Consider the following 54,633-nt stretch of genomic DNA (forward strand, 5'->3'; position numbering starts at 1 on the left):
TGAATTAAATCGAAATTGCTCTAGTCAATCAGGCTGAGACCTTTGCAAAACCCCCATCTGCGGCGCATTTCTGCGTTTGGCGTTTATGCCCTATGGGTACTGCTCGCTTGCTTGCCTATCTATCTGATATGTCTGTCCCACGGGGATTCCTGGCGTTCACGCTCGCTGTGCTGCTACGCCTTGAACTGCATCCACATCTGGGGGTTTTGCAAAGGTCTCAGGCTACCTGAAAAGCGGATTGGGTCAGCGGATATCGGGTAAGTAGTCGCCATAGCCCTGTTGCCGCATGTGTGCCTCGGGAATGAAGCGCAGGCTGGCGCCGTTGATGCAGTAGCGCAGGCCGCCGCGGTCTTTGGGACCGTCGTCGAAGACGTGGCCGAGGTGGGAATCGGCTGCACTGCTGCGTACTTCGATGCGGTGCATGTGGTAGCTGAAGTCGTCGCGGCGGGTTACGGCATCGGGGCGGATGGGACGGGTGAAGCTGGGCCAACCGCATTGGGAATCGTATTTGTCGCGGCTGCTGAACAGGGGCTGGCCGCTGACGATGTCAACGTAGATGCCGGGGTCGAACAGGTGGTCGTACTCGTGGCTGAAGGCGTATTCGGTGCCGGCTTCTTGGGTAACGTGGTATTGCTCGGGCGTGAGGATGCGGCGCAGGGTGGCGTCGTCGGGTTTGCGGTAGGTGGCGGGGTTAAAGCCTTGGCCGCTTGGGGCGGACGTGCCGCCCGCTTTTTCCAAAGGCACATCAGCCAGTTTGATGTCGATGTGGCAGTAGCCGTTGGGGTTTTTCACCAGGTAGTCTTGGTGGTAATCCTCTGCGGGGTAGAAGTGGCGCAGTTTTTCGGCTTCCACAGCCAAGGGGCGGCCGTATTTCTGCTGTTCGGCGGCCAAGGCGGCGCGGATCACGGGCACGTCGGCTTCGTCGGTGTGGTAGATGCCGGTGCGATATTGGATGCCGACGTCGTTGCCTTGCTTGTTGTGCGAGAGCGGGTCGATCACGCGGAAGTAGTAGCGCAGCAGGTCGTTGAGGCTGAGGCGGGCGGGGTCGTAATCGACGCGCACGGTTTCGGCGTGGCCGCTGCCGCGGATCACTTCTTCATAGCTGGGTTGTTCGGTTTGGCCGTTGGCATAGCCGGATACGGCGTCCACCACGCCGGGAATGCGTTGCAGATAGGCTTCGAGGCCCCAGAAGCAGCCGCCGGCCAGATAAACGGTTTTGACGTTTGCCGGCCGGCTTTGGCCTTGGGCATCGGGAAAATAGGGCTTGCCGACGGTGGCGAGGTCGATATCGGGTTGGGTGAGCAGGGCTTGCGCTTGGGTTTGGTTGAGGCTGCCTTTGTGCACGCGCAGGATGTCGCCTTGGGGCGAGAGCAACACCCAGCTGGGGTACACGCCGATGCCGGCCTGTTTGGCCAGGGTGCCGTCGTCTAAGGCTACCTGAAGGCCGGGGTAATCGAGTTTGCCGAACCATTGGCCGAAGTCGGGCTGGGGTTTTTCACCGAGAAAGCCGGGGGAGGCGACGGTGATCAGGTTGGCTTGGGCGAATTCGGGCGACTGCTGCCAGCGGGCGGTGTGTTCCAGCTCGGCCAGGCACAAGGGGCACCAGCTGGCCCAAAATTTTACCAGGGTGGGTTTGTCTGCCTGGAGCAGTGCGGAAACGGGTTTGCCTTTGGCGGTTTGCAGGGTGTGCAGGCGGTTGGCAAAGCCGGCTTCGGGCGCGGGGGCGGGGCGGCCGCCGGTGCCGGAGCAGGCGGAAAGTATGCCGCACAGCAACAGGGCAGACAGGCTGCGGATGGTTTTGTTCAACATGGTCAACCTCGCATGGGAAGAAATGGATGTGCCTGAATAGACGGACGGCGGGCGGTTTTCTGACAGAGCCAGGTAAAATCAGGCTGAGACCTTTGCAAAACCCCCATCTGCGGCGCATTTTTGCGTTGTGCGCTGCTCGCTCACTTGCCTATCTAGATGATATGTCTGTCCCACGGGGATTCCTGGCGTTCACGTTCGCTGCGCTGCTACGCCTTGAACTGCTCGACATCTGGGGGTTTTGCAAAGGTCTCAGGCTACCTGAAACGCTTTCCGAAGGGTGGAAGTGTTTCAGGTAGCCTGTTGGCGGAGATGGATTGGGGCGCGGGGCCGGTTAATCCAAATGGATTTCCAAGTTGTCGATCAGGCGGGTATGCCCCAGGCGGGCGGCGGCCAGCGCCACCAGGGCTTTGTCGCCGACATGGGCTACCTGAAGGGTGTCGGCGTGGCGTATTTCCACATAATCCACCTGCCAGCCTTGCTGCTGCAGGCGCTGTATAGCCTGTTGTTCCAACGCGGCGTAATCGCGTTCGCCGGCGGCCACGGCGGCGGCAACGGCCTGCAGCTCACGGTAGAGCTGGGGGGCGGTTTGCCGCTCTTCGGCGCTGAGGTATTGGTTGCGGCTGGAGAGGGCGAGGCCGTCTTCGGCGCGGCCGGTGTCCACCGGCACGATTTCCACCGGCATATTGAGGTCGGCGGCCATGCCGCGAATGATGGCCAGCTGTTGGTAGTCTTTTTTGCCGAAGCAGGCCACATCGGGCTGGACGATGTTGAAGAGTTTGGTCACCACGGTGGCCACGCCGCGGAAGTGGCCGGGGCGGAAGGCGCCGCACAGCTCGTTTTGCAGATGGGGCGGCTCCACATTGTATTGTTGGCTGACGTTGGGATACAGTTCCGCTTCGTCGGGCGCGAACACCACCGCCACGCCGGCGCCGGCCAGCTTTTCCGCGTCCTGCGCCAGGGTGCGCGGATAGCGGTCGAAATCTTCGCCTTGGCCGAATTGCAGGCGGTTGACGAAAATGCTCACCACCACATGGTCGGCACGGCGGGCGGCTTCGCGCACCAGGGCCAGATGGCCTTCGTGCAGATTGCCCATGGTGGGCACAAAGGCTACGTTGGAAACCTGTTTGCGCCATTCGCGCAGCTCGTTAATGGTATGCAGGATGCGCATGGTAAAAATTCCCGGAAACTGATGTTGCAGCGCAGTATATCGGCGCAAGGCAGGGCAGACAAGGGCGGGCGGCGGCCTTGCATCTTGCCGGGCAATCGGCCACAATGGCCCAATTCTGATGACCTTCCGAACAAGGAGCGTGTTATGCCTGCTTTACTGCCGCATCCCGATGCCGACGGCCTGCTTGAATATTCCGTGGTTTATACCGACCGTGCGGTAAACCATATGTCGCAACAGTTTCAAACCGCCTTGCGCGAGCTGGCGGCCGGCTTGAAAGAAGTGTATGCCGCCCAAGCCGCCGTGGTGGTGCCCGGCAGCGGCACGGCGGGCATGGAGGCGGTGGCGCGTCAATTGGCGCGCGGCAAACGCTGCCTGATTGTGCGCAACGGCTTTTTCAGTTTCCGTTGGACCCAGATTTTGGAAAAAGGCGCGCTGGCGGCAGAATCCCGCGTGTTGGCGGCCCGTCCTACTGCCGCAGGAAAAGCCCAGCCTTTTGCGCCGGCGCCGATTGAAGAGGTGGAAGCGGCGATTGCTGAGTTCCGCCCCGAGATTGTGTTTGCCCCGCATGTGGAAACTGCATCCGGCATGATGCTGCCCGACGATTACCTGCGCCGCCTCAGCCGCGCCGCGCATGAAGTGGGCGCATTGTTGGTGGTGGACTGCATCGCTTCGGGCTGTATGTGGCTGGACATGCGCGATTTGGGCATCGACGTGCTGTTAAGCGCGCCACAGAAAGGCTGGAGCAGCCCGCCGTGTGCCGGTTTGGTGATGTTGAGCGCCGAAGGCGTGGCGGCGGTGGAAAACAGCGAATCCGACAGCTTCGATTTGGATTTGAAAAAATGGCTGAACATCATGCAGGCGTTTGAGAACGGCGGCCATGCTTATCACGCCACCATGCCCACCGACGGCTTGATCCGCCTGCGCGACACTTTGCAAGAAGCGCGTGGCGTCGGTTTTGCCGAATTAAAAGCGGCGCAGGCCGAATTGGGTCGCCAAGTGCGCGCCATGTTGGCGGAAAAAGGTTTTGCCAGCGTGGCGGCGCCGGGGTTTGAAGCGCCGGGCGTGGTGGTGTGCTATACCGACCGCGCCGATATTCAGAGCGGCAAAGCGTTTGTGGAGCAGGGGGTGCAGATTGCCGCCGGCGTGCCGCTGCAATGCGGCGAAAGCGATTTCCAAACCTTCCGCATCGGCCTGTTCGGTTTGGACAAATTGCAAAACATTCCGCGCACGGTTGCCTTGTTGGCCGAGGCGGTGGATAAAGTGCAGCAGGGCGCGGCGTAAGCGCCTGCCGCTGCGGCACCGGTTCAGGCTACCTGAAAGCGTTTCAGGTAGCCTGAATGCTTGTTGGCGCCCGTCGAAAGCGCGTGGCGGGATTTGCTTTTTTCCGCTACAATGCGCGGCTATTTTCGTTCCCGTTTTCCGATGGCGGCGCACGGTTTTGCCGGGCGGCGCGCATCAGCGTACTGTTTGAATATTGCATGAAAAATATCCGTAACTTCTCCATCATCGCCCACATCGACCACGGCAAATCCACCTTGGCCGACCGCTTTATCCAATATTGCGGCGGCTTGGAAATGCGCGAAATGAGCACCCAGGTGCTCGATTCGATGGACATCGAAAAAGAGCGCGGCATCACCATCAAAGCGCAAACCGCCGCCTTGAACTATACCGCGCGCAACGGCGAAACCTATCGGCTCAACCTCATCGACACCCCCGGACACGTGGACTTTTCCTACGAAGTGTCGCGCTCGCTGTCGGCCTGCGAGGGTGCGCTGCTGGTGGTGGACGCTTCGCAAGGGGTGGAGGCGCAAACCGTGGCCAACTGCTATACCGCCATCGATTTGGGCGTGGAAGTGGTGCCGGTGTTGAACAAAATCGACCTGCCCGCGGCCGATCCCGACCGCGTGGCGCAGGAAATCGAAGACATCATCGGCATCGATGCCGTGGGCGCGGTTACCTGCTCGGCCAAAAGCGGCTTGGGCGTGGAAGACGTGCTGGAAGAAATCGTCAACAAAGTGCCGCCGCCCGAGGGAGACCCCGAAGCGCCGCTGCAGGCGATGATCATCGATTCGTGGTTCGACAATTATGTGGGCGTGGTGATGCTGATCCGCGTCAAAAACGGCACGCTGAAGCTGAAAGACAAAGTGCGTTTTATGTCCACCAAGGCCGAAACGCAGGTGGAGCAGCTGGGTGTGTTCACGCCCAAGTCGGTGGCCAAACCGCAGCTGAGCGCCGGCGAGGTGGGCTTTCTGATTACCGGCGTCAAAGAATTGGGGCAGGCCAAAGTGGGCGACACCGTGACCTTGGTGCAAAACCCGGCTGCCGAGCCGCTGCCCGGCTTTAAAGAAGTACAGAGCCAGGTGTTTGCCGGCCTGTATCCGGTGGAAAGCCACGATTACGAAGCGCTGCGCGAAGCATTGGAAAAACTGCAGCTGAACGACGCTTCGCTGAAATTCGAGCCGGAAGTGTCGCAGGCTTTGGGCTTCGGCTTCCGCTGCGGCTTTTTGGGTTTGTTGCACTTGGAAATCGTGCAGGAGCGGCTGGAGCGCGAATTCGATATGGATTTGATCACCACCGCGCCGACGGTGGTGTATGAGGTGATTCTCAAAAACGGCGACAAAATCGAGGTGGAGAATCCCTCCAAGCTGCCCGACATCGGCACGATTGAAACCATTTTGGAGCCCATCATCACCGCCACCATTCTGGTGCCGCAGGAGTATGTGGGCAATGTGATGACGCTGTGCAACCAGAAGCGCGGCATCCAGAAAAACATGCAGTATCTCGGCCGCCAGGTGATGCTCACTTATGATCTGCCGATGAACGAAGTGGTGATGGATTTCTTCGACAAACTCAAATCCACCTCGCGCGGTTACGCTTCTTTGGATTACGAATTTAAAGAATTCCAGCCCTCCGATTTGATCAAGCTCGACATCATGGTCAACGGCGAAAAAGTGGACGCTTTGAGCCTGATTGTGCACCGCCAAAACTCGGTGCACCGCGGTCGCGAACTGGCGGCCAAAATGCGCGAGCTGATTCCGCGCCAGATGTTCGACATTGCGGTGCAGGCATCCATCGGCAGCCAAATCATCGCCCGCGAAAACGTGAAGGCGCTGCGCAAAAACGTGCTGGCCAAATGTTACGGCGGCGACATCACGCGCAAGAAAAAACTGTTGGAGAAGCAGAAAGCCGGCAAACGCCGCATGAAGCAGGTGGGCAATGTGGAGATTCCGCAATCGGCCTTCTTGGCGATTTTGCAGGTGGGAGACAAATAAATGGGACAAAACATGATTATCGCCGCCGCCGGTGCGCTGATGGTGGGGTTGGTGCTGTTTTTCAGCAGCAACAAACAGCGGAAGGACGACGGCGAGTGGAGCAGCGGCCTGCAATGGGGCTATCTGCTGATGATGGTGGGCGCTTTCGGCTTATTGGCTACTGTGATGAGTCTGACGGCGGTTTTGCTGTTGTTTGTGGCGGCTACCGGCTTGGTATGGGGCTGGCAGAAACTGAGCGCCAAACGGGCGCGCCCGCAAAGCGAAGAGCAGGCAAAAGCAGCCGACAACAACCATTTCCGCGATTATATCGGCGGTTTTTTTCCGCTGATTCTGGTGGTGTTCGTGCTGCGTACCTTTGTGGCCGAGCCGTTTCAGATTCCGTCCAGCTCCATGCGTCCGGGCTTGGTGGCCGGCGATTTTATTTTGGTGAATAAATTTGCTTACGGCATCCGTACGCCGGTGCTCAACAATGTGCTGATTCCGGTAGGGCAGATCGAGCGCGGCGATGTGGTGGTGTTCAATTATCCGCCCGAGCCGAGCATGAACTACGTCAAGCGCATTGTCGGCCTGCCGGGTGATGAAGTGGTGTACCGCGACAAAGTGTTAACCGTCAACGGCAAAACCGAGCAAGATACGCCACAGGGTTTGCACGGCTATCCCGACGACCTCACGCCGGGTGCATTGCGCGAAGCGGAGCGCTTCCAAGCCGATTTGGACGGCAGGCGTTTTGAAGTATTGAAAGACGAAGGGGTACCGGCGGTACACATGCCGACTTTGGCGCGTTTCCGCCAAGAAATGGCGGCCAAAGGTTTCGACAGCGGTCTGGGCGACCATTGCCGCTATGAAGCCGACGGCAGCGGTTTTGCCTGCACGGTGCCGCCCGGCAAATACTTTGCTTTGGGCGACAACCGCGACAACAGCGCCGACTCCCGCTATTGGGGCTTTGTGGACGACAAGCTGGTGGTGGGCAAAGCTTTTTTTGTGTGGATGAATATCAGCGAAATGTCGCGCATCGGCAGCGGCATTCGTTAACCCAACAGTGGACGTCGGGGTTTCAGGTAGCCCTTGATGAGGCTACCTGAAACCCTGATGTTTGTTTGTCCTCCCGATCCCGGCCTGCTGCCGTGTTTGGCGGGCCGGCCATACTTTTTAAGAAACGGTGTCCGATATGTATCGATTGATTGCCGATGCCTGGGGGCTGATGCGGCTGAATTTCAAACCGGCGACCGAGTATGCTTATCCGCTGCCCGTGATTGTGGGCGCGTTGTTGGTGATTGGCGCGGTGAATGCGGCCGGCGTGGCGCCTTGGTTTCAGCAGGAGTACGGCATTGCCGCCCTGATGTTTGCGGTGCATGTGTTGAAATGGCCGGTGTTCAGCTGGGCGGCGAATGTGGTGCTCGGTTATTACGGCAAGCAGAAGCACAATTTTGCCGGCTATATTCTGGCTTCCGAAATGCTGGTGGTGCCCGGCCTGCTGCTGCTGTATCTGCCCGAGTTGGGCTGGTTGGTGATGCTGTGGCAAATGTGGGCGTTTGCGGTGACCGTTTTGGGCTTGGTGAAGCTTAGCGAAACCAGTGTCTGGAAAGTGTTGCTGGCGCATGTGGCCGGTTTTGTACTGATGCTGCCGGTGCTCTTGGTGGTGCTTTTGTTGTTCGCCCAAGCCGGCTGGTTGGATTTGGAGCGTTTCAACAGCATTGTGCTGGAGATGATGCAGCAGCCGAAACCTTAAATGCTTGCGTCACCACCGGAGACCTTTGCAAACCCCTCATCTGCGGCGTATTTCTGCGTTGTGCGTTTATGCCCTATGGGTACTGCTCCCTCACTTGCCTATCTATGTGATATGTCTGTCCCACGGGGATTCCTGGCGTTCACGTTCGCTGCGCTGCTACGCCTTGAACTGCATCCACATCTAAGGGTTTTGCAAAGGTCATCACCAGCCAAATAAATAAGAAGCAGGCTACCTGAAACCGGCTACGCAGAAAGTTGCGTAGCCGGTTTCAGGTAGCCTGTTGCGCTGTTAGCGGTTTGAATGGCGCCATGCACGCCATGCGGTGTGCATGGGCAAACCCTTATCAGCCGTGCAGGGCGCGTTTGTCGGCGGCCAAGGCGGCTTCGTGCAGCACTTCCGACAGGGTCGGGTGGGCGTGGACGATGCGGGCGATGTCTTCGCTGCTGGCTTTGAATTCCATGCCCATCACGCCTTCGGCCACTAGCTCGCTCACCATCGGGCCGATCATGTGCACGCCCAAAATGCGGTCGGTTTCGGCATCGGCCAACACTTTCACCGTGCCTTTGGCTTTGCCCAGGCCCAGTGCGCGGCCGTTGGCGGCGAAGCCGGAAGTGCCTTTTTTATAGGCCACGCCTTCGGCTTTCAGCTGTTCTTCGGTTTTGCCCACCCAGGCAATTTCGGGGTCGGTGTAGATTACCCACGGGATGGTGTTGAAATCCAAGTGCGGCTGTTGGCCGGCAATGCGTTCGGCCACGGCCACGCCCTCGTCGCTGGCTTTGTGGGCCAGCATCGGGCCGCGCACCACGTCGCCGATGGCCCAAACATTGGGCAGATTGGTTTGGCACACCTCGTTCACTTGAATAAAGCCGCGCTCGTCTTTGGCCAGGCCGACGGCTTCGGCGTTCAGGCCTTCGGTGTTGGGCACGCGGCCGATGGCCACGATCAGTTTGTCGAAGGTTTCGGTTTTGACTTCGCCGCCCAGCTCGTATTTCACCGTTACGCCGTCGGCGTTGTTGTTGATTTCGTTGATTTTCACGCCCAATTCAATGTTCAGGCCCTGTTCTTTGGTGAAAATCTTAAACGCTTCTTTGGCGATTTGCTGGTCGGCCGCACCCATGAAGACCGGAGCGGCTTCCAGAATGGTGACTTCGGCGCCCACGCGCTTCCACACCGAACCCATTTCCAGGCCGATGACGCCGGAGCCGATGACGCCGAGTTTTTTCGGCACTTCGGTGAGGTTGAGTGCGCCTTCGTTGTCCAATACGTTCACATTGTCCACTTCAACCAGCGGCAGCGGACGGGGCACGGAACCGGTGGCCACGATCACGTGCTTGGCTTCCACCATGCTTCTTTCGCCGCGGTTGTCCACTTCGATCTGCCACAAATCGCCGTTTTTGCCTTTGAACGAACCTTTGCCGTGCAGGCTTTCCACTTTGTTTTTCTTAAACAGGAAGGCGATGCCGCCGGTCAGCTTGCTGACGATGCCGTCTTTGCGCTCGATCATTTTGGCCGCATCAAAAGACACGCCGGCTACCTGAACGCCGTGCTCGGCAAAATCGTGTTGGGCGGCATGGAAATGCTCGGAAGACTGCAACAGGGCTTTGGAGGGAATGCAGCCGACATTCAGGCAGGTGCCGCCCAAAGCCGGGGCGTCGCCCGCTTTGTTGACGCCCGCGTCGATACAGGCGGTTTTGAAACCCAGCTGGGCGGCGCGGATGGCGGCGATATAACCGCCGGGGCCGGCGCCGATGACAACAACGTCGAATTGGGACATGATGTTTCCTTTATATAACGGACTGAAATAACAGATTTAACGGGCCGATGAGGCGGCTTCGGGTTCGCCCATCACAAAGTTGACGGTATGGGCGAAGTTGGTTTGCAGTTCCTCCACCCGATCCAGCAGCGGCGTGCCCTCCATACGGGTGGCTTCCATGGGCGCGGCTTGGCCGGCGGCATCCCACGCTTCGGTGGCAACGGTTGCACTGCCGCGGGTGACGGCGCGCAGGATGGCGCTGCCGTCGGTGCGGAACAGGGTGAGGGTTTGCTCCATGTCTGCCGACTCGGGGTTTTGCACCCGCAACTCGGCCATCAGCTTGCCGTCGTTGTAGAAAAACAGGCTGCGCAAGCCCATGTCGTGGGTTTGCATCAGCGGAAGGCCGTCTTCGTAATAGGTGGCGGGGCCGGTTTCTTGGCCGTTGCGGTAGTCCTGCAGATAAAACAGCGAGCCGTCGGGGCGGTACCACACGCCTTTGCTGTCCATGACATCGGTAGAGAAGTCTTTCAGCTCGGCACCGGCGGTCAAAACAAAGGGGGCGGTTTGCCGTTTGGCAATGTCTTGGTAAAAGTCTTGCACCACCAAGCGGCCGTCGGCGGTTTGGCCGAGGATTTCACGGTAGAAGCCGCCGGCTGAAGCCTGTTCGGCGGGCTGGCCGCCGGCGGTGAAATACAGGGCTGGTTTGGCGGATGCGGGGGTGTATTCGAAGGCGGCTTGCTCTGCTTCGGCGGCCGAGGGGGCGGAGAACTCGGGCAGGCTCGGCGCAGCTTGGCCCGAGCGGGCCGTTTGGGCGGCCGAATCCGGCTTGCTGACCTCTGGCGAGCAGGCACCGAGCAAGGCGGCGGCCAGCAGCAGGGGTATCCAAGATTTCATGATTGTCTCCGCATCATAAAAAGCCGCAGTTTGCGGCGGCGTTATTCTAAAGCCTTAGCGGGGAAAAAGCTACCGCCCGCTGTGCGGAAACGGCCCAGCGAAACAGGCTACCTGAAAGCGTTCAGGTAGCCTGTCGGGCAGGAGGATGCGGGGTCAGCTTTGATGCAGGCGGGTGAGGTAATCCACTTCTTCGCGGCTGCCCAAGACCACGGCCACGCGCTGGTGCAGGCTGTCGGGCTGGATGTCGAGCATGGGCTGGCGGGCATCGGTGGCGGCGCCGCCGGCCTGCTCGATGATCAGGCTCAAGGGGTTGGCTTCGTACATCAGGCGCAGTTTGCCCGGTTTGGCCGGATCGCGGGCGTCTTGCGGGTAGGTGAACAGGCCGCCGCGCATCAGGATGCGGTGCACTTCGGCCACCATGCTGGCCACCCAGCGCATATTGTAGTTTTTGCCGCGCACGCCGGTATCGCCGGCCAAAAGTTCGGCGATGTATTGCTGCACCGGCGGCTGCCAATGGCGCTGATTCGACATATTGATGGCGAATTCTTTGGTTTGCGCGGGCACTTGGGGCAGGGATTGGGTGGCGATGAACTCGCCTTCGGCATTCAGGGTGAACACAAACACGCCGTGTTTCAGACACAGCACCAGCAGCGTTTGCGGGCCGTACAGCGCATAGCCGCTGGCTACCTGAAAGCGGCCGCTTTGCAGGAAGGATTGCGCGCTCAGCGCACCGGCCGGTTTTTCTAATACGGAGAAAATGGTGCCGACCGAAATATTGACATCAATATTGGAGGAGCCGTCTAGCGGGTCGAACAGCACCAGATAGCGGCCGTTTTCATCAGCCGGCACGAAATCGTCTTCTTCTTCGCTGGCGAGGCCGGCCACGGCGGGGTTGGCGCGCAGGGCCTGAATCAGCATATCGTTGGCGATGACGTCCAGTTTTTTCTGTGCTTCGCCTTGGATGTTGCCGCTGCCGGCTTCGCCCAACACGCCGGCCAGCGCGCCGAGCCTTACTTGGCCGCTGATGCTGCGGCAGGCTTCGGCGAGGGTGGCGACCACGCTGCCCAGGCTTTCAGGTAGCCTGTGTTCGACCAAGTGTTGTTGGAGGAAAGAGGAAAGGTTGGACATGACGGGGCTCCGTATCAGAAGGGGAAAACGGGCGTGATTCTACTCAAAAAGGCGTTTTGCCGCCACGCAAAAAGCCCCGCCGTGGCGGGCGGGGCGGGAAGGCGGGCATGGGGTTTTGGTCAGACCACGCCTTGTTCCAACATGGCTTCGGCCACTTTTTTGAAGCCGGCGATGTTGGCGCCGTTGACATAGTTGATGAAGCCGTCGGCTTGGCCGTTGGCCACGCAGTTTTCATGGATGTTGGCCATGATGTCGAACAGGCGGCGGTCCACTTTTTCGCGATCCCAAGACAGGCGTAGGGCGTTTTGGCTCATTTCCAGGCCGGAAGTGGCCACGCCGCCGGCATTGCTGGCTTTGCCCGGCGCATACAGAATCTTGGCTTGGATAAAGGCTTCCACCGCGCCCAAGGTGGAAGGCATGTTCGCGCCTTCGGCTACGCAGAAGCAGCCGTTGCCGAGCAGGGCTTTGGCGTCGTTTTCGTCCAATTCGTTTTGGGTGGCGCAGGGCAGGGCGATGTCGCAGGGTACTTGCCAGGGTTTTTGGTTGGCAAAGTATTCCAGGCCTTGTTCTTGAGCATAAACCGACAAACGTTCGCGGCGGCGTTCTTTCAGCTCGATCAAGGCGGCCAGTTGGGCTTCGCTCATGCCGCTGTCGGCAAATTTCACGAAGCCGTTGGAATCGGAAACGGTCAGTACTTTGGCGCCGAGTTGGATGGCTTTTTCGGCGGCGTATTGGGCCACGTTGCCGGAGCCGGAAATCACCACTTTTTTGCCGCCGAAGCTTTGGCCGCGGGTTTTCAGCATGCTGTCGGCAAAATAGACGGTGCCGTAGCCGGTGGCCTCGGGGCGGATCAGGCTGCCGCCGTAAGTAAGGCCTTTGCCGGTGAGCACGGAGGCGAATTCGTTGCGGATGCGTTTGTATTGGCCGTACAGGTAGCCGATTTCGCGGCCGCCCACGCCGATGTCGCCTGCCGGTACGTCCAAATCGGCGCCGATGTGGCGGGAAAGTTCGGTCATGAAGGCTTGACAGAAGCGCATCACTTCGCCGTCGCTTTTGCCTTTGGGGTCGAAGTCGGAGCCGCCTTTGCCGCCGCCCATGGGCAGGGTGGTGAGGGCGTTTTTAAAGACTTGTTCGAAAGCGAGGAATTTCAATACGCCCAAGTCCACGGTGGGGTGGAAGCGCAGGCCGCCTTTATAGGGGCCGATGGCGGAGTTCATCTGTACGCGGTAGCCGCGGTTGACTTGAACTTGGCCTTGATCGTTTACCCAAGACACGCGGAACATGATGACGCGCTCGGGCTCAACAATGCGCTCCAGCAGATTGTGTTGGGTGTAACGCGGGTTCTTGGCCAGAAAGGGCGCCAGGCTGGAAAACACTTCTTCCACGGCTTGGTGGAAGGGCGCCTGGTTGGGGTCGCGTTGTTTGATTTTTTGGAACAGGGCGTCTAAGTCGCTCATGGTTGGACTCCTCAATGGATCGGCGGTGGGTCTGTGTCCGCTGCGGTGCAGCAATCGGAGCCAAGTCTAACAAGGCTTGCTTTTGTTTGGCTAGTGTTTGGATAAAATTAAAAGTTGTCAAAACCGCATTTTTTCATTTTTTAATTGCTCATTTTTGAAAAATTTTAAATTTAAGTTCTACTATTAATGTTTAATTGAAATATAATTTCATCGTATGGCTGATTTTTACTCATATCTGCTTAAATTCTGCTGTTTTGTTTCGGTGTGCGAAACATTGGCGGCGGATTTGCGCAGTGCAGCAGAAAGGGATACAGTGGCGGCCTAGCTTTGTCGCCTTCGCCGTCTGCCGCGCTAAGGGCTTAAACAGGCTACCTGAAAAGCTTGCGGTTACGGTAGGATAAGGTGTTGAAAACAGAACAGTGAATGAAAGCAAAGGAAGTGTATGCAGACGTGGCAGCAAGCCATCGGTGCAGAAAAGCAGGCGCCGTATTTCCAGCAGATTCTGGATACCGTACGCCGCGAACGTGAGCAAGGCATGACGGTGTATCCGCCGGCGGCCGAGGTGTTCAATGCTTTCCGCGCCACCGAATTTGCCGGCGTGAAAGTGGTGATTTTGGGTCAAGACCCGTATCACGGCGCCGGGCAGGCGCACGGTTTGGCGTTTTCCGTGCGTCCGGGCGTGGCGGTGCCGCCTTCCTTGCTCAATATTTATAAAGAGTTGGCACAGGATATCGCAGGCTTTCGCATACCCCGGCACGGCTGCCTGCAGTCGTGGGCCGATCAGGGCGTCTTGCTGCTGAATACGGTGCTGACCGTGCGGGCCGGGCAGGCTCACTCGCATGCGCCATTGGGTTGGGAACGGTTTACCGACCGGGTGGTGGCGGTGTTGAATGAGGCGCGCGAACACTTGGTGTTCATGCTGTGGGGCAGCCATGCGCAGAAAAAAGGCGCCATCATCGACCGCAGCCGGCATTTGGTGCTCACCGCGCCGCATCCTTCGCCTTTGTCGGCCCACCGCGGTTTTTTCGGCTGCCGCCATTTTTCCCAAGCCAACGGCTACCTGAAACAGCATGGTTTGGGCGAAATCGATTGGCAGGTGTGAATGAAGTGTGAACAAGCGCTGAACGGGGCAGGGTAAGATGAATTTTCCTGCTGTTTGGTTCGCGCCGTCCGCGCAGTGGGCGGCGGCTTTTGTTTGGCTGGCAATGCTGGGCATGGTTGCGCCGAGGGCTTGGCCGGCTTTGAAACGGCACAGCCGCTTGGCCGGCATCGCGATGCTGGCACTGGCTTTGTGCTGGAGCCTGCGCGCCGCTCCTTTGGCGGGCCAGATGGGCGGCTTGGTGTACCACCTGCTCGGCGTTTCTTTGCTGACGCTGATGTTGGGCGGTTCGGCGGCTTTGTGGCTGGCTTCCTTAGTGATGTTGCTGTATACCCTGATATGGCAAGGTTGGTCGGGGCTGCCGGCCGCAGGCATTGCCGCCTTGAGCACGCTGGTGCCGCCGGTGCTGGTGACCACGGCGGCCCGTTCGTTCAGCCGACGGCTGCCGCGTAATGTGTTTGTCTATATTTTCATCAACGGCTTTTTGGCCGCCGCGGCAGGCATTTTTCTGTCGGCTGTTGCCGTCGGCACGCTTTTGTATGCCGCAGGCGTGTTTGATGCGGACACCCTGCTTGAATCCGTGCTGCCGGTGTTTTTCTTTATTGCCTGGGGTGAGGCGTTTCTCACCGGCTTGCTGAGTGCGATTTTTATTGCGCTGGCACCGCAGCTGCTGACGACGTTTGCCGATCGGGAATATTTACAGCATTCGCCGCCCGAAATTTGGAAGCAATAAGGCTTTGACCGTGTGCTGGTAACCGCCTGCTTAGGTTTTCGGGCACAATACGGCCTGTTCTGGAAGACGTGTTTTCAGGTAGCCCTCGAAATAAACACGTCGGGGTCTCGCATATGCCTGATGATGCCGGCCGTATTGGACCACATGCACTGAGAATAAATAATGAATTCTTGATTCAGGTAGCCCGTGACGGCCCGGCCTGATTGCGTTTTGATTTAAGACACCTGCGGCCATAGGCAGCGGGTGCGAGGAGTATTGAAGTGAATCCTTTTGCCAGTTTGGGTTTGTCCCCAGAAATTACCGAAGCCTTAAGCGAACAGGGCTACGAACAACCGACCGCCATTCAGTCTGCCGCCATTCCGAAAGTATTGGCCGGCCACGATTTGCTGGCCGCCGCGCAAACCGGCACCGGCAAAACGGCGGCTTTTATGCTGCCCGGTTTGGAACGCTTGAAGCGTTACGCCAATGCCAGCACGTCGCCGGCCATGCACCCCGTGCGTATGCTGGTGCTGACGCCCACGCGCGAATTGGCCGACCAAATCGACCAAAATACCTCGGCTTACATCAAAAACCTGCCTTTGCGGCATACGGTTTTGTTTGGCGGCGTCAATATGGACAAACAAACCCAAAGCCTGCGCAGCGGTTGCGAAATCGTGGTGGCCACCGTGGGGCGGCTGTTGGATCATGTGCAGCAGAAAAACATCCGCTTGGACAAAGTGGAAATCGTGGTATTGGACGAGGCCGACCGCATGCTGGACATGGGCTTTATCGACGACATCCGCCGCATCATGCAAATGCTGCCGAAACAGCGCCAGACCCTGCTGTTTTCCGCCACTTTCTCGCCGCCCATTCGCAAATTGGCGCAGGATTTTATGAATCAGCCCGAGCAGGTGGAAACCGCCCCGCAAAACACCACCAATGCCAATGTGGAACAGCACATTATCGCCATCGATACCATGCAGAAGCGCAATCTTTTGGAACGCTTGATTGTGGATCTGAACATGAATCAAGTGATTGTGTTTTGCAAAACCAAGCAGAGCGTGGATCAGGTGGCGCGCGATTTGGTGCGGCGGCAGTTGAGTGCGGCTGCTTTGCACGGGGATAAATCACAGCAGAGCCGTTTGGAAACTTTGAGCGACTTCAAAGCCGGTCAGCTCCGCGTGTTGGTGGCCACCGATGTGGCCGCGCGCGGTTTGGACATTGCCGAGCTGCCTTTCGTCATCAATTACGAGATGCCCTCTCAAGCGGAAGATTATGTGCACCGCATCGGCCGTACCGGCCGGGCCGGCGCGGAAGGGGTGGCGATTTCCTTGATGGACGAAGACGAGCAGAAAATGTTCGAGTCGATCAAAGAATTGATCGGCAAAGATTTGGCGGTGGAGCGGATTGAAGGATTCGAGCCGCGTTGGTGGCAAAAACAGCCCGCTCAAGCGGCAGAACCGGCCGTCGATCAGCAACGCCGTGCAACGCGCGAGGGCGGCCGCCGCTCGGCAGAAGGCGGTCGCGGCGGCAAGAACAAAGACACAGTCGAGCCGGCGCAAGCCTGTCACAAAATCCCGGGGCGGCAACGCCGCAGCCGCCGCGAACGTCCGGTTTGTGCTTTGGTGCAGCCGAATTACGGGGTGAGGTAAAACTTAAAACCGAAATGCCAGCTTGGTGTAAAGAAATGTAGGGCAGCGATTGTGACAATCTTTGTCAATCTGCTCTAATGCCAGGCGGAGACCTTTGCAAACCCCCCAGATGTGGATGCAGTTCAAGGCGTAGCAGCACAGTGAGCGAAGACATATCATATAGATAGGCAAGCGAGCGAGCAGCGCACAACGCAGAAATGCGCCGCAGATGGGGGTTTTGCAAAGGTCTCAGGCGGTTTGCGGTCATATCAACGACTGCAATCAAACAGGCTACCTGAAAATGTTTCAGGTAGCCTGTTTGATTGGGCGCTTCAGGCGCGGCTCAATCGTGGAGGTTTAGCCGTTGAAGCGCTCGGCCACTACGTCCCAGTTGACGATTTCCCAAAAGCCTTTCAGGTAGTTGGGGCGGCTGTTGCGGTAGTCGATGTAGTAGGCGTGTTCCCAAACGTCGCATGTCAGCAGGGGAGTGCTGTCGGTGGTCAGGGGGGTGGCGGCATTGGAGGTGGAAACCAGATCCAGGCTGCCGTCGGCGGTTTTCACCAGCCAAGCCCAACCGGAGCCGAAGGTGCCGGCCGCGCAAGCGTTGAAGGCTTCTTGGAAGGCTTCGAAGCTGCCCCATTTGGCGTCAATGGCCGCAGCCAGTTCGCCGGCGGGCTTGCCTTGGCCTTCGGGGGTAAAGCCCAGCCAATAGAAGGTGTGGTTCCAAGTTTGGGCTGCGTTGTTGAATACGCCGCCGGATGATTTTTTCACAATCTCTTCCAAAGACAGGTTTTCAAATTCGGTGCCTTTGATTTGGTTGTTCAGATTGGTGATGTAGGTTTGGTGGTGTTTGCCGTAGTGGTATTCCAAAGTTTCTTTGGAAAGATGGGGTTCCAGCGCGTCTAAAGCGTAAGGCAGGGTAGGCAATTTGTGTTCCATGATATGTCCTTTGGTGTTGAAAGTGGCGTAAGGCTACCTGAAAGCAGCCTGTGGCGGTGTGGTGTATATCGTCATTAAAAACAGCGGAGTTTCCGCTGTGGGGAAGAGTATATGGGTTTTTGAAGCGGTAATTCAATAGCTGTAATGTTAGAATTGTTTTTTATTGTTTGCTGCAGCGTATAAATTATATGGACACGGATACCTTGGATCAAACCAACGAGCATCTTGCTCTGCCGCCGCACTCCGTAGAGGCGGAACAGGCGGTTTTGGGCGGTTTGATGGTGGATACTTCTGCTTGGGATCGGGTGGCGGGCGTGGTGCGGGAGGATGATTTCTACCGTTACGAACACCGCCTGATTTTCCGCGCCATCGCCCAGCTGGCCGAGCACTCGCGGCCTGCCGATACGATTACGGTAGAAGAGGTGTTGCAGCGGGAAGAAGTGCTGGAAGAGGCGGGCGGTTTCGGCTATTTGGTGGATTTGGCGCAAAACATAGCCTCTGCCATTAATATTGCGCGTTACGCCGAAATCGTGCGCGACCGTTCCGTCATGCGCCAGCTGGCTCAGGTTGGCACAGAGATTGCTAGGAATGCATACAATCCGCAAGGCAGGGATGTTAAACAAATGCTGGACGAGGCGGAAAGCAAAGTTTTTCAAATCGCCGAAAGTACCAGCCGCGGCCGGAGCGAATTTCTGGAAATGCCTGCCATGCTGAAAGAAGCCGTCAGCAATATCGATAAAGCTTATTCGCGTGAGAATAAGGATGATGTAACCGGAATTCCCACTGGTTTTATTGATTTGGATAAAAAAATTGCCGGTTTGCACGGAGGCGACCTCATCATCGTTGCCGGTAGGCCGGCAATGGGAAAAACGGCTTTTTCACTGAATATTGCGGAAAACGTCGCTATCAGCACGCACCTGCCCGTAGCCATTTTCTCCATGGAAATGGGCGGGGTGCAGCTGGTAATGAGGATGCTCGGTTCGGTTGGGAGGCTGGACCAGCATCTGCTTAAAACCGGTCAGTTGCAGGACGAGCATTGGGAGAGGTTGGGTGATGCCGTCCGCAAACTGGCGGATGCCCCGATCTTTATTGATGAAACGCCCGGATTAAATGCGCTGGAAGTCCGTGCCCGAGTGCGCAGGTTGGCTCGCAGGCATAAAGGCCGGCTCGGCTTGGTGGTGATTGACTACCTGCAATTGATGAGTGGAAACAGCAACCATTCCGGCAACCGGGCGGCCGAACTGGGGGAGATTTCCCGTTCTCTGAAATCTTTGGCCCGTGAGCTGAATATCCCCATTATTGCCTTATCCCAGTTGTCTCGCACGGTGGAGTCCAGAACAGATAAACGCCCGATGATGTCGGATCTGCGTGAGTCAGGTGCGATCGAACAAGATGCCGATTTGATTATGTTCATGTATCGGGATGAGTATTACCATCCTGATACCGAATTAAAAGGCATGGCCGAGTGTATTATTGGCAAACACCGTAACGGGCCTACCGGCAAAATTCCTTTGGTGTTTATGGGGCAGTTCAGTAAGTTTGACAACGCAGTCAGATCGGAGCATGTTTATTTTTCAGGAGAAGAGTAGCCGCAGTGACGGGCTGCCTGAAAGCGGTATATTGTATCCTTTCCTTCAAAGTTTCAAATTTGATTTGAATCATTCAAAGAATATAAGGCCATGAATAAAGAATTAAAAAAACAAAGCGGTTTTACCTTGATTGAGCTGATGATTGTGGTCACTCTGATCGGCATTATGGCGGCCATTGCTTTTCCCAGTATGCAGAGTTTTATTGCCGGGCAGAGATTGGCTAATAGGATTGACCGAGTGACAACCCTTTTTCAATTTGCTCGTGCTGAGGCTGTCCGCTTGAATAAACCGGTTGTTGTATGTGGCGGGGTTACTTTGAAAAGTGACGGAAAACCCAATAATGGTTGCGATCAGTCAGGGGGGCAATCGATCTTGGCTTTCGTAGACAGTAATAATACTTCTAATTATGAAAGCAGCATCACGACAGCCAATCAGGATATAGACCTACGTTCTGTATTGATTGACGGTGATACCAGTATTGAAATAAGAGGCTTGGGTTTGAATCTACAAAATCCGGAAGTTGTAGATCGTTTTATTTTCTTACCCAACGGTAGTTTCGGTGTGCGTCAAGCATCTCCCGGTGCCCAATATTTATTTTCGCAGGGTTATGTGAGGATTGTGGCGTCTGATACCAAACAGGCGAGAATGACTTTGCTGGCTCCTGGCGGTAGAGTTGTACCGTGTAAGGGTAACTTCGACCCATCGGGTTTAGATCAATTAAGTGCTGAGGCATATGGCGAAACCTGTTCTTTTTCAAAAAATAGCTAATCTTCAAAAATAGCTAATCAAAGTGGATAATAAATATATGAGGTGTTGCGATGCGTGGAAGTAACGGAAGAGTTTTTTTGGATAAGAAGAAAATACGAGGCGCTACTTTGTTGGAAGTATTGGTCTCCGTATTTATTATGGCTTTCGGTATTATGGCTTTGATGCTGGCTCAACTGAAGTCCGTGGGTAGTGTGAGAGAAGCTGAAATGCAAACCCGAGTGGCTTTGGCAGTTCAAAACTTGGCTGAAGGTATGTTGTCTAATCCTGATGTCAGGACAAGAACAGAAGACGAAACAAAATATACCGGTTATGAAAAAAGCGGCACGCTTGATTTGGCAGGCTCTATAAATAACTCTAATAAATGTAATGGTGTGCGTGAAGCAGTAATAAACTGCCATCGTGAAAAATTTGAAGCGGATTTGAGAAGGGCTTTGCCGAATGCCAGAGATGTTTCATACAGTATCGGTAAAGATGGTGTGATCAATGTGCGTTGGGAAGAAGTGAACGATCAAGATGAGTTTAAATTTTCTTATACGCTGCAGGTAGGGAGTTAAGTCATGCTGTTTCGTTCTCAAAAATTTTCTAAAAAAACGATAGCTAAAACTTCCGGCTTAAGTTTGGCTAAAGGCTTTACTTTGATTGAGTTTTTAGTAGCCAGCTCCTTAGGCATTATCGTGTTGTTGGCAATTGGTATTACATATTCCATCACCAATCAAATGAAGCGGACTTCCGAAAGCCGCCTGTCTGCGCAGCAGGACTTAAGGAGTGCGGCGGAAATGATTATCCGCGATGCGCGAATGGCCGGCTCATTTGGTTGCTTTAATTTGGGCAATCTGGAGCGGAAGGAGTTCGCCGGGGTCAATAATGCAGCGCAAGGTATCAGGTTGGATCTGGACAATCATGAATTTTCCGGTATCAGTACTTTTCCCTTGAGTAGCGTCCGCACGGCTTTTAATCAAAACGGCTTTGAATTGTTGAGTGATCCATTGGTTTTTGTTTATGGGATCAATCCGGTACCTTTGAGTGGAACGTCAACCATTCCTGCAGGTAGTGAGGTAGCCAAATGGTCTCAAGCGGGAGGGAAAGTTGCTTTGACTTCTTGTTTCAGAATGGAGGTCAATAATGTGACTGCCGGGGGAGGTGATGTCAGGATCAATTCCGCCTTGCCTAGGTTAGACGTAAATGCAAATGACGAGGTGGCTTTTTATGTGCCACAAACAACAGTTTCCCAAGTTCATGCCAATGCTTATGCAATCGGTAGAATTGCCAATATTGATGATGCCAACTCCAGGGGTTTGTATCGGTTTACCTTGGGTGCAAATGGTAGCTGGGAAGGCCCGCAGTTGTTAGTGGCAAATATTCAAAATATGCAATCAACGTTTACTTATGCGGGATGTGGAGAGAACAATACGGCAGCCACCTTCGATGACAATTATTCAAGTCTGAAAAGTAACCCGAATTTGAAACGGGTGTCACCAATGCCAACAGTGTTAGATTTGAGCTTGCAAATATCTGATAACGAGCAAACGCATGGTCATTTCAATGAGTTTTTGATCAGGGCAAATGTACGGGGAGGTAGTGTATGCGCCGGATTATAAAAGACAAACCGGAGGGTTTACCTTATTTATTGTATTGATCATGATGTTGGTGATTGCGTTTATTGTGATTGCAAGTATGCAATCCACCAATACGGAGATGCGGATCAGCTCGAATGATGCCGATAGAAAATTTGCTTTTTCTAAAGCCGAAGCAGCTTTGTTATCTGGTGAAAATTTAATATCCAGTCATAAACATGCAGATTTTAATGAATCTGGTGGTGCGCCGGCTTGCCTCGATGGTTTATGTAAAGGAGATGTGACTGAGGGGCGTGGGCCGGTCTGGGAGCAAAAAAACATACTGGTTCCGGGAAGTTCAGAGGCAAAATGTGTTAACGGTGCTTCAAAAACGGACAATGCCTGTTATGTGGTGGAGCGTTTAGGACCGCCGTTGGGAGGCAAGGCGATTTATCGGGTGACTGCGCGCGCTTGGGGGCAAAACTCGAATACTGTAGTAACCTTAGAATCCTACGTTGAATACAAGAATAACCAGTAGTTGATTGGACGGCTTTCGATGGAAAAAAATATTTTTTCGCAAAAAAGAGTAAAAATTTCTGCCGGCTTTACTTTGGTTGAGATGATGATTGTGTTGGCAATCATCGGTATTCTTGCCGCTATTGCGTTGCCTTCTTACTCTTATTATATTGAACGCACCAATTTGGCAACTGCTAAAAATGAGTTGGTTGAGCTGGTAGCTGAAATGAGACAGAGAAAGGTAAAAAATTTGCCGACTTACAGTGTTGCCGGTTTGAACAGTCTGATTAATACTAAGCGTACTGTCGCCAACGGAAACTATGAGCTAGAGTCCAATACCACTGACGGGAAAATCAATACTTTTTATATTTATCTAAAGCCGAATAGATCCGGTTTTACAAAATCGCTATATATTACAGCGGCTGGAGAGGTGTTTGAATGCCCCAATTCAGCAGCCGCCAGTACCAAGTCTGGGTGTACGAAAATCAATTGATTGTGTTGATGATGAAGTTTATTGATGATTAAGAAAGTATGCTATTTGTTTTGTCTAGGCGTCTAAAAATCCTTCTCGGCTGCTGAGCCAGCGCAATAAGTGTGCAGCGACAGCTTCAGGATGGTGGCGCATAAATGTTGGTGCAACTTGGCGCGCTGCTTCCAATAAATGTAAATCTTCTTGCAAGCAGGCAAAGCGTAACATAGGCATACCGCTTTGCCGTGCACCCAGTAACTCACCCGGTCCGCGGATATTCAAGTCTTGACGGGCGATTTCAAAGCCGTCTTGGTGTTCGTAGATCACTTTTAACCGAGCTTTGGCTAATTCATTCAATGGTTCGCTGAATAACAATACGCAACTGCTGGTGTCTTTACCACGGCCCACTCGGCCGCGCAGTTGGTGAAGTTGTGCCAAGCCCATGCGCTCAGCATGTTCGATGACCATTAAAACGGCATTGGGCACATCTACGCCCACCTCGATGACAGTCGTGGCCACCAGTACGTCTATCTTGCCTGAGGCAAAATCTCCCATTACTGCCGCCTTTTCTCCAGATTTCATTTTTCCATGCAACAAACCGATTTTTAACTGCGGCAGTGCTGTTTGTAGCTCGGCTCGGGTTTCTGTTGCAGTTTGTAATTGCAATATTTCACTTTCTTCAATCAGCGGGCAGACCCAATATGCCTGTTTCCCTTTTTGGCAGGCAGCTAAAACGAAGCCTTCCACTTCATGCCGTCGGGCGCTGTTAACCAGGCGGGTTTGAATGGGAGTACGTCCGGGAGGCAGTTCGTCAATGAGGGAAACATCCAAGTCGGCAAAAAAACTCATCGCCAAAGTGCGCGGTATTGGCGTGGCAGACATCATTAATTGATGGACGTCGCGCCCTTTGTTTTTGAGAGCTAAGCGTTGTTCGACACCGAAGCGGTGTTGCTCGTCCACGATAACCAGCCCCAGCTGTCGAAAAGCCACGTCTTCTTGAAATAAGGCATGGGTACCGATGGCCAAATGAACATGGCCATCTGCCAAAGCAGTTTTGACCTGATCTTTTTCTTTTTTCTTCAGGTTACCTGAAAGCCAAGAAACCGTTATCCCAAGAGGCTCCAGCCATTGCTTAAATTTCACATAGTGCTGCTCGGCTAAGATTTCGGTAGGTGCCATGACGGCAACTTGTGCTCCTGCTTCCAATGCGTTCAGGGCAGAGAGTGCTGCCACAATGGTTTTGCCGCTGCCAACATCGCCTTGTAATAGGCGGTGCATCGGATGAGGCTGGGATAAATCATTTTGAATTTCTGTTAAGACACGCTGTTGGGCAGGCGTCAGGGTAAAAGGCAAGCTATTGATTAAACGGTGGTACAGACGACCGTTTCCGCGTAGCGGTATGGCATTGCCGGAAAGTCGCTTTTTGCGAGCCAGCTGCATGGAAAGCTGTTGAGCCAATAGTTCGTCAAATTTGAGGCGTTGCCAAGCAGGCAATGCGCCGTTATGAAGTTGGTGCGGACTGTATTCGGGTGGTGGTGTGTGGAGTAGGCGCAGACTGTCGGCAAGAGGCGGAAGATGCAATGCAGTGCGCAGGCTTTCTGGCAGAGTGTCGCTTAAGGGCAAGATTTCGAGGGCCTTGCGGATGATGCGGCGTAAAGTGGATTGACTGAGACCGTTTACGGTGGGATAGATGGGCGTGAGGCTTTCGGCGAGACTATGTGTGGCCTCGCGAATTTTCGGATGCACCATTTCATCGCCGAAAAAACCGTGTCGGATTTCACCGATGGCGCGGATGGTTTTGCCTACTGCCATTTGCTTTTGTTGGCTGGGGTAGAAATGCAGGAAGCGCAGATGCAGTACGCTCCCGGATGCATCGCGTATCTGCACGATCAGTTGTCGGCGCGGCCTGAATTGGAGGTTTTGGTGCAGCACCATGCCTTCTACTTGGCAGGATGTCCCGACAGGGGCGTCTCGTATGGGGGTCAGGTGGGTTTCGTCTTCGTAACGCAAAGGCAGATGCAAAACTGCGTCCCAAGCCGTGTGAATATGTAGTTTGGCCAGTTTTTTTACTGTAGCATCGGTGATGTTGAGTTGCTTTTGCAGATCGGCATTCATAAAGAAGGCACTGAAGATTAACGGGTTGTGGCAGACTATCTGAGAGAGTCGCTTTTGTTTTCAGGTAGCCTGGATGACTGAGCAGCTGTGTTTTATCTAGGGACGTGTATCGCTTAAAAATATCAACTTATATGTCAACTAAGGCGATAGATGAAATGATGGCTACCTGAAAACTAGACTAGTCGTCCTGCAACAGCGCTTGCATGGTTTCCCGGTTCAAGCCTGCTTCTACGGTGGCTTGTCCCAGTTTTTGCAAAACCACCAGCCGGATTTGTCCGGCTTGGTTTTTTTATCGTGCTGCATGTGGGCCAGCCAAGTGCCGGCATCAAATTTAGGCGGGCAGACGGGCAGGGCGGCGGTTTGCAGTAAACGGATAACGCGCTGGATATCTGATGTTTTCAGGTAGCCTTTGTGCTCCGACAAACGGCAGGCCAACACCATGCCGGCCGCTACAGCTTCGCCATGCAGCCAATTGCCGTAGCCCATTTGGGCTTCGATGGCATGACCGAATGTATGTCCAAGGTTGAGATGGGCGCGGATGCCTTTTTCTTTTTCGTCTTGGCCGACAATGTCGGCTTTCATTTGGCAGCAACGGTAAATGGTTTGGGCCAGCAAGTCGGTCTGCTGCTGCATGATGGCCGGCGTGTGCTCTTCCAACCAAGACAAGAATTCTGCATCGCCCAACAAGGCGTATTTGATTACTTCTGCCATGCCGGCGGAAAACTCTCGTGCCGGCAAGGTGCGCAAGCAGTCTGTGTCGGCGATGACGGCTTGCGGTTGATAAAAGGCGCCGATCATGTTCTTGCCCAGCGGATGGTTGATACCGGTTTTACCGCCGACAGAGGAATCGACCTGACTCAGCAGGGTAGTGGGAATTTGAACAAAGGGGATGCCGCGTTGATATGTGGCGGCAGCATAACCTGCCATGTCGCCGATGACTCCGCCGCCTAAAGCCAGAATGGTGGTTTGACGGTCGGCATGGTTCTCTAAAAGACTGGTGTAAATATGGTTGAGTGATTCTGCGGTTTTGTGCGCTTCGCCATCCGGCAAAATGATGCTGAAGCAGTCCGTTCCCAGTTGGCGGCAGGCGGTTTCGATTGCTTGCAGGTAGAGAGGGGCGACGGTGGTGTTGGTGATGATGGCGGCGCGACTACCCAGATGAGGGCGGAGATAATCTGCTGCATGACTGATCAAACCGGAGCCGATATAAATGGGATAGCTGTGTGCCGGGGTATGTACGTCGAGTGTTTGTATCATATCTTTGAGGCAAAATATTGTTTCAGTTGTAGAAGCAAATCTCGGGTGGCCTGTTGGCAGAGTTGTTGGGCCGTCACATTGACTACGATGTGGGCGGTGTCACGGTACAGAGGGTCGCGCTGTTGATATAGCTCGCTTAATTTACCTAAGGGGTCTGTCACTTGAAGCAAAGGCCGGCTTTTGTCTGTTTTCACCCGTTGGTAGAGTACTTCGGGCACGGCGTGCAGATAGACAACGGTACCCCGGGATTTCAGGTAGCCTCTGTTTTCTTCGCGTAATACCGCACCGCCTCCGGTAGCTAGAACGACGGGGCGACGGCGACTTAATTCATCGATTACTGCTGTTTCTCTGTTGCGGAAGCCGTTTTCTCCTTCTAGTTCGAAAATGGTGGCAATGCTGACACCGGTGCGTTGCACTATTTCTTGGTCGCTGTCGATAAAGGGATAATGCAATAAAGACGCCAAGCGTTTCCCTTGGGTGGTTTTGCCTGCCCCCATTAAGCCGATTAAAAAAATATTGCCTGCTATGTGTTTCATAGCAGGCATTGTAACCGAATCACTCAATAAAAAGCGACCTCAGTTATTAATAACGCAAAACATTGCCTTCGCCACCCATAATGCGGGGAGTCAAGAAAATCAGCAACTCGCGTTTGGTATTAGAACGGGTTGTGCTTTTGAACAGGTTGCCGATTACCGGAATGTCACCCAACAAAGGCACTTTATACTCGCCGGTTGAATTATTTTCTTCGTAAATACCACCTAAGATGATGGTGCCTCCGTCTTCCACCATGGCTTTGGTATTCAGCTCTTTGGTGCTGATACAGGGGGTACCTTGTACACTACAGTCCCTGTCAACCGAATCTTTATTCAGCTGGATGTCCATAATTACATTGCCATCAGGTGTGATTTGCGGTGTCACAATCATGGACAATACGGCTTCCTTAAAGCTCACGCTGGTAGCTCCGCTAGAAGTGGCTTCTTGATACGGGATTTCCGTACCTGATTTGATCGTGGCCTGTTTACGGTCTTGGGTCAGTACACGAGGGCTGGAAATAATTTTGCCGCGATTTTGTTCCTGCATTGCTTGGAGTTCTAAACCCAAAGCGCCTGTTGCATAACTTTTGATGATAGAAATAGCGGAAGTCGGACTGCTAATGGGCAGATTGACATTGGGAATGCCCCAGCGGCTGTTACCGAAATCTCCCAGTGTTCCTGAAGCACGTCCTCCTATTTTGGTGCCTCCGTTTTCACTACCGAATCCGAAACGCACGCCCAGTGCGCGGGAGAAGCCGTCATTAGCTTCCACAATACGTGCTTCAATCATTACTTGACGGGCAGGTACGTCCAATTGGGCAATCAAATCCTCAAACTGTTTGATTACATTGGCATTGTCTTTGATGATGAGCGTATTGGTTGCCGGATCGATAACAGCGCTTCCCCGGCTGCTTAAAAGAGAATTATTAGAATTACCAGAAGAGCCACCAGATTCGCTGATATTCAAAATTTTGCGGAATTCGTTGACATCTTTGTAGCGTAATTGGAAGGTTCGAGAGTGGAGTGCCCCCAGTTCGTCGATTGCTTTGCGTCCCTCTAAAATAGCTCTTTCTTTATCAAGCAATTCTTGTCGTGGCGCAACATTGATAATATTACCATTGCGACGGTAGTCTAAGTCCCGCGCTTGCATGACCAAATCTAAAGCCTGATCCCAAGGTACTTCTTTCAAAGACAGAGTCATTTTGCCAGAAACACTGTCGCTGGCAACAATATTCATACCAGATTCTTTGGCCAAAATTTGCAGAATAGTTCGCACCTCAACATCTTGAAAGTCCAGAGAAATACGTTTTCCGTTGAAGTTCCGCTGCCGGCGATCGCTGCCGGACTCGGCTACAACGGTTTTGGGTGAGACGGTCAGCACATAGCGTCCCGCACTTTGGCTGGTTTTGTATTCCCAGTTGCCCTGTGTACGGATGGTGATTTCCGTATCGTTACCCAGACGGCGTAAACTTACCGTGCGGACAGGAGTACTGAAATCCGTTACATCAAAGTTTCGCTGGGCAGCAATAGGGATTTGGTTGTTTTTAAAAAGAATAACCAAGCGATCGTTGTGTTGTTTAATGTCGGGATTGCCACGGTATCCAGCCGGATTGATTTCAACAATTCCCGCATTGTTAGCCCCCTTTCTAAAATCTACATTGATATTGGCGATGTTGCTGCTTTCTGAGGAAGCAGTAGAGTTTGCTTTTGAGGCCGATTCAGTGATGGTTACTGTTTCTTGACGTAAAGCAGGGGCTGCTGTTTGATGTCTGGTGGGTGTTTGGGCAGTAGTATGCGTGGATTCGTTAATGTATACCCATACTTCATTGCCTTTTATTTCTGCATTGTATTGGCCTGGTTTGTTCAGACTCAGTAAGACACGGGTTTTATTGTTGTCTTGAGCGACGGCAATTTGACTTAATAAATCGTCATTGTATTGCAAAACAGGTTGATTAAGATTGGATCCCGTGCCTGCGAAATCTAATGCAATGCGCGAAGGAGCGGTAGTGATGAAGCCACTCGGTTTGATCATGTCGCGATCAAAACGAATTTTGATGACTTTTTGGTTATCGGGTAAGGCAGATACATTAATATCTGTAATATTTCCAGCAAAAACGCTTTGAATTGCCAAGCCCAACCCTAAAGTGCTTAGATATTTTAACTTTTTAATTTTCATAACGTTAATCCCTTAAAGTTTAGTTGGTTTTTGATTGGTTACCAGTTGAGTCTTCAGTTTTTTCATTTAAACCCAGTTCGGCCGGGCGATTTTCCCATTCACCATAACTGTTTTCAACCAATTCGTTGACGATGATTTTGTCAGGCGTGATGGCGGTAATTCTTCCATGGTTTTGACCGATGTAGTTACCGATGCGAACGGTGTAAGTATGATTATTGGCTTCTATAAATGCAGATACTTGATTTCCTCGTTTGATTGATCCTACATAACGGACACTTTCTAAACTGAAATTTTCTAGAATTTCCTTCACCCTATTGGGGTTAGGGACGTTTATACCAGTTTGCTGGTTGACCCGGATGCGTTTAGGATCAAAAATATTTAAGCCATTGATGACAGGGTCGATATACTGAGCTGGTTTAGAGAGTGTAGGCACTTCTACCGGACGCACATTATTCTCTGCTTGGCGCTGTGTTTCTTGCATCCAATCATCTAAATCGTTTCCAGGCATAGAGCAGGCAGCTAAGCAGCACAGTATAGGAAGCGAAAGTAAATTTGCTTTCATAGTACAATCCTTATTTTTTATAAAATTACTCTCATTATTCAGCAGCGGAGGCGCTGCTGGCAGCTGCTTCGTTAATCTCTAAGGCTTTATAAGTATTGGCATTGGCACTTAAGGTAAGTACACCGTTGTTTCCTTCTTTTTCATTTGAAGGAACCAAACTAATTTTATCCAGAGTAACGATCCTAGATAAACGGCCAACATCGCGAGTAAATTGTGCAATTTGCTCATAACTTCCTGAGATAGAAATTTCATGAGGTAGTTGCTGTACGCTATCATCATTAATGGGCGGCAAAGGTTTTACGCTGTTCATGCGCATACTGTTTTTCGCACCTGCCTGATGGAGCTCCTGAATTAAATTTGGGATTTCTGCATCAGTAGGCAATTGCTTTAACAGGACATTAAAAGCTGTGCGAATTTGTTTTAGCTCTTCTTCTAGAACAGGAAGGTTGGCTGCTTGGGCAGCTTTATTTGCGTAATCCTGTTTCAATTGCTCTTCTTGTCCTTGTAAAGTTTCAATTTCAGACCATTGGTCTTTAAATAGTGCGACGTAGCCTATGCCCAAAGTAACCAAGATAATGAGTGCCGCAACTCCGAATTGTGTAGCTTTCCCTTGTTTGTATAAAGTATTTAAGTCGATATTTGTAGCCATGACGCTTTGCTCCCTAAAAAATCATTGAGCCGTATCAGTTGATGTGTCTGTTTGTTTGCTAACAGATGTTGCTGATAAGGCAACGGTTAATTCGAACTCCTGTACGGCTTCTACCTTTTTAATGCTGGACAGCGCAGGTTGCTCAAATACCTGAGTTGTAGGAATAACGCGCATAAAGTCTGCAATCTTGCTATCGCTTGTTGCTTTGCCGGACAAAGTATAGTTTTGAGGATCAGTTGCTTTGATGCCGGTTAAATATACGCCTTCCGGTGCGACTGCATTCAGCATATCAATAATACGTGCTGCTTCAAAACGTTTATTTTCTAATTCCTCTACTTTTTGTTTACGGCTTAAGAAGGCTGCTTTTTCCTTTTCTAAGCCGGCGACTTCCTGAATTTTTTCATCCAAAAGAGCAATTCCGTCGGTGAGCTGCTGGTTTCTTGACTCTTGATTAAGCTTCATGCCGCTCAGGGTCATATAAGTAAATGCACACAGTCCAATTCCTGCCAGTAAGGATAAAAGCATCAAACGATTGAATTGGGACTTTTTCTTTTGATCCAGCTGCTCACGGTAAGGCAGCATATTGATTTTGATTAAAGGCGTCATGTTTATAATCCTCGCGCAGCCAAACCGAAGGCAACTGTCAATTGTCCGGCTTCTAAGTTAAAGTGTGGATTTTCTGTCTGGGCATTAGCCTGTACGCTATAGACCGGCTCAGCCTGTTGCGTCGGGATATTAGTTTGCGAATAAACATTTTCAGCCAGCCCGAAAGGTTGCATAAATGGGCATCCTGCAATGAGGATATGCTTGATATTTTCCTGATAGTCACTGCTGACTGTGGTGTAATAAAACTGCAAAACCCGTTGGATTTCTTGGGTCAATTGATTATTGAAGTGATTGGCGACTGTTGATTGGAAGTCTGCCGGTTTTGTATTTTTGAATCGGAGATGCCACGCATCGTCTTCAGTCAGCTTATACTGGCGCTGGATATTAAGCGTCAATTGTTTATTGCCGAAATTGGTTTCTTGTTTGTATAGAATTTGGCCATTTTGTAGGATGAATGCTTTCATTTGCTCTTCATCGACGTAGAAGACAGCTAATTTCTGATTTTCCAAATCAGACGAAAACTGATCCATCCAGATAGAGAATGCGTTCACAACGGCGAAAGTATCTACATCCATTTGTGACAAAGCAATGCCAGCAGCTTCAAATGCATCAACCCGCAAATTAACATCATCACGTTTTGCAGCAGCCAGAACGATTTCTTGTACATTGCCATCATGGGAGTCAGCAGTAATCTGATAATCAAAGCTCAGATCGCTTGAGCCTATGGTTTGGCTGGCCTCAAGCTCAGCAAACTCCTCCAATGATAAATCGGAGCTTCGAGAGTCAAAATGCAAAGTTTGAGTATTGGTTAGGGACTGAGGAAGGGCGGCTGTGATATTTTTGCAACTGGTGCCGAGCTGTTCGTAAGTTTGTTGTAAATATGATACGAGTTGGTCATAATCCTCAATATTGCCGTTTATAATAATGCCTTTCGGAAGAGGCTGGATGGCATATTTTTCCAGTTTCAGCCGGTCAGGGGTGCTACCTGAAAGGTGTACCATGCTGATGGTATTCGGTGTAACATCTATCCCCAAGCTGCCTTTGCCGCTGAAATTTTTTTTGATTTATTATTTGATTTATTTGAATTTTTTGATATTTTCATACTTGGAACTCCCTTTGAAAAATCATCTTACGGCCATTGCTGAATGAATACAAGGTTTAGCATTTCCTTGCAGAAATTTGAGTATAGTTTACTTTAGCCAAAGTCTTTATAGATAGAAATATTTTTCGTTATGGTTAGAAAATTTTTTACTACTGTATTTGGGTTGTTGATCGGATTGCTGCTGTTCGGTATCGGCTTGCTTGCGATTGCGGTTATGGTGACCTACCCCAAGCTGCCTACCTTGGAGGCGGTTACCCACTATCAGCCCCGTATGCCTTTGATGATTTATTCTTCAGACGGCAAACTGATCGGCCAATATGGCGAAGAGCGCCGAGCATTCACGAAAATTGACCAGTTTCCGAAAGTGTTGAAGGATGCTGTGTTGGCAGCCGAAGATAAGCGTTTTTATCAGCATTGGGGTGTGGATACCACCGGAGTGATGCGCGCGGTGATCGGAAACTTTCAAGCCGGCGGTGTGCAGTCCGGCGCCAGCACCATTACCCAACAAGTGGCGCGCAATTTTTATTTGACCAATGAGCGGACTTATACGCGCAAATTCAATGAAGCCTTGCTGGCATATAAAATCGAACAGTCTTTGACTAAAGATCAGATTTTAGAGCTTTATTTCAATCAGATTTACTTGGGCCAACGCGCTTACGGGTTTGCTGCGGCCTCTCAAATTTATTTTAACAAACCGGTGCAAGAGTTGAGTTTGGCCGAAGCGGCCATGCTGGCCGGCCTGCCCAAAGCTCCCTCTTCTTATAACCCGATTGTGAATCCTGAGCGGGCTCGTTTGCGGCAAGAATATATTCTGAACAATATGGTTCAGGAGGGGATGATTACACCGCAGCAACGTGAACAGGCTTTGGCCGAGAAATTGGTGTACGAGCGGCAGCAGGTTGATATTGACCAGAATTCCTTGTATGTGGCTGAGATGGCGCGTCAGGAGATGTATGATAAATACGGAGAAGAGGCCTATACCCGCGGTTTCCGTGTGTACACCACGGTTGATACAGAAAGCCAGCGTGTGGCCACCAATGCTTTGCGTCGCGCTTTGAAGGGGTTTGGCGTGGGTGCCTACCGTGGTGCGGAGGGTTACTTGGACCTGGGCAAAATCGAAGCCGATGTGTTGGATGAAAACCTGGACCAATATTTGAACGGTTTTTACACGGTTGACGGTTTGGTTCCTGCTGTTGTGTTGAAAGCCAGCCGTTCGCAAATAGAGGTTTATTTGCAAGGCGGCGAGCGTATTAAATTGGGCGGTAATACGGTGAGCAATATTGCCCGCACCATCAATAATCAGAATATGGGGGACGCTTCCGTGCGTCCGGGCGCCCTCATTCGAGTGCGCAAATTGGATCGCGGTTGGCAAATCAGCCAAGTGCCTGAGTTGCAGGGTGCCATTGTGGCCTTGGACAGTAAAACAGGGGCCATCCGTGCATTGGTGGGTGGGTTTGACTTCCACAGTAAAAGTTTTAACCGGGCCACTCAAGCAGAGCGCCAGCCGGGTTCTACTTTCAAACCGTTTGTCTATTCTGCTGCTTTGGCCAAAGGCATGACAGCGGCCACCACCATTAACGATGCTCCTTTGGAGTTGCCGGGTATGGGTGCCGGCGGCCGCCCATGGCGTCCGAAAAACTCCGACGGCCGATATTCTGGTTTTATTACCTTGCGCCAGGCCTTAACTGCTTCGAAAAACATGGTTTCCATTCGTATTGTCATGGCCATGGGTATTGATGAAGCGCACAAATACGTACAACGTTTCGGCTTTAACGCCCAGCAAGTTCCGGCTGCTTTGTCTATGGCTTTGGGCAGTGGTTCGGCAACGCCCTTACAAATGGCGGAGGCCTATGCGGTATTTGCCAACGGCGGCTACAAAATTTCTTCTTATGTGATTGACCGTATCGAAGACGGAGAGGGCCGCTTGCGGGCACAAATGAAACCGTTGGTGGCCGGCGAAAACGCGCCCCAAGTGATTGATCCGCGTAACGCTTATATCATGTATAGCATGATGCGGGACGTCATTCGCCGCGGTACGGCTACCCGGGCCAATGCTTTGGGCCGTAGCGACTTGGCCGGCAAAACCGGTACCACCAATGCCAATAAAGACGCTTGGTTTGCAGGTTTCAACCCGGATTTGGTTGCGGTGGTTTATATCGGTTTCGATAAGCCTAGAAGCATGGGACGCGCTGCTTTCGGCGGTACCATCGCGCTGCCTGTGTGGATCGACTATATGCGCCATGCGCTGAAAGGCGTGCCGGTAAAAGAGATGCCGGTGCCGCAAGGTTTGGTGCGCAAAGGCGGTGAATACTTCCTGCAAGAGCAGCAAACCACCAGCCCGCGTTTGGCGATTGACAACCGTGGTGCCGATCCGGATGCAGACGATATTGCTGCAGCGGGCAACAACCCTGTGGTGCCTGAAGTGGTGATTCCGCCGGTTAATAACGGAGGCGGTAGCAACAGGGGCAGCGGCGGTGGCGGCGGCTCTTCTGAAGAAATTGATGCACTCTTCTGATGATTACCGTTAAAGTAAACGCATAGAGGGCTGAGGCTGTCGGATAGGAAAACGGCCTCAGCCTTTATTTATTGTTTGGCGCAATCGAGCTGAGCAGCTTAGATGCTATCCACAAATTGGCACGCTGAGACCTTTGCAAAACCCCCAGATGTGGATGCAGTTCAAGGCGTAGCAGCGCAGCGAGTGTGAACGCAGGAATCCCTGTGGGACAGACATATCATCTAGATAGGCAAGCGAGCGAGCAGCGCACAACGCAGAAATGCGCCGCAGATGGGGGTTTTGCAAAGGTCTCACGCCGTCGTTTTATGCTGGCCAACTATGTATGGCTTTGAAAGCAATCGAACTAAACCTGAGTATTGGAATGGCCGCGGAAGCTCAGCACTGAGTGTGCACAGAGTTCAGCCGGCAATCGTTTAAGGATTGCCGGCTGTTTTGCTGGATCAGGGTAATCTGCTGCTTAAATCGCCACAGCCGTTTCTTCCAGGCGCACAATTTCTCGGCGCAGATGTTTGAGCGCAGGCGTAACAATTGCCACAAAAACAGCCTCCCGCATGATGCGCTGTGCAGCGTGGTTTTTCAGGTAGCCTTTGGCGCCGGCATGCAGCACGGCAGATTGGGCGGCGCGTAAGGCCAGCTCGCTGGCTTCGGCACGGCTTTTCAATACCGGTAAGGCAGGTTGGTGGCCTTGCTGAGCCGCAGCGTAGAGTGGGGTGCTGTCGCTAAGCCAATGCTCGAAATCATTTTGCAGGCTTTGTCCGCTGTCAGGCAGATAGGCATTGGCGGGATTGCCCGAACGGCAGCTGTCTTGGATAACCGACAAAGCGGCGTCGATAATCCCGGCGGCAAAACCGTTTTGCAGCAGCAGGAAGCCGGGTTTGATGCGAGCGAGATAGTCGGGAAACTCATCGGGCGTGGCCAAGATATCGGCAGGAGTGATTTCCATGTCTTTAAAGCGCACGCTCAAGGTGCGGGTGCCTTCCAGGGCGCAAAATTCGGGACTGCGTTTCAGGCTGACGCCGTCGCGCCAACCCTCCACCATAAACATCACATAGCCGCCGTCTGTGGTTTGTGCCGTGCACGCCCATACGTGTTCGTCGCCGATATTCGATACCCAAGGCAAGCCGCCGTTGATCAGGTAGCCGTTTCCGTTCGGCTCGGCTTTCAACAAATGTTTTTCGATGCCGTCTAAATGCTTGACCGTATTTGACATGCCGGTGCCGGCCAGCAGACGGCCTTCGGAAACGGCGCGGAAATAACGCTTGCGCACATCACGGTTGCTACTCATGGCCAGATACCAAGCGCAAGTGGCTTGGCACCACGCGGTAAAGCCGGTGGAGCCGCATTCGGCGGCTACCGAGCGCAGAATATCCACTTGTTCGGCCAAGGCGTCGCTTTGGCCGTTTTCTTCGGCCCGCAAGAAGGCGGCAAAACCGCCCAAACGGCCCAATTCGTGCAGGTAGTCTTTCGGATAAAGCCCTTCGCGGTCGATGCGTTCGACCAAGGGGCGCAAGTGTTGGCGGGCGTGTTCACGGATGGTTTCGCTGCGTGTCGGCATGATGTGGTTTCAGTATCGGATAAAAAGGTGATGATAGAGCAGCAGCGAAGGGAGACAAATATTGATTGGCTATATGCTTATGCCGAGGTGGGAAGCAGGGGGAAACCATTCAAACGGGCAACAGGCTACCTGAAAAATTTTCAGGTAGCCTGTTGCCCGTTTGATGGCGGTCTGTATGTGTTCAAACGGTTACAAGACAAGCTGAGACCTTTGCAAAGGCCCCAGATGTGGGTGCAGTTCAAGGCGTAGCAGCGCAGCTGGCGTGAACGCTAGGAATCCCCGTGGGAAAGACATATCACATGATAGGCAAGCGAGTGAGCAGTACCCATAGGGCATAAACGCACAACGCAGAAATGCGCCGCAGATGGGGCTTTTGCAAAGGTCTCAAGCTGGCGGGTTATGCGTTTCAGTTGATGGGGCTTGTACAGTCAAAATATTTCTGCACCACCATCAGGCCAGTTAAGAGTTCCAGTTTGCGGTCGAAAAAGGGCTGCATATAAGCATTGGCTTGGCGGATGATGCGTTCGGCAGCGGCCGGGCGGGCATGATAAAAGGCCAGCTTTTCGTCTAGATCGGCGTAGTCGTCCTGCAGATGCACATAGTGCACATCGGCTTGCAGGCGGCCTTCCATCAGCCAGGTTTCGTAACGCGGTGCGGCCATGAAACACAGGGATTGCGAAGCCATGATCCATTTGAGGTTGGTGGCGACATCGTTGCCTTCGATGCTGAGGATGTATTTGTGGCGCAGCTGTTCTTCCACGGTGAGGAAGCTGCGGTGGTAGGGCTGGCCGGCGGATTTTGGGTGGACGCAGCCAACGTCGCAGAGCGGATGGTTGTGATACTGCTCGAGAAAACGTAGGCGCTGGCATTGGTGGGCGGCACCGCGCCAAACCAAGCTGTCTTGCTTGTCGGCAAAACGGTGGGGATCGGGGTAGATATAGAAATGGCGCACGCTGTCGAGCTTGAGCAGCACGCTGTTTTGATTGTTATCGGCAATCGGGCGGCTTTTCACAAACGCGGGTTGCTCGGGAATGTGGGTCACATCGCCGAATTCATATAAGAAGCGCTCATCGGCCGGGAAATAGCGCAGCAGGGCGGCCAGATCATAGAAATAAGCGGAATGGCCGCATTTTTTGAAGCTGCCGACGGCAGTGCTTGCCCCATGCAGTGTGTGTGTGCCGCTGAGCCGGTTGTAGTAGTCCACCCGGCTGTGCAAGGCTTGCTGTTGTTCGCGGTTGAGGCGGGAAAATTCGCGTAGGACGTCTTGCCCGTTGCGTACCAGCCATGTATGCGGCAGCACGCCCAGCAGGCTGTGGCGGGTGTAGTAGGCGAGTTTGTGCAGGCGTTTGTGATAAATGCCGGCGGCTTGGCTCATGGGAGACTCGGTATCGGAAAGGCTACCTGAAACGCAAATAGCGGTTTCAGGTAGCCTGTTTGGGGGGAATTAAACGATTTCGGCTTTGGTGATGACCACGGGATCGACCGGTACGTCATCGTGGTAGCCGTGACGCTTGGTGGCCACGTTTTCGATTTCGTCCACCACGTTTTGGCCTTCCACTACTTTGCCGAATACGGCATAGCCCCAGCCGTGCAGGCTCGGTTCGGTGTGGTTGAGGAAGCTGTTGTCTTTGGTGTTGATGAAGAACTGGGCGGAGGCGCTGTGCGGCGCTTGGGTGCGGGCCATGGCAATGGTGTATTTGTCGTTTTTCAGGCCGTTTTGGGCTTCGTTTTGGATCGGCTCGCGGGTGGCTTTTTCGTTCATGTTTTCGTCCATGCCGCCGCCTTGGATCATGAAGCCTTTGATCACGCGGTGGAAAATCAGGCCGTCGTAAAAGCCGTCTTTGACATATTGCTCGAAGTTGGCGGCGGTAACGGGGGCTTTTTCGTGGTCGAGCTCGATGCCGATGGTGCCGAAGTTGGTGTGCAGTTTGATCATGATGTGCTTTCTTGAAAAAAAGGTTGGGGAATTGGGCAAATGGTGGTGCGGCGGCTGATTTCAAGCACGGAGAATGTATTCAGCGTGTGCCGTCACGGCGTTCGGAAAAGGCGCCGGGTTTGCCTTGTTTGACGGCTTCGATTTGGATATCGAGGCGCACCTCGTCGGGCATGATGCCGCTCAGGTAGTTCATGCCCCAGCGGCTGCGTTGGAGGGTGGCGCTGAAGTCGCCGCCGCACACTTGGGCCAATTTCACCGGGCTGATGTAGCAGTTGAAGCGTTGGGCGGTGAGGGTGAGCGGGTGGGTTTGGCCGAGCAGGGTCAGCCGGCCTTCAACGGCGCTGAGCCGGCCGTTGTCGAAACGGAAACGGGTGGATTCGAAAACCATTTCGGGATGGCGCGCAACATTGAATAAGTCGGCTGCTTTCAGATGGCGGTCGAATTCGGGGTTGCCGCTGCTCACCGAAGCGGTGGGAATGCGGATGTGCACGCTGCCGGTTTCGGCTTCTGGGCGGTAGTCTATGGTGCCGGTGAGCCGGTAAAAGCCGCCGGTGTTGGTGCTGGTGCCGAAGTGGTCGATGGCAAAGCGCACATTGGCGTGGTCGGGATCGATGCGGTAGGTGTCGGCCACGGCCGGTAGGCAGGCGGCCAAGGCAAGCAGGGCAAAACAGGTTTTCATGATGATGCGCTTCGCGGCGGTTGTTTGGGCATGGCATCAAGCAAAGAGGCTACCTGAACACAAGGGCAGCCGTTTGCTTGGTTTTGAAGAGGCGGCCGCTTAATCCAAAATCCGTACGCGGTGGATGAGCACCGGCGTGCGCGGCACGTTTTCGTGCGGGGCGCGGGTGGTGGTGGGTTCGGCGGCGATTTTGTCCACCACTTCGAAGCCGCCGGTAACTTTGCCGAAAACGGCATAGCCGTAGCCGCGGGCGTCGGGGCTGCTGTGGTTGAGGAAATCGTTGTCTTTCAGGTTGATGAAAAACTGGCTGGTGGCTGAGTGGGGTAGGGCGGTGCGCGCCATGGCGATGGTGTAGCGCCGGTTTGACAGGCCGTTGGCCGCTTCGTTGGCGATGGGGCGCTCGGTGGCTTTTTCGGCCATATCGGCGGTGAGGCCGCCGCCTTGGATCATGAAACCGGGGATCACACGGTGGAAAATGGTGCCGTTGTAAAAACCTTTGCGGGCATAGGCGGCGAAGTTGGCCACGGTTTTCGGGGCGCGGGTTTCGTCCAGGCTCAGTTCGATGCTGCCGTGGTTGGTGTCGATGACGGCACGGGTTTCGGCTTGGGCGGCAGCGGCGGCAAGGCCGAGAAGGAGGGCGCAGCTTAAGTAACGGATATTCATCGGGCAAATTTTTGAAAAACAAAACAGACGGTAGGGTAACGGCAGGCCGCCGAATTGGCAAGAGGCGGGCAGGCTACCTGAAATCTCTCTCCGGCCGGTAGCGTTTTAGGCGCATGGCATTGCCCAATACGGAAACCGAACTGAGGGCCATGGCGGCGCCGGCCAGAACGGGGGTGAGCAGGCCGAAGGCGGCCAGCGGGATGCCGAGGCTGTTGTAGAAAAAGGCGAAAAACAGGTTTTGCCGGATATTGCGCAAAGTGGCGCGGGCGATCAGGAGGGCGTCGGCCACCTGTTGCACGGAGTGCTGCATCAAAGTGGCGGATGCGGCGTGTTCGGCAGCATCGGCACCGCCGCGCATGGCGAAACCAGCATCGGCGGCGGCCAAGGCCGGTGCGTCATTGATACCGTCGCCCGCCATGGCCACGCGCCGTCCTTCTTGTTGCAGGGCTTGGATGGCGGCGGCTTTGTCGCGCGGAGAGCAGCGGCCTTGGGCGTGTTGGATGCCGAGTTGGGCGGCGATGTAATCCACCGTGCTTTGGCGGTCGCCGCTCATGATGCGCACTTCGATGCCGTGTTGCTGCAAACGCTGTACGGCGGCGAGGCTGTCGGGTTTGAGTTCGTCGGCCAAGGCAAAGGCGCCGGCGGCCAGGCCGTTTACCGACACTGCCGCCACGCTGGCGATCTGCCATACGCCGTCCAGCGTTTCAGGTAGCCCGAAGCCGCAGTATTCGGGCGTGCCCACCCGCACGTCGCCGATACCGGCCACTTGGGCAGACATGCCTTGCCCAGCTTCGGTGTGCACCTGTTCGGCAGCAGGCAGGACGGATACTTTTTCGGCGGCGGCCGCCACGATGGCCTGGGCCAGCGGGTGCAGCGACAGCTGTTCGACTGCGGCAGCGGCTTGCCACAGCAGGGTTTCGTTGCCGTTTTCAGGTAGCCAGACAGCGGCAATTTGCGGGCGGCCTTGGGTGAGGGTGCCGGTTTTGTCGAGAATCACGGTATCGATGCCGGCGGCCTGCTCCAAGGCGGCAGCGTCGCGGAACCAAATGCCGTGCCGCACCGCTACGCCCATGCCGGCCATGATGGCGGCGGGCGTGGCCAAGCCCAGCGCGCAGGGGCAGGCGATCACCAATACCGCCACTGAGTGAATCAGCGCGGTGGCGGCGCTGCCGGCCAGCCACCAGGTGAGGAAAAAGGTGGCCAGCGCAATCAGGCCGACCACGGGCACGAATACGGCCGCCACTTGGTCGGCAATCCGCGCAATCGGCGCCTTGCTGCCTTGTGCTTCGGCCAGGGCGTGCATCATGTCGCCGAGCAGGGTTTGGCTGCCGAGCTGCTCGGCGCGGTATTCCAAGTGGCCGTTGAGCACCGAGCCGGCCAGCACGCGGCTGCCGGGCAGTTTGTGCTGCGGCTCGCTCTCGCCGGTGAGGTGGCTTTCGTCGGCCCAGCCTTCGCCGGCCAGCACCACGCCGTCGGCGGCAATCCGCTCGCCGTGTTTGGCCTGCAATTCGTCGCCGGGGCGCACGTCGGCCAGCGCAGCGGCCTGCCATTGGCCTTCACGGCGGCAGACCACCTGCTTGGGCGTGAGCTGCAGCAGCAGGCCGAGGCTGTTGAGGCTGTGGCGCTTGGTGCGCTCCTCCCAATATTTGCCGAGGCTCACAAAAGCCGCCACCATCACGCCGGCTTCAAAATACACCATGCCGTGCGCGTGGCTGCCGTGCAGCAGCCACATGGCGGTGGAGTAGAGATAAATGGCCGAGGTGCCGGCCGACACCAATACATCCATATTGGCCAAGCCGCCGCGTATGCTGTGCCAGGCGCTGCGGTAAAACGGCATCATCAGCCAACACTGCACCACGCTGGCGAGAACAAACTGTATCCACACCGGCGGCATCCAGGCATGGGTGCCGAACAGCATGCCGGCCATGCCCACGGCAAACGGCGCGCACAAAGCCAGCAGCAGCCACACCCGCCAATGGCTTTTGTCGGCGTTTTCAACCGTGCCGTCGGTATGGAGGCTGGCGTGGAAGCCGGTTTTGTCGATTAAGGCGGCAATCTGCGCCGCATCGGTGCGTGCGGCATCGAAGCTGACTTGCGCTTCTTCGTTGGCAAAATTGACGGTGGCTTCGCTGATGAAGTCTTTTTTATTGAGGACTTTTTCAATCCGGTTGGCGCAGGCCTGGCAGGTCATGCCTTCGATGCGGAAGCGGGCTTTTTCCAACATGGCGGGCTTTCAAAATATTTGGATGAAGAAATAAGGGCGTGCTGCCGCAATGCTAACCGACAACACGCCCTAAGGCTACCTGAAAGCAGCACGGGCAATCAACGTTTCGGCACGATGGTTTTGCCGATGGGCGAGAGGGCGAGCAGGGCGAACTTGAGGTGTTGCACGCCGAAGGGAATGCCGATGATGGTAACAAAATAGCCGACGGCGGTGGTGAGGTGGCCGATGGCCAGCCACCAGCCGGCCAGCACAAACCAAATCACGTTGCCCAGCATACCGGCCGCGCCGGTGCCGAGGTCTTCGCGGCCGGTCAGCAGGCTGCGGCTGACCGCTTCATGGCCAAACGGCCACAGGGTGAAGTTGCCGATGACAAAACAGGCGCGCGCCCACGGCAGGCCGATGACGGTCAGCGCCATCAGCAAGCCGGCCAGCCACCAGCCCAAAGCCATCAGCAGGCCGCCGAACACAATCCAGATGATGTTTAAAATGGTATTCAATGGGTCTGCCTTTCTTGCAAAGCGGTTTGTAGAGGAAAAGATAGGGATGAAGCTAAGTTTCCGGATGCCTGAAAATTGGGGATGGCGCAGCGAAAAACAATAGAAGAAAAACAATGGAAAAAGGCTACCTGAAAACGCATTCGGTATTTCAGGTAGCTGGTTGGGATGGGAGCGCAAGCAGCGGCGTTCAGCGCGGCTGTTGGCTGCGCCACCACTGCCAAGCCATCAGGGCGCCGCCCAGTAGCAGTTTGTGTTTCCAACGCGACGGCCACAAGGCCAGCTTCCACAGCAACGGTTGGGCATACAGTTTTTCCGCACCGCTGATCAGGGGTGCCAAGGGAAGGGCGGAGCTGACTTGGCGCGCATCTTCCATTTGTTGTTGGCGCTTGGCCAGCGCGATTTTCAGGCGTACCAAGTCGGCTTTCAATGCCAATAACTCGCGCTGTTCCTTTAAGTCCAAATCAGATTTGCTCATGCTCTGCTCCTGAAGAGGGGGCGGTGGGGCGCGGGTCGCGCAAACGCTCAAGGTCGCCGGCAATTTGGCGGAAAGTATCGCTGGTGAAATGTCCCTGCATCCGCCACAAACGGATGACCTGCCACAGCATGATCAAGGCAATCAGGCTCAGCAGACCGAAAGTGCCGAAGAACACCCATAATTTGGCTTCCGGGGTGAGGGCGGCGTTGAGGCCGAACAAGAGGCTGATGAGGCCGGCCAGCAGGCAGACGCCGCAGATCATCAGCGCCACACCGATTTTCACCCACGACAATACCTGTTCGGTGAGGTCGATTTTGAGCATGTGCAGGCGCAGTACGGCCAGCTCGCTGCCGTGTTCCAACCAGAGGCGGAATTGTTTGAATTGGCGGATCAGGCTCAATAGAAACTCCATTTCGAAAAAACCGTTTCGGGTGGTGAAACGGTTGTGGTCAGGCAGTCGGGCTACCTGAAAAGGGCGGCAGAGGCAGGAGATGCTCTGCCGCCGCGCTTTGCCGGATTAACGGCGGGTCAGCAGGGCGCCGATGACAACGCCGGCCAAGGTAGCGATGCCCATGGCGTAGTAGGGTTGCTCGTGAATCAGGGCGTCGGTTTGACGGGCGGTTTCTTTAACGCGCTCGGTGGCTTGCGATTCCAAGTTCAACAGTTGGTTTTTGGCGCGGCCCAGGCTGCTTTGCACTTTTTCTTTCAGTGCGCGGGCTTCTTGGGAGCCGTCGTCTTTGGCGGTTTCATACAGGCTTTCCAATTCGCCCAATACAGAACGTACTTCTTTCATCAGGTCTTCTTTTTGGCGCTCATATTTGCTCATGCGGATATTCCTTTCTTAAAGGGCTGGAGAAAACATACCTTCACGGTATGCCGGCATTCACCTTGAATGCCGTGCACTTGCGTGGGGCATTAACTGGCGCTGTTTGATTCAAATTCAATCAACCGGAATGTAGAATTCCGTTAAAATAAAGTTTTTTTCCGCAAAGCAAAAGAAAGCCCGACATGACCCCCAGCCTGAAAAAAATCTATTCCGGCAAAGTACGCGACCTTTATGAAATCGACGACAAACGGATGCTGATGGTGGCCTCCGACCGGCTCTCCGCCTTCGATGTCATCCTCGACGACCCCATTCCCGGCAAAGGCGAAATCCTTACCCAGATTTCCAATTTCTGGTTTGAAAAACTGCGGCACATCATGCCCAACCACTTTACCGGCGACACCGTGGCCGATGTGCTGCCCGCCGCCGAAGCGCAGGCGCTGGAAAAACGCGCGGTGGTGGCGAAGAAGCTGAGGCCGGTAAAAGTGGAGGCCATCGTGCGCGGCTATTTGGCCGGCAGCGGCTGGAAAGACTATCAAAAAACCGGCAGCGTGTGCGGCATCCGCCTGCCCGAAGGCATGCAGGAGGCCCAGCAGTTGCCCGAAGTCATCTTTACCCCGTCCACCAAAGCCGAAGTGGGCGACCACGACGAAAACATTAGCTACGAAGCGTGCGAGCGCATCATCGGCAAAGAGCTGGCCGCCGAAGTGCGCGCCAAAGCCATCGCACTCTATACCGAAGCCGCTGCCTATGCCAAAACTCGCGGCATCATCATCTGCGACACCAAATTCGAATTCGGCCTCGACGAAAACGGCACGCTTACCCTGATGGACGAAGTGCTCACTCCCGATTCCAGCCGTTTCTGGCCGGCCGACCAATACCAAGTGGGCACCAATCCGCCTTCCTTCGATAAGCAGTTTATCCGCGACTGGCTGGAAGCAAGCGGCTGGAACAAACAGCCGCCCGCTCCGCGCGTGCCGGCCGAGGTGATTGAGAAAACCGTGGCCAAATACCGCGAAGCGTTAACCCTGTTGGCAGGTAATTAAACAACCGCGTTCAGGCAGCCTGAATGCCTGTGGCAACCGTTGCCAAAGGAGCCGTCTGTGAGCGCACAAATCAGCGTGATTCGCGCCGACATCACCACGCTGGCGGTGGATGCGGTGGTCAACGCCGCCAACAACAGCCTGCTCGGCGGCGGCGGGGTGGACGGCGCGATACACCGCGCCGCCGGCCCGCAGCTTTTGGCCGAGTGCCGCGGCTTAAACGGCTGCCGCACCGGCGAAGCCAAAATCACCTGCGGCTACGGCCTGCCCGCCCGCTACGTGATCCACACCGTGGGGCCGATTTGGTACGGCGGCGGCCAAGGCGAGGCCGCGCTGTTGGCCTCGGCTTATGCCCAATCGCTGCGGCTGGCGCAGCAGCACGGTTTGCACAGCATCGCTTTTCCCTGCATCAGCACCGGCGTGTACGGCTATCCGCCCGCAGCGGCCGCCGCCGTGGCGTTGGAGAGCATCCGCCGCACACTGCCGGAATGCCCGGCGCTGGAACAGGTGTGGCTGTGCTGCTTTTCGGTCGAGGACGAAGCGATTTACCGCCGTTTGTTGGCCGCCACGGATTCGGCTTTCAGGTAGCCTGGGCTTGAGGCTGCCTGAAAGCCGTTTGGCCCACCCGGTACAGCCATGCCAATCCCATCTAGTAGACACCATCAGGAGTACAGCATGCCGCATATTGTGTTAAACGGCGAACGCCGCGAAGTGAGCAATATTTTCTGCATCGGCCGCAATTACCGAGAACACGCCAAGGAGCTGGGCAATGCGGTGCCGGAGGAGCCTTTGGCGTTTTTAAAGCCCACCGGTGCCCTTTTGCAGGCGGGCAGCCCGATTGTGCTGCCGCCTTACAGCGAATCGGTGCATTATGAATGCGAGCTGGTGTTGTATATCGGCCGCACGGCGGAGTATGTGTCGGCGGCCGACGCAATGGATTATGTGGCCGGAGTGGGCATCGGCTTGGACCTGACCGCCCGCGATGTGCAGAGCACGGCCAAAAGCCAGGGGCTGCCGTGGCTAAAAGCCAAAGGTTTCCGCGGCAGCGCCTGCGTGTCGCATTTTGTGTCGCCGGCAGTATTGCCTGCGCCCGACTGCCTCGGTTTCAGTCTGCATATCAACGGCGGCCTGCGCCAGCAGGGCGACAGCGGGCAGATGATGTTTTCCGTGCCGCAGCTGATTGCGTTTTTGTCCGCCACCTACGGCCTGCCCGCCGGCAGCCTGATTTACACCGGCACACCGGAGGGTGTGGGCGAGCTGCACCACGGCGACAGCGTGCAGCTTTCCTTGCACGGGCATATCGATTGTGGCTTTCAGGTAGCCTGAGGCTTTCGCAAAATCCGTACCCGCGGCGCATTTCTGCGCTGTGCGGTTCTGCCCTTGGCGCAGGGCTCGCTTAGTTTGCCTATTGTGTAATCTGTCTTTCCTAAGGCATTCTTTGTGTCCATGCCCATTGCGCCGTTGCGCCTTGAACGGCATCCATATTTGAGGCTTTTACAAAGCGCTCAGGCTACCTGAAAGGCTGGCCCGAAACAGGATGGAAATGGAAACGGAATAAGCAAAACAATTAATTATAATTAAAGATGGCTGCAGACATCAGCCATCTTCGGCGGTATAACAGGCCTCATACAAAGGCTGTAGCGCGCGTATGGATTCGATGATCCAGGGCGCGCTTTTTGTTTGCTGCAAGGCAGCGCGTTCAAGATGGCGCCCGATACGCAGAAAATCCGCGCCGTCGGGTTCGGCCGATGCGGCGGCCAGATACTGTGCCAAGTCGGGATGGTCGGCGTATTCGCTGTCGCTGCCGCGCCAGACTTCAAAACCGGCATGCTCGGGACGGCGGCAAAAGACGGGCAATGCGCTCGTCCAGCGCCGGTATTGCGCCAGCGTCAGCATTGAGGCGGCGGCTTTGTGGCTGTGCCAATCGAGACTTACGCTCAAGCGACGGCGATTCAGCAGCACGGAGAAAATAGCGGCCGAATCGCGGTGTTGTGCGTATTTGAAATAGGCGAAGAAATGGGCGCGTACCTGCCAGCCGTTGCACCAGCGTTCGATATGCGGCTCGGCAAACGGCATTCCCAAGCCGGCAGAGACTTCGCGGATTAAGGCCTGCCACACGAGCCAGGCGGCACGGTAGTCGGCCTTGATTTGCGGAATGCGCTCCGGGCAGTGTTGTTTGAGTTGGGCAAACTGAAAAAACGGTTGCCGGAACAGGTCGCAGCTTTCGGGCGTCAGCATGCGGCAGCGGGTACGAGCAGGCGGCGGATGATGTTTTCATACACGGCGGAGAGTTGTGGTACGGCGGCCAGCTCGATGTGTTCGTCGATTTGGTGGATGCTGGCGTTTACCGGCCCCAGTTCGATCAGCTCGCGGGCAATGGCTTTGATAAAGCGGCCGTCTGAGGTGCCGCCGCTGGTGGAAAGCTCGGCTTGCAGGCCGCATTCTTCGCCGATGGCGGCCTGCGCCACTTCGGTAAGGCGGCCGGCCTCGGTGAGAAAGGGCTGGCCGGAGAGCGACCAATCCAGTTCGTAAACCAGGCCGTGTTTGTCGAGAATGTGGTGTACACGCTGTTTGAGGCTGGTGTCGGTGGATTCGGTGGAGAAGCGGAAGTTGAATGTCACTTCCAACACGCCGGGAATCACATTGGTGGCGCCGGTGCCGGCGTGGATATTGGAGATTTGGAAGCCGGTGGGCGGGAAATAGGCATTGCCGCGGTCCCATTCGGTAGCGGCCAGCTCCGCCAGCGCGGGGGCGGCCAGGTGGATGGGGTTCACGGCCAGATGCGGGTAGGCGATGTGGCCCTGTTTGCCTTTTACGGTGAGCTTGCCGGAGAGCGAGCCGCGGCGGCCGTTTTTGATGGTGTCGCCCAAGGTGTTGACCGCCGTGGGTTCGCCGACGATGCAGTAGTCGATGTGTTCGCCGCGCGCCTGCAATACGTCCACCACGCGGGTGGTGCCGTCGTGGGCGTCGCCTTCCTCATCGGAGGTAATCAAGAGCGCCAGGCTGCCGTCGTGGTGGGGATGGGCGGCGACAAAGCGTTCGCAGGCGGTCACAAAACAGGCGATGCTGGTTTTCATATCGGCCGCGCCGCGGGCATAGAGGCGGCCGTCGCGCTCGGTGGGGATGAAGGGCGGGGAGATCCATTTTTCCAAGGGGCCGGGCGGCACCACATCGGTGTGGCCGGCGAAACAGAGCAGAGGACCGCTGTTGCCGCGCCGCGCCCAAAAGTTTTGCGTGTGGCCGAAGGGCAGGGGCTCCACGCTAAAGCCGATGGCGCGCAGGCGTTCGGCCAAAATGGCCTGGCAGCGGGCATCGTCGGGGGTAACGGAAGGCTCGGCCAGCAGCTGTTTGCTTAAGGCCAGGGAGGCGGTGTCGCGGTTCATGGGGGGTTCCGGTGGGCAAAGGTGAGGTTATAGCGCGTTTGCCGGCCTTTGCCAAGCCGGAGTGGCAGAGAATGTGGGCCACCTGAAAACGGGGCAGTTTGAGCCGGCAGCCGAGATATTTTGCCTGAATGCGAAAACAGAGCGGGCATTCTATTCCGCCGCCGTTTCTTTTCAGGTAGCCTTCGGGCTACCTGAAAGAGGTTTCACGGTTGGCCAAGCAGGGCGCGATGGTATGGGCACTTCGATAGAAAACGGTGCGATTCAGTGTTCCTGCCCGTGCGGTTGGCGCCAGAAATGGGCGAGGGGGCCGCGGCCGTGGCCGAGTTGCCAGCGGCTGCCGGTTTCCAGCGCCCCTTGCAGATAACGTTTGGCTTCGGCCACGGCTGCGGGCAGGCTGTCGTGCTGCGGGCGCAGGGCGGCGATGGCGGAAGAGAGGGTGCAGCCGGTGCCGTGGGTGTGCGGGGTGTCGATGCGCGGGCTGCTGAAGGGGTGTGTTTGGCCGTCGGCGGTGAGCAGCCAGTCGCGCGCTTGGCTGCTGTTCTCCCAATGGCCGCCTTTGAGCAGCACGGCGCGGGCGCCTTGCGCCAGCAGCAGACGGCCTTGCGCCAGCATCTCGTCTTCGTCTGCCGCTTGGGGCTGGCCGCTTAAGCGGGCCAGTTCGCTGAGGTTGGGGGTGATGAGGTCGGCCAGCGGCAGCAGTTCGGCGAGCAGCACGGCGCTTGCCGCACCGGTGGATAAGGGCATGCCGGAAGTGGCGTGCAGCACGGGGTCGAGCACCACAAAGGACACGGGATGGCGGCGCAGCACTTCGGCCACGGCGCGGATGCAGTCGGCATCGGGCAGCATGCCGATTTTGACGGCATCGATGCGGATGTCGGCCAGCACGGCTTCGGCCTGTGCGGCAACCAGCTCGGCGGGCAGGGGGTGCACGCGGTGTACGCCCTGCGTGTTTTGCACGGTGAGGGCGGTGACGGCGGCGGTGCCGTAGGCACCGAGGGCGCCGAAGGTTTTGAGGTCGGCCTGAATGCCGGCTCCGCCGCCCGGGTCGGAACCGGCGATACTGAGCACGCGGGGAAAGGGGGCGGGGAGGGGCATGGCGGCCTCGCTGCGGTGAAACGGGTGGGAAGGAAAACAGGCTACCTGAAAGGCGGCAACAGCGGTTTCAGGTAGCCTGATGATGGGCAAAGCGGTATTTAAGCGTCGATGTTTTGCGCCACCAAGGCATTGTTTTCGATAAAGGCGCGGCGCGGTTCGACTTCGTCGCCCATCAGGGTGACGAATACTTCGTCGGCGGCGATGGCGTCTTCAATACGCACTTTGAGCAGGCGGCGCACTTCGGGATCCATGGTGGTTTCCCACAGCTGCTCGGGGTTCATTTCGCCCAAGCCTTTGTAGCGCTGAATGCTCATGCCTTTTTGTGCGCCGGCCAGCAGAATGTCGATGGCGGCCTCCAAGCTGTCCACCGCCTGCGGCTCGGCATCACTTTTGTACAGCAGCGCACCGGGCGCCACCCAGCCTTTGATTTGGGCGGCGGTGCGGCTGAGGGTTTGGTAGGCTTTGCTGTCGATAAATTTCTGGTCCAGGTAGCTGACCGCCACGTTGCCGTGCAGGCGGCGGGTGATTTTGATGAAGTGGCCGCCTTCGTGGCCGTCCACTCGTTCAAGAGCGATTTCTTGGTTTTGCAAAGCCTGATTGAGGGCGGCCACGGCGGCATCGGCAGCGTCTGCGCTGTCGAGCCGGATGTCGTCTATGTCGATCAGGGTGCGCAATACCAAGGCGTCGATGACGCGGCTTTCTTGGGCAACGGTGTTGCGGGCGAGCAGGAACTGTTTGGCTAAGCGGTAGAGCTCGCTGCCTTCCAGCGTGCGGCCTTCGGAAACGATTTTGGCTTTGTCCACCGCCAAGCCGAGCAGGAATTCGTCTTTTTCCGTTTCGTCTTTCAGGTAGCGTTCCTGCTTGCCGTGCTTGGCTTTGTAGAGCGGCGGTTGGGCGATGTACACATAGCCGCGCTCGATGAGTTCGGGCATTTGGCGGTAGAAGAAGGTGAGCAGCAGGGTGCGGATGTGGGCGCCGTCCACGTCGGCATCGGTCATGATGATGATGCGGTGGTAGCGCAGTTTTTCCAGATTGAATTCTTCTTTGCCGATGCTGGTGCCCAAGGCGGTAATCAGAGTGGCCACTTCTTGGCTGGCCAGCATTTTCTCGAAGCGGGCTTTTTCCACGTTCAGGATTTTGCCTTTCAAGGGCAAAATGGCCTGGAATTTGCGGTCGCGGCCTTGTTTGGCCGAGCCGCCGGCCGAATCGCCCTCCACCAGATACAGCTCGGAGAGCGCCGGGTCTTTTTCCTGACAATCGGCCAATTTGCCGGGCAGGCCCAAGCCGTCCATCACGCCTTTGCGGCGGGTGATTTCGCGGGCTTTGCGCGCCGCTTCGCGGGCGCGGGCGGCATCGATGATTTTGCCGGTGATGATTTTGGCATCGCTGGGGTTTTCTTCCAAAAATTCGTGCAGCGCCTGGCTGAGCACTTCGTTCACCACCGGACCGATTTCGCTGGAAACCAGTTTGTCTTTGGTTTGCGAAGAAAATTTGGGGTCGGGCAGCTTTACCGACAAAATGCAGGTGAGGCCTTCGCGCATATCGTCGCCGCCGGTTTCCACTTTGGCTTTTTTGGCAATCTCGTTGGCTTCGATATAGTGGTTGATAGTGCGCGTCATCACCTGGCGCAGGGCGGTGAGGTGGGTGCCGCCGTCGCGCTGCGGAATGTTATTGGTGAAGCATTGCACGTTTTCCTGATAGCTGTCGTTCCACTGCATGGCGCACTCCACGCTCATGCCGTCTTTTTCGCCGAAGGCGTAAAACACTTTTTCGTGCAGCGGGGTTTTTTTGCGGTTCATGTATTGCACGAAGCCGGCCACGCCGCCGGAGAAGGCGAAGTTTTCGTGTTTGCCGTCGCGTTTGTCGAACAGCTCAATGCCCACGCCGTTGTTGAGGAAGGAAAGCTCGCGGATGCGTTTGGCGAGGATGTCGAAATGGTATTCCACATTGCCGAAGGTTTCTTCGCTGGCGAGAAACTGCACGCGGGTGCCGTGTTTGCCGGGCGCGTCGCCCACCACTTTCAGCGGGGCCACCGCGTCGCCGCGCCGGAATTCGACGAAATGTTCTTTGTCGTCGCGCCAGATGGTGAGGCGCAGCCAGTCGGAGAGTGCGTTCACCACCGATACGCCCACGCCGTGCAGGCCGCCGGAGATTTTGTAGCTGTTGTTGTCGAACTTGCCGCCCGCATGCAGCACGGTCATGATCACTTCGGCGGCGGAGCGGCCTTCTTTGGGGTGGATGCCGGTGGGAATGCCGCGGCCGTTGTCTTCGATGGTGATGGAGTTGTCGGAATTGATGGCGACGGTGATGTTGTCGCAGTGGCCGGCCAGGGCTTCGTCGATGGCGTTGTCCAACACTTCGAATACCATGTGGTGCAGGCCGGAGCCGTCTTGCGTGTCGCCGATATACATGCCGGGGCGCTTGCGCACTGCGTCCAGACCTTCGAGTACCTGAATGCTCTCGGCGCCGTATTCGGCTTGCGGGGTTGTTTGTTCGCTCATGATTTTTTCTGATGGGAGATGGGGCAGCGGCTATGCGGAGGCTACCTGAAAGGGGGGAAACCCCATTTGGGGAAAAGCCCGGCCGGTGTGCTGCAAAACCCGCGCATTATACCCGATTCGGCGCTGATGTTCAGCCTGCCGCAGCGGGGTGTGTTTCGATTTATGGCGGTATGAGAAACGCTTTTCAGGTAGCCTGTTGTGCTGCTGCAGTGCGGTGGCAGGCTACCTGAAAGGGCGGGAAAGGGAAGGCATTATTGGCGGGTGCGCAATTGGCGGCGTTCGGCTTCGGTCATGCCGTTGCGGTCTAGGGCGGCCAGTTTTTGCAGGGCTTGGCGGTAGCGGGCTTCGCTGAGGCGGGTTTGGGCGATGCGCCATACGGTTTGGCCTTCGCGGGTGACGGCCGAAGCCGTCCACAGGCCGTGTTCGCGGTATTCGGCCAGCAGCAGGGCGGCCAGCTCGTTCATATTGCGGCTGCGGTGGGCTTGGCCGATGCGGCGGCCGATGGCGTTGTTGCGCAGGTCTGCGGCTTCGTCGGCGCGGTAGCGGTTGGGGTAATCGCTTTGTGGGCGCAAGGTACTGTCGCGCTCGTAGGCGTTGCCGACCTGCTCGGCAATGTCGGCGCCGAAACGGGCGCTGATGGCGGCCTGCCACAGTGAGTGGCGCAGGGCGTTGACTTCGGTGCCGCGGCCGTCGCCGTTGGCACGGTTGTCGAGGCCGAGGCGGGTGGAGAGGCGTACGGCATTGCTGGTGATGTTGGTGCCGTGAGGGCTTTCGCTGCCGATGGCGAACGCGGCGGCGGGGTGGCGCAGGCTGAAGTCGAGCAGGCCGGGTTTGTCTGGCAGGCCGCCACAGCTGCTGAGGGTGGGGACGAGCAGGCAGCAGAGCAGGAAGACGGTTGGTTTCATCGCAGGCTACCTGAAAGTTTATACCGCCTGCGCATCGCGGATTTCCTGCCGCAGTTTGGCTAAAAAACGGCCTTGGCGCACATGGTCGGCGGCTTGTTGGTAGGCTTGGGTTTGGAAGTCTTGGGCCAATTGGCGGTGCAGGGCGGTTTCTTCGGCGCCGATGGTGTCGGCTAGGGCTTGCAGGGCGTGTTGGTCTTGCGCCGCGCGGGCGTCGGCCAGGGCTTCGCGCCATTCCATTTGCCGCATCAGAAACTCCGGGGCGAAGGCGGTGTGTTCAGGGGCGTCGGCCTCGATGCCCTGTTGCTGCAGGAGGAGGGCGGCGCGGTGCAGCGGGTCGGCCAGCAGGCGGTAGGCTTCGTTGACGGCAGCGGCCATCATCACGGCCTGTTTTTGTTCGAAAGCCGAGGCGGTGGCGGTTTTGTCGGGGTGGAATTGGGCGGCCAAGCGGCGGTAGGTTTGCTGCAGGGCTTCGCTGTCGAGGTCGAATTGTTCGGGCAGGCCGAACAGGCGAAAATGTGGGTTCATGGCGGGCTATGGCGAAGGTAAACAAGAAGGCGGCCATCATACGTTTTTTTGCCGACAGGGAAAACCGGCGGTGCGGCAAGCGGCCGGGTTTTTACACGGGGTAACGCCATGTACTGCCGTCTGGACTGTGCCGCACGGACAAAAACCGGCGGATTCGGGCCGATTGGATGATTCACTTTAAAATGATGCGGCTCGGCTGCTTTCAGGTAGCCTGTTGCGCCGATATAATGCGTTCTGTTTCCCATTTCTATTTCCATCTGGTTGATTGATGAAGCAGACCATTTTGATTACCGGCTCCAGCCGGGGCATCGGTAAGGCCGTAGCATTGGCATTGGCGCAAGACGGCTTCGATATTGTGGTGCATGGCCGCAGCCGCAGGGAGGAGGCCGAGCAGACCGCGAATGAAGTCCGTGCATTGGGCCGAGCGGCGCGGGTGTTGCAGTTTGATGTGGCCGACCGCGCCGCCTGCCGCAGCGTGCTGGCGCAGGATGTGGAACAGCACGGTGCCTATTACGGCGTGGTGCTCAACGCCGGCCTCACCCGCGACAATGCCTTCCCCGCCCTGAGCGACGAAGATTGGGACGGGGTGTTGCGCGCGAACTTGGACGGTTTTTACAATGTGCTGCATCCGGTGGTGATGCCGATGATCCGCCGCCGCGCGCCGGGGCGGATTGTGTGCATGGCTTCGGTGTCGGGTTTGGTGGGCAACCGCGGCCAGGTGAATTACAGCGCCTCCAAGGCCGGCCTGATCGGAGCGGCCAAGGCTTTGGCCTTGGAGTTGGCCAAGCGCAAGATTACGGTGAACTGCGTGGCGCCCGGCCTGATCGATACCGAGATTCTCGACGAGCATGTGCCGGTGGCAGAAATTCTGAAAGCGGTGCCAGCCCAGCGCATGGGCACGCCGGAAGAGGTGGCGCATGCGGTGCGCTTTCTGATGGCCGAGCAGGCCGCCTACATTACCCGCCAAGTGATTGCGGTCAACGGAGGATTGTGCTGATGAAAAAACGGGTGGTGATTACCGGTATCGGTGCGTTGTCGGCTTTCGGCCGCGATTGGCACAGCGTGCAGGCCGCCTTTCAGCGCGGTAAAAACGCGGTGCGCTATATGCCGGATTGGGAAGCGTTTCCCGAGCTGGAAGCGCGGATTGCCGCGCCGCTGCCTGAATATCGGGCACCCGCGCATTGGTCGCGTAAACAGCTGCGCAGCATGGGTGTGGTGGCGCAATACACGGTGGATGCTTGCGAACAGGCCTTGCAGCAGGCCGGCCTGTTGGGCGACCCCATTATCCGCGACGGCCGCATGGGCGTGGCCTGTGGCTCTTCGGTGGGCAGCACGCCCGATGTGCAGCAGATGGGTTTGCTGCTGAGCAATCTGCCCAGCCAGTTCAATGCCAACACCTATGTGCGCATGATGCCGCACAGCATGCCGGCCAATGTGGGCATTTTCTTCGGCCTCACCGGCCGCATGATCCCCACCTCCAGCGCCTGCACTTCAGGTAGCCAGGGTATAGGCTATGCTTATGAGGCCATCAGACACGGCCTGATTCCGATGATGCTGGCCGGCGGCGCAGAGCAACTGTGTCCTTCGGAAGTGTTTGTGTTCGATTCCCTGTATGCCGCCAGCCGCCGCAATGGCGCCCCCGAATCCACCCCGCGTCCCTACGATGCCGGGCGCGACGGCTTGGTGGTTGGGGAGGGTGCCTGCATGATGGTGCTGGAGGAGTTGGAGCACGCCCGAGCGCGCGGTGCTCAGATTATCGCCGAAATCGTCGGCTATGGTGCCAACAGCGACGGCTCGCACATCACCCGCCCCGAAAAAGCCACCATGCAGCGTTGTATGGAACTGGCCCTGCAAGACGCGGGCCTGCCCGCCGGCGAAATCGGCTACGTCAGCGGCCACGGCACCGCCACCGAACAGGGCGATATTGCCGAAACCCAAGCCACCGCCGCTGTTTTCGGCCATGTGCCACTCAGCTCGCAAAAAAGCTACCTCGGCCACACCCTCGGCGCCTGCGGCGCGCTGGAATCGTGGTTTGCCATCGAAATGATGTGCAGCGGCTGGTTTGCGCCCACCGTGAATTTGGAACAGATTGATGAGCGCTGCGGCGAGGTGGACTATATCCGCGGCAACGGCCGCCACATCGAAACCGAATACGTGGTCAACAACAACTTCGCCTTCGGCGGCGTGAATACCTCTTTGGTTTTCCGGCGCTGGTAGAGGCAAATCTTGGTTCGGGTAAAAAACAGCACTTCATGCCGAATGAAGTGCTGTTGCTGCATTGGCCGGCTGGCTTTCAGATAGCCTGAGACCTTTGCCTGTTATGCATTA

At 55.6% G+C, this 54,633-nt stretch carries 50 protein-coding genes and 7 pseudogenes; 22 read left to right on the forward strand and 35 right to left on the reverse strand.

What is annotated here, in order from left to right; translation table 11 throughout:
* Positions 1-42: 42 nt before the first annotated feature.
* Positions 43-230 (forward strand): annotated as a pseudogene (locus tag HMPREF9371_RS12885) (ATP-dependent exonuclease).
* A 13-nt stretch (positions 231-243) separates the two neighbouring features.
* On the opposite strand, the gene msrAB reads toward HMPREF9371_RS12885, so the two are convergent.
* The gene (gene msrAB / locus HMPREF9371_RS00375) at positions 244-1,809 is read right to left on the reverse strand and encodes a bifunctional peptide-methionine (S)-S-oxide reductase MsrA/peptide-methionine (R)-S-oxide reductase MsrB (protein WP_009117785.1); all 1,566 of its coding nucleotides are present in this window, start codon (positions 1,807-1,809) and stop codon (positions 244-246) included.
* 26 nt (positions 1,810-1,835) lie between these two features.
* Between msrAB and HMPREF9371_RS12890 the strand changes: the two are divergent.
* Positions 1,836-2,071: pseudogene (locus tag HMPREF9371_RS12890) on the forward strand (ATP-dependent exonuclease).
* Between the two features lie 69 nt (positions 2,072-2,140).
* Here the strand turns inward: HMPREF9371_RS12890 and panC are convergent.
* Positions 2,141-2,977, reverse strand: coding sequence for a pantoate--beta-alanine ligase (gene panC / locus HMPREF9371_RS00385; protein ID WP_040659882.1), 837 nt, complete (start codon positions 2,975-2,977; stop codon positions 2,141-2,143).
* A gap of 144 nt (positions 2,978-3,121) precedes the next feature.
* Between panC and HMPREF9371_RS00390 the strand changes: the two genes are divergently transcribed.
* The 5 genes and pseudogenes from HMPREF9371_RS00390 to HMPREF9371_RS12895 all read left to right on the forward strand — a co-directional run bounded on the left by HMPREF9371_RS00390 (position 3,122) and on the right by HMPREF9371_RS12895 (position 8,194).
* Complete coding sequence (locus HMPREF9371_RS00390) at positions 3,122-4,258, forward strand: aminotransferase class V-fold PLP-dependent enzyme (protein ID WP_040659884.1); 1,137 nt, start codon at positions 3,122-3,124, stop codon at positions 4,256-4,258.
* A 197-nt stretch (positions 4,259-4,455) separates the two neighbouring features.
* On the forward strand, positions 4,456-6,249 hold the full coding sequence (lepA, locus tag HMPREF9371_RS00395) for a translation elongation factor 4 (RefSeq protein WP_040660548.1): 1,794 nt from the start codon (positions 4,456-4,458) through the stop codon (positions 6,247-6,249).
* Positions 6,250-7,281, forward strand: coding sequence for a signal peptidase I (gene lepB, locus HMPREF9371_RS00400; RefSeq protein ID WP_009117789.1), 1,032 nt, complete (start codon positions 6,250-6,252; stop codon positions 7,279-7,281).
* Positions 7,282-7,417: 136 nt separating this feature from the next.
* A complete protein-coding gene (locus HMPREF9371_RS00405; protein WP_009117790.1) occupies positions 7,418-7,978 on the forward strand; it encodes a hypothetical protein in 561 nt (186 codons plus the stop codon).
* A 25-nt stretch (positions 7,979-8,003) separates the two neighbouring features.
* Positions 8,004-8,194: pseudogene (locus tag HMPREF9371_RS12895) on the forward strand (ATP-dependent exonuclease).
* 127 nt (positions 8,195-8,321) lie between these two features.
* Here HMPREF9371_RS12895 and lpdA read toward each other — a convergent pair.
* The 4 genes from lpdA to gdhA form a co-directional block, all read right to left on the reverse strand.
* The gene (gene lpdA / locus HMPREF9371_RS00410; protein ID WP_009117791.1) at positions 8,322-9,752 is read right to left on the reverse strand and encodes a dihydrolipoyl dehydrogenase; all 1,431 of its coding nucleotides are present in this window, start codon (positions 9,750-9,752) and stop codon (positions 8,322-8,324) included.
* Between the two features lie 36 nt (positions 9,753-9,788).
* Positions 9,789-10,625 carry a toxin-antitoxin system YwqK family antitoxin gene (locus HMPREF9371_RS00415; RefSeq protein WP_009117792.1) on the reverse strand — a complete coding sequence of 279 codons (837 nt, stop codon included), beginning with the start codon at positions 10,623-10,625 and terminating at the stop codon, positions 9,789-9,791.
* Positions 10,626-10,778: 153 nt separating this feature from the next.
* On the reverse strand, positions 10,779-11,753 hold the full coding sequence (locus tag HMPREF9371_RS00420) for a class 1 fructose-bisphosphatase (protein WP_009117793.1): 975 nt from the start codon (positions 11,751-11,753) through the stop codon (positions 10,779-10,781).
* Between the two features lie 119 nt (positions 11,754-11,872).
* Positions 11,873-13,210, reverse strand: a complete 1,338-nt coding sequence (gene gdhA / locus HMPREF9371_RS00425; protein WP_009117794.1) for an NADP-specific glutamate dehydrogenase — start codon at positions 13,208-13,210, stop codon at positions 11,873-11,875.
* Positions 13,211-13,652: 442 nt separating this feature from the next.
* On the opposite strand from gdhA, the gene ung reads away from it, so the two are divergent.
* The 3 genes and pseudogenes from ung to HMPREF9371_RS00440 all read left to right on the forward strand — a co-directional run.
* Complete coding sequence (gene ung, locus HMPREF9371_RS00430) at positions 13,653-14,312, forward strand: uracil-DNA glycosylase (protein ID WP_009117795.1); 660 nt, start codon at positions 13,653-13,655, stop codon at positions 14,310-14,312.
* A 37-nt stretch (positions 14,313-14,349) separates the two neighbouring features.
* Positions 14,350-15,042, forward strand: coding sequence for an energy-coupling factor ABC transporter permease (locus HMPREF9371_RS00435; RefSeq protein ID WP_009117796.1), 693 nt, complete (start codon positions 14,350-14,352; stop codon positions 15,040-15,042).
* 260 nt (positions 15,043-15,302) lie between these two features.
* Positions 15,303-16,455 (forward strand): annotated as a pseudogene (locus HMPREF9371_RS00440) (DEAD/DEAH box helicase); the annotation flags it as partial.
* Between the two features lie 282 nt (positions 16,456-16,737).
* On the opposite strand, the gene HMPREF9371_RS12900 reads toward HMPREF9371_RS00440, so the two are convergent.
* Positions 16,738-16,920 carry a lipoprotein signal peptidase gene (locus tag HMPREF9371_RS12900; protein ID WP_083814018.1) on the reverse strand — a complete coding sequence of 61 codons (183 nt, stop codon included), beginning with the start codon at positions 16,918-16,920 and terminating at the stop codon, positions 16,738-16,740.
* 89 nt (positions 16,921-17,009) lie between these two features.
* Complete coding sequence (locus HMPREF9371_RS00445) at positions 17,010-17,591, reverse strand: superoxide dismutase (RefSeq protein ID WP_009117801.1); 582 nt, start codon at positions 17,589-17,591, stop codon at positions 17,010-17,012.
* 188 nt (positions 17,592-17,779) lie between these two features.
* Between HMPREF9371_RS00445 and dnaB the strand changes: the two genes are divergently transcribed.
* From dnaB to HMPREF9371_RS13765, 6 genes are all read left to right on the forward strand, one after another.
* Positions 17,780-19,180, forward strand: coding sequence for a replicative DNA helicase (dnaB, locus tag HMPREF9371_RS00450; protein WP_050797895.1), 1,401 nt, complete (start codon positions 17,780-17,782; stop codon positions 19,178-19,180).
* A 90-nt stretch (positions 19,181-19,270) separates the two neighbouring features.
* A complete protein-coding gene (locus tag HMPREF9371_RS00455; protein ID WP_009117803.1) occupies positions 19,271-19,948 on the forward strand; it encodes a GspH/FimT family pseudopilin in 678 nt (225 codons plus the stop codon).
* 77 nt (positions 19,949-20,025) lie between these two features.
* On the forward strand, positions 20,026-20,502 hold the full coding sequence (pilV, locus tag HMPREF9371_RS00460) for a type IV pilus modification protein PilV (protein WP_050797896.1): 477 nt from the start codon (positions 20,026-20,028) through the stop codon (positions 20,500-20,502).
* A gap of 3 nt (positions 20,503-20,505) precedes the next feature.
* Positions 20,506-21,546 carry a PilW family protein gene (locus HMPREF9371_RS10935; RefSeq protein WP_009117805.1) on the forward strand — a complete coding sequence of 347 codons (1,041 nt, stop codon included), beginning with the start codon at positions 20,506-20,508 and terminating at the stop codon, positions 21,544-21,546.
* Between the two features lie 40 nt (positions 21,547-21,586).
* The gene (locus HMPREF9371_RS11170) at positions 21,587-22,039 is read left to right on the forward strand and encodes a pilus assembly PilX family protein (protein WP_232203057.1); all 453 of its coding nucleotides are present in this window, start codon (positions 21,587-21,589) and stop codon (positions 22,037-22,039) included.
* An 18-nt stretch (positions 22,040-22,057) separates the two neighbouring features.
* On the forward strand, positions 22,058-22,510 hold the full coding sequence (locus tag HMPREF9371_RS13765) for a prepilin-type N-terminal cleavage/methylation domain-containing protein (RefSeq protein ID WP_009117807.1): 453 nt from the start codon (positions 22,058-22,060) through the stop codon (positions 22,508-22,510).
* Between the two features lie 54 nt (positions 22,511-22,564).
* Here the strand turns inward: HMPREF9371_RS13765 and recG are convergent, their stop codons facing one another.
* The 8 genes and pseudogenes from recG to pilM all read right to left on the reverse strand — a co-directional run bounded on the left by recG (position 22,565) and on the right by pilM (position 31,418).
* The gene (gene recG, locus HMPREF9371_RS00475) at positions 22,565-24,601 is read right to left on the reverse strand and encodes an ATP-dependent DNA helicase RecG (protein ID WP_009117808.1); all 2,037 of its coding nucleotides are present in this window, start codon (positions 24,599-24,601) and stop codon (positions 22,565-22,567) included.
* Positions 24,602-24,779: 178 nt separating this feature from the next.
* Positions 24,780-25,855: pseudogene (gene aroB / locus HMPREF9371_RS00480) on the reverse strand (3-dehydroquinate synthase).
* Entirely contained in the window at positions 25,855-26,403 is a 549-nt protein-coding gene (locus tag HMPREF9371_RS00485) for a shikimate kinase (RefSeq protein WP_009117810.1), read from the reverse strand. Before HMPREF9371_RS00485 ends, aroB begins: the two are co-directional and overlap by 1 nt.
* 37 nt (positions 26,404-26,440) lie before the next feature.
* Positions 26,441-28,567, reverse strand: a complete 2,127-nt coding sequence (pilQ, locus tag HMPREF9371_RS00490) for a type IV pilus secretin PilQ (protein ID WP_009117811.1) — start codon at positions 28,565-28,567, stop codon at positions 26,441-26,443.
* A gap of 19 nt (positions 28,568-28,586) precedes the next feature.
* Positions 28,587-29,129 carry a pilus assembly protein PilP gene (locus tag HMPREF9371_RS11175; protein ID WP_198003603.1) on the reverse strand — a complete coding sequence of 181 codons (543 nt, stop codon included), beginning with the start codon at positions 29,127-29,129 and terminating at the stop codon, positions 28,587-28,589.
* Between the two features lie 34 nt (positions 29,130-29,163).
* The gene (locus tag HMPREF9371_RS00495; RefSeq protein ID WP_009117813.1) at positions 29,164-29,778 is read right to left on the reverse strand and encodes a type IV pilus inner membrane component PilO; all 615 of its coding nucleotides are present in this window, start codon (positions 29,776-29,778) and stop codon (positions 29,164-29,166) included.
* Positions 29,779-29,799: 21 nt separating this feature from the next.
* Positions 29,800-30,384: a PilN domain-containing protein gene (locus HMPREF9371_RS00500; protein WP_009117814.1), complete on the reverse strand. Its 585-nt coding sequence runs from the start codon at positions 30,382-30,384 to the stop codon at positions 29,800-29,802.
* 2 nt (positions 30,385-30,386) lie between these two features.
* On the reverse strand, positions 30,387-31,418 hold the full coding sequence (gene pilM / locus HMPREF9371_RS00505; RefSeq protein WP_269596568.1) for a type IV pilus assembly protein PilM: 1,032 nt from the start codon (positions 31,416-31,418) through the stop codon (positions 30,387-30,389).
* Between the two features lie 198 nt (positions 31,419-31,616).
* Between pilM and HMPREF9371_RS00510 the strand changes: the two genes are divergently transcribed.
* Positions 31,617-34,001: a penicillin-binding protein 1A gene (locus tag HMPREF9371_RS00510; RefSeq protein WP_009117817.1), complete on the forward strand. Its 2,385-nt coding sequence runs from the start codon at positions 31,617-31,619 to the stop codon at positions 33,999-34,001.
* 64 nt (positions 34,002-34,065) lie between these two features.
* Here the strand turns inward: HMPREF9371_RS00510 and HMPREF9371_RS13820 are convergent.
* From HMPREF9371_RS13820 to HMPREF9371_RS00565, 12 genes and pseudogenes are all read right to left on the reverse strand, one after another.
* Positions 34,066-34,286, reverse strand: a pseudogene (locus HMPREF9371_RS13820) (ATP-dependent exonuclease).
* 172 nt (positions 34,287-34,458) lie between these two features.
* The gene (locus HMPREF9371_RS00515; RefSeq protein WP_009117818.1) at positions 34,459-35,556 is read right to left on the reverse strand and encodes an acyl-CoA dehydrogenase family protein; all 1,098 of its coding nucleotides are present in this window, start codon (positions 35,554-35,556) and stop codon (positions 34,459-34,461) included.
* A 189-nt stretch (positions 35,557-35,745) separates the two neighbouring features.
* A pseudogene (locus tag HMPREF9371_RS12920) lies at positions 35,746-35,935 on the reverse strand (ATP-dependent exonuclease).
* A gap of 27 nt (positions 35,936-35,962) precedes the next feature.
* Positions 35,963-36,931, reverse strand: a complete 969-nt coding sequence (locus tag HMPREF9371_RS00525; protein ID WP_009117819.1) for a glycosyl transferase family 90 — start codon at positions 36,929-36,931, stop codon at positions 35,963-35,965.
* A gap of 69 nt (positions 36,932-37,000) precedes the next feature.
* Positions 37,001-37,492, reverse strand: coding sequence for a peptidylprolyl isomerase (locus HMPREF9371_RS00530; protein ID WP_009117820.1), 492 nt, complete (start codon positions 37,490-37,492; stop codon positions 37,001-37,003).
* 79 nt (positions 37,493-37,571) lie between these two features.
* Positions 37,572-38,171, reverse strand: a complete 600-nt coding sequence (locus tag HMPREF9371_RS00535; protein WP_009117821.1) for a YceI family protein — start codon at positions 38,169-38,171, stop codon at positions 37,572-37,574.
* Between the two features lie 99 nt (positions 38,172-38,270).
* Positions 38,271-38,834: a peptidylprolyl isomerase gene (locus HMPREF9371_RS00540; RefSeq protein ID WP_009117822.1), complete on the reverse strand. Its 564-nt coding sequence runs from the start codon at positions 38,832-38,834 to the stop codon at positions 38,271-38,273.
* 73 nt (positions 38,835-38,907) lie between these two features.
* Positions 38,908-41,058, reverse strand: coding sequence for a heavy metal translocating P-type ATPase (locus tag HMPREF9371_RS00545; RefSeq protein ID WP_009117823.1), 2,151 nt, complete (start codon positions 41,056-41,058; stop codon positions 38,908-38,910).
* Between the two features lie 98 nt (positions 41,059-41,156).
* Complete coding sequence (locus HMPREF9371_RS00550) at positions 41,157-41,555, reverse strand: YccF domain-containing protein (protein ID WP_009117824.1); 399 nt, start codon at positions 41,553-41,555, stop codon at positions 41,157-41,159.
* Between the two features lie 187 nt (positions 41,556-41,742).
* Positions 41,743-42,030: a hypothetical protein gene (locus tag HMPREF9371_RS00555; RefSeq protein WP_009117826.1), complete on the reverse strand. Its 288-nt coding sequence runs from the start codon at positions 42,028-42,030 to the stop codon at positions 41,743-41,745.
* Entirely contained in the window at positions 42,017-42,442 is a 426-nt protein-coding gene (locus HMPREF9371_RS00560; protein WP_009117827.1) for a phage holin family protein, read from the reverse strand. Before HMPREF9371_RS00560 ends, HMPREF9371_RS00555 begins: the two co-directional genes overlap by 14 nt.
* 105 nt (positions 42,443-42,547) lie before the next feature.
* Entirely contained in the window at positions 42,548-42,856 is a 309-nt protein-coding gene (locus tag HMPREF9371_RS00565; protein ID WP_009117828.1) for an ElaB/YgaM/YqjD family protein, read from the reverse strand.
* 182 nt (positions 42,857-43,038) lie between these two features.
* Between HMPREF9371_RS00565 and HMPREF9371_RS00570 the strand changes: the two genes are divergently transcribed.
* The 3 genes from HMPREF9371_RS00570 (at position 43,039) to HMPREF9371_RS00580 (ending at position 45,222) form a co-directional block, all read left to right on the forward strand.
* Positions 43,039-43,899: a phosphoribosylaminoimidazolesuccinocarboxamide synthase gene (locus HMPREF9371_RS00570; RefSeq protein ID WP_009117829.1), complete on the forward strand. Its 861-nt coding sequence runs from the start codon at positions 43,039-43,041 to the stop codon at positions 43,897-43,899.
* Between the two features lie 57 nt (positions 43,900-43,956).
* Positions 43,957-44,484: an O-acetyl-ADP-ribose deacetylase gene (locus HMPREF9371_RS00575; protein ID WP_009117830.1), complete on the forward strand. Its 528-nt coding sequence runs from the start codon at positions 43,957-43,959 to the stop codon at positions 44,482-44,484.
* A gap of 87 nt (positions 44,485-44,571) precedes the next feature.
* Positions 44,572-45,222 (forward strand): fumarylacetoacetate hydrolase family protein, encoded by a 651-nt coding sequence (locus HMPREF9371_RS00580; protein WP_009117831.1) that lies wholly within the window; start codon positions 44,572-44,574, stop codon positions 45,220-45,222.
* Between the two features lie 270 nt (positions 45,223-45,492).
* On the opposite strand, the gene HMPREF9371_RS00585 is transcribed toward HMPREF9371_RS00580, so the two are convergent.
* From HMPREF9371_RS00585 to HMPREF9371_RS12350, 7 genes are all read right to left on the reverse strand, one after another.
* A complete protein-coding gene (locus tag HMPREF9371_RS00585; RefSeq protein ID WP_009117832.1) occupies positions 45,493-46,134 on the reverse strand; it encodes an HI_0552 family protein in 642 nt (213 codons plus the stop codon).
* Complete coding sequence (gene dapE, locus HMPREF9371_RS00590; protein WP_009117833.1) at positions 46,128-47,279, reverse strand: succinyl-diaminopimelate desuccinylase; 1,152 nt, start codon at positions 47,277-47,279, stop codon at positions 46,128-46,130. Before dapE ends, HMPREF9371_RS00585 begins: the two co-directional genes overlap by 7 nt.
* A gap of 261 nt (positions 47,280-47,540) precedes the next feature.
* Positions 47,541-48,374 carry a bifunctional hydroxymethylpyrimidine kinase/phosphomethylpyrimidine kinase gene (thiD, locus tag HMPREF9371_RS00595; protein WP_040660566.1) on the reverse strand — a complete coding sequence of 278 codons (834 nt, stop codon included), beginning with the start codon at positions 48,372-48,374 and terminating at the stop codon, positions 47,541-47,543.
* 98 nt (positions 48,375-48,472) lie between these two features.
* Complete coding sequence (gene gyrB, locus HMPREF9371_RS00600; protein WP_009117835.1) at positions 48,473-50,875, reverse strand: DNA topoisomerase (ATP-hydrolyzing) subunit B; 2,403 nt, start codon at positions 50,873-50,875, stop codon at positions 48,473-48,475.
* A gap of 251 nt (positions 50,876-51,126) precedes the next feature.
* Positions 51,127-51,780 (reverse strand): DUF6973 domain-containing protein, encoded by a 654-nt coding sequence (locus HMPREF9371_RS00605; RefSeq protein ID WP_009117837.1) that lies wholly within the window; start codon positions 51,778-51,780, stop codon positions 51,127-51,129.
* 18 nt (positions 51,781-51,798) lie between these two features.
* Positions 51,799-52,305 (reverse strand): Fe-S protein assembly co-chaperone HscB, encoded by a 507-nt coding sequence (gene hscB / locus HMPREF9371_RS00610; RefSeq protein ID WP_009117838.1) that lies wholly within the window; start codon positions 52,303-52,305, stop codon positions 51,799-51,801.
* On the reverse strand, positions 52,302-52,550 hold the full coding sequence (locus HMPREF9371_RS12350) for a hypothetical protein (protein WP_156786955.1): 249 nt from the start codon (positions 52,548-52,550) through the stop codon (positions 52,302-52,304). Before HMPREF9371_RS12350 ends, hscB begins: the two co-directional genes overlap by 4 nt.
* Before the next feature lie 23 nt (positions 52,551-52,573).
* Between HMPREF9371_RS12350 and fabG the strand changes: the two genes are divergently transcribed.
* Both fabG and HMPREF9371_RS00620 read left to right on the forward strand, forming a co-directional pair.
* Positions 52,574-53,302, forward strand: coding sequence for a 3-oxoacyl-ACP reductase FabG (gene fabG / locus HMPREF9371_RS00615; RefSeq protein WP_009117839.1), 729 nt, complete (start codon positions 52,574-52,576; stop codon positions 53,300-53,302).
* Positions 53,299-54,522 carry a beta-ketoacyl-ACP synthase gene (locus HMPREF9371_RS00620; RefSeq protein WP_156787035.1) on the forward strand — a complete coding sequence of 408 codons (1,224 nt, stop codon included), beginning with the start codon at positions 53,299-53,301 and terminating at the stop codon, positions 54,520-54,522. The genes fabG and HMPREF9371_RS00620 overlap by 4 nt, the downstream gene beginning before the upstream one ends.
* Positions 54,523-54,633: the final 111 nt, after the last annotated feature.

It is taken from the genome of Neisseria shayeganii 871 (genome assembly GCF_000226875.1).
Classification (GTDB): Bacteria; Pseudomonadota; Gammaproteobacteria; order Burkholderiales; family Neisseriaceae; genus Eikenella; species Eikenella shayeganii.

Bases quoted from the DNA above. Each gene is read 5' to 3' on its own strand.
- HMPREF9371_RS00420 (WP_009117793.1), bottom strand. From the start codon at position 11,753: ATGTCCAACCTTTCCTCTTTCCTCCAACAACACTTGGTCGAACACAGG.
- lepA (WP_040660548.1), top strand. From the start codon at position 4,456: ATGAAAAATATCCGTAACTTCTCCATCATCGCCCACATCGACCACGGC.
- HMPREF9371_RS00510 (WP_009117817.1), top strand. From the start codon at position 31,617: ATGGTTAGAAAATTTTTTACTACTGTATTTGGGTTGTTGATCGGATTG.
- HMPREF9371_RS00515 (WP_009117818.1), bottom strand. From the start codon at position 35,556: ATGCCGACACGCAGCGAAACCATCCGTGAACACGCCCGCCAACACTTG.
- HMPREF9371_RS00570 (WP_009117829.1), top strand. From the start codon at position 43,039: ATGACCCCCAGCCTGAAAAAAATCTATTCCGGCAAAGTACGCGACCTT.
- HMPREF9371_RS00585 (WP_009117832.1), bottom strand. From the start codon at position 46,134: ATGCTGACGCCCGAAAGCTGCGACCTGTTCCGGCAACCGTTTTTTCAG.
- HMPREF9371_RS00535 (WP_009117821.1), bottom strand. From the start codon at position 38,171: ATGAAAACCTGTTTTGCCCTGCTTGCCTTGGCCGCCTGCCTACCGGCC.
- HMPREF9371_RS12900 (WP_083814018.1), bottom strand. From the start codon at position 16,920: ATGACCGCAAACCGCCTGAGACCTTTGCAAAACCCCCATCTGCGGCGC.
- HMPREF9371_RS00560 (WP_009117827.1), bottom strand. From the start codon at position 42,442: ATGGAGTTTCTATTGAGCCTGATCCGCCAATTCAAACAATTCCGCCTC.
- HMPREF9371_RS00500 (WP_009117814.1), bottom strand. From the start codon at position 30,384: ATGACGCCTTTAATCAAAATCAATATGCTGCCTTACCGTGAGCAGCTG.
- msrAB (WP_009117785.1), bottom strand. From the start codon at position 1,809: ATGTTGAACAAAACCATCCGCAGCCTGTCTGCCCTGTTGCTGTGCGGC.
- HMPREF9371_RS00565 (WP_009117828.1), bottom strand. From the start codon at position 42,856: ATGAGCAAATATGAGCGCCAAAAAGAAGACCTGATGAAAGAAGTACGT.
- lpdA (WP_009117791.1), bottom strand. From the start codon at position 9,752: ATGTCCCAATTCGACGTTGTTGTCATCGGCGCCGGCCCCGGCGGTTAT.
- hscB (WP_009117838.1), bottom strand. From the start codon at position 52,305: ATGAACCCACATTTTCGCCTGTTCGGCCTGCCCGAACAATTCGACCTC.
- HMPREF9371_RS00495 (WP_009117813.1), bottom strand. From the start codon at position 29,778: ATGGCTACAAATATCGACTTAAATACTTTATACAAACAAGGGAAAGCT.
- HMPREF9371_RS00485 (WP_009117810.1), bottom strand. From the start codon at position 26,403: ATGCCTGCTATGAAACACATAGCAGGCAATATTTTTTTAATCGGCTTA.
- HMPREF9371_RS00605 (WP_009117837.1), bottom strand. From the start codon at position 51,780: ATGAAACCAACCGTCTTCCTGCTCTGCTGCCTGCTCGTCCCCACCCTC.
- HMPREF9371_RS00545 (WP_009117823.1), bottom strand. From the start codon at position 41,058: ATGTTGGAAAAAGCCCGCTTCCGCATCGAAGGCATGACCTGCCAGGCC.
- HMPREF9371_RS00415 (WP_009117792.1), bottom strand. From the start codon at position 10,625: ATGAAATCTTGGATACCCCTGCTGCTGGCCGCCGCCTTGCTCGGTGCC.
- HMPREF9371_RS00405 (WP_009117790.1), top strand. From the start codon at position 7,418: ATGTATCGATTGATTGCCGATGCCTGGGGGCTGATGCGGCTGAATTTC.
- HMPREF9371_RS00530 (WP_009117820.1), bottom strand. From the start codon at position 37,492: ATGATCAAACTGCACACCAACTTCGGCACCATCGGCATCGAGCTCGAC.
- HMPREF9371_RS11175 (WP_198003603.1), bottom strand. From the start codon at position 29,129: ATGAAAGCAAATTTACTTTCGCTTCCTATACTGTGCTGCTTAGCTGCC.
- lepB (WP_009117789.1), top strand. From the start codon at position 6,250: ATGGGACAAAACATGATTATCGCCGCCGCCGGTGCGCTGATGGTGGGG.
- ung (WP_009117795.1), top strand. From the start codon at position 13,653: ATGCAGACGTGGCAGCAAGCCATCGGTGCAGAAAAGCAGGCGCCGTAT.
- fabG (WP_009117839.1), top strand. From the start codon at position 52,574: ATGAAGCAGACCATTTTGATTACCGGCTCCAGCCGGGGCATCGGTAAG.
- HMPREF9371_RS13765 (WP_009117807.1), top strand. From the start codon at position 22,058: ATGGAAAAAAATATTTTTTCGCAAAAAAGAGTAAAAATTTCTGCCGGC.
- dapE (WP_009117833.1), bottom strand. From the start codon at position 47,279: ATGAACCGCGACACCGCCTCCCTGGCCTTAAGCAAACAGCTGCTGGCC.
- HMPREF9371_RS00555 (WP_009117826.1), bottom strand. From the start codon at position 42,030: ATGAGCAAATCTGATTTGGACTTAAAGGAACAGCGCGAGTTATTGGCA.
- HMPREF9371_RS00435 (WP_009117796.1), top strand. From the start codon at position 14,350: ATGAATTTTCCTGCTGTTTGGTTCGCGCCGTCCGCGCAGTGGGCGGCG.
- HMPREF9371_RS00540 (WP_009117822.1), bottom strand. From the start codon at position 38,834: ATGAATATCCGTTACTTAAGCTGCGCCCTCCTTCTCGGCCTTGCCGCC.
- pilQ (WP_009117811.1), bottom strand. From the start codon at position 28,567: ATGAAAATTAAAAAGTTAAAATATCTAAGCACTTTAGGGTTGGGCTTG.
- HMPREF9371_RS00390 (WP_040659884.1), top strand. From the start codon at position 3,122: ATGCCTGCTTTACTGCCGCATCCCGATGCCGACGGCCTGCTTGAATAT.
- HMPREF9371_RS12350 (WP_156786955.1), bottom strand. From the start codon at position 52,550: ATGGGAAACAGAACGCATTATATCGGCGCAACAGGCTACCTGAAAGCA.
- gyrB (WP_009117835.1), bottom strand. From the start codon at position 50,875: ATGAGCGAACAAACAACCCCGCAAGCCGAATACGGCGCCGAGAGCATT.
- recG (WP_009117808.1), bottom strand. From the start codon at position 24,601: ATGAATGCCGATCTGCAAAAGCAACTCAACATCACCGATGCTACAGTA.
- HMPREF9371_RS11170 (WP_232203057.1), top strand. From the start codon at position 21,587: ATGATGTTGGTGATTGCGTTTATTGTGATTGCAAGTATGCAATCCACC.
- HMPREF9371_RS00525 (WP_009117819.1), bottom strand. From the start codon at position 36,931: ATGAGCCAAGCCGCCGGCATTTATCACAAACGCCTGCACAAACTCGCC.
- dnaB (WP_050797895.1), top strand. From the start codon at position 17,780: ATGGACACGGATACCTTGGATCAAACCAACGAGCATCTTGCTCTGCCG.
- gdhA (WP_009117794.1), bottom strand. From the start codon at position 13,210: ATGAGCGACTTAGACGCCCTGTTCCAAAAAATCAAACAACGCGACCCC.
- panC (WP_040659882.1), bottom strand. From the start codon at position 2,977: ATGCGCATCCTGCATACCATTAACGAGCTGCGCGAATGGCGCAAACAG.
- HMPREF9371_RS00455 (WP_009117803.1), top strand. From the start codon at position 19,271: ATGAATAAAGAATTAAAAAAACAAAGCGGTTTTACCTTGATTGAGCTG.
- HMPREF9371_RS00580 (WP_009117831.1), top strand. From the start codon at position 44,572: ATGCCGCATATTGTGTTAAACGGCGAACGCCGCGAAGTGAGCAATATT.
- thiD (WP_040660566.1), bottom strand. From the start codon at position 48,374: ATGCCCCTCCCCGCCCCCTTTCCCCGCGTGCTCAGTATCGCCGGTTCC.
- HMPREF9371_RS00445 (WP_009117801.1), bottom strand. From the start codon at position 17,591: ATGGAACACAAATTGCCTACCCTGCCTTACGCTTTAGACGCGCTGGAA.
- HMPREF9371_RS10935 (WP_009117805.1), top strand. From the start codon at position 20,506: ATGCTGTTTCGTTCTCAAAAATTTTCTAAAAAAACGATAGCTAAAACT.